Origin of the sequence: Pseudomonas frederiksbergensis (assembly GCF_017114915.1) — a bacterium.
Classification (GTDB): domain Bacteria; phylum Pseudomonadota; class Gammaproteobacteria; order Pseudomonadales; family Pseudomonadaceae; genus Aquipseudomonas; species Aquipseudomonas frederiksbergensis_I.
Window position 1 is genome coordinate 54,556 of sequence record NZ_JAAUOE010000007.1, and the last position, 57,671, is coordinate 112,226.

Annotated in this window: 47 protein-coding genes and 2 riboswitches (2 of these 49 only partly in view); of the genes, 27 read left to right on the forward strand and 20 right to left on the reverse strand. The window is 61.0% G+C overall.

From position 1 onward, the window contains the following. On the reverse strand, positions 1–1,560 hold the 5' portion of the coding sequence (locus HCU66_RS07695; RefSeq protein WP_205887912.1) for an NADP-dependent glyceraldehyde-3-phosphate dehydrogenase. Its footprint begins 66 nt before the window's first position; only the first 1,560 of its 1,626 coding nucleotides appear in the window; it begins with the start codon at positions 1,558–1,560; the stop codon falls past the left edge of the window. Between the two features lie 209 nt (positions 1,561–1,769). On the opposite strand from HCU66_RS07695, the gene HCU66_RS07700 reads away from it, so the two are divergent. Continuing rightward, on the forward strand, positions 1,770–2,657 hold the full coding sequence (locus HCU66_RS07700) for a Dyp-type peroxidase (RefSeq protein ID WP_205887913.1): 888 nt from the start codon (positions 1,770–1,772) through the stop codon (positions 2,655–2,657). A 100-nt stretch (positions 2,658–2,757) separates the two neighbouring features. Here the strand turns inward: HCU66_RS07700 and HCU66_RS07705 are convergent, their stop codons facing one another. Both HCU66_RS07705 and HCU66_RS07710 read right to left on the reverse strand, forming a co-directional pair. Beyond that, the gene (locus tag HCU66_RS07705; protein ID WP_205887914.1) at positions 2,758–3,495 is read right to left on the reverse strand and encodes a TorF family putative porin; all 738 of its coding nucleotides are present in this window, start codon (positions 3,493–3,495) and stop codon (positions 2,758–2,760) included. Between the two features lie 104 nt (positions 3,496–3,599). Next, entirely contained in the window at positions 3,600–5,342 is a 1,743-nt protein-coding gene (locus HCU66_RS07710; protein WP_205887915.1) for an amidohydrolase, read from the reverse strand. Positions 5,343–5,445: 103 nt separating this feature from the next. Here HCU66_RS07710 and HCU66_RS07715 point away from each other — a divergent pair, with 103 nt between their 5' ends. From HCU66_RS07715 to HCU66_RS07745, 7 genes are all read left to right on the forward strand, one after another. Continuing rightward, on the forward strand, positions 5,446–6,363 hold the full coding sequence (locus HCU66_RS07715; protein ID WP_205887916.1) for a LysR family transcriptional regulator: 918 nt from the start codon (positions 5,446–5,448) through the stop codon (positions 6,361–6,363). Between the two features lie 38 nt (positions 6,364–6,401). Beyond that, positions 6,402–7,019 (forward strand): transcriptional repressor LexA, encoded by a 618-nt coding sequence (lexA, locus tag HCU66_RS07720; protein WP_205887917.1) that lies wholly within the window; start codon positions 6,402–6,404, stop codon positions 7,017–7,019. Then, positions 7,019–7,636, forward strand: a complete 618-nt coding sequence (imuA, locus tag HCU66_RS07725; RefSeq protein WP_205887918.1) for a translesion DNA synthesis-associated protein ImuA — start codon at positions 7,019–7,021, stop codon at positions 7,634–7,636. Before lexA ends, imuA begins: the two co-directional genes overlap by 1 nt. A gap of 7 nt (positions 7,637–7,643) precedes the next feature. Continuing rightward, entirely contained in the window at positions 7,644–9,059 is a 1,416-nt protein-coding gene (locus HCU66_RS07730; RefSeq protein WP_205887919.1) for a Y-family DNA polymerase, read from the forward strand. Further along, a complete protein-coding gene (locus HCU66_RS07735) occupies positions 9,035–12,133 on the forward strand; it encodes an error-prone DNA polymerase (protein WP_205887920.1) in 3,099 nt (1,032 codons plus the stop codon). Before HCU66_RS07730 ends, HCU66_RS07735 begins: the two co-directional genes overlap by 25 nt. A gap of 9 nt (positions 12,134–12,142) precedes the next feature. Continuing rightward, on the forward strand, positions 12,143–12,727 hold the full coding sequence (locus HCU66_RS07740) for a response regulator (protein ID WP_277397052.1): 585 nt from the start codon (positions 12,143–12,145) through the stop codon (positions 12,725–12,727). Between the two features lie 175 nt (positions 12,728–12,902). Then, complete coding sequence (locus HCU66_RS07745) at positions 12,903–13,145, forward strand: DUF465 domain-containing protein (protein ID WP_205887921.1); 243 nt, start codon at positions 12,903–12,905, stop codon at positions 13,143–13,145. A 231-nt stretch (positions 13,146–13,376) separates the two neighbouring features. On the opposite strand, the gene HCU66_RS07750 is transcribed toward HCU66_RS07745, so the two are convergent. From HCU66_RS07750 to HCU66_RS07780, 7 genes are all read right to left on the reverse strand, one after another. Beyond that, positions 13,377–14,468: an SMP-30/gluconolactonase/LRE family protein gene (locus tag HCU66_RS07750; RefSeq protein WP_205887922.1), complete on the reverse strand. Its 1,092-nt coding sequence runs from the start codon at positions 14,466–14,468 to the stop codon at positions 13,377–13,379. Beyond that, the gene (locus HCU66_RS07755; RefSeq protein WP_205887923.1) at positions 14,465–15,610 is read right to left on the reverse strand and encodes an SRPBCC family protein; all 1,146 of its coding nucleotides are present in this window, start codon (positions 15,608–15,610) and stop codon (positions 14,465–14,467) included. Before HCU66_RS07755 ends, HCU66_RS07750 begins: the two co-directional genes overlap by 4 nt. Positions 15,611–15,724: 114 nt before the next feature. Beyond that, positions 15,725–16,588, reverse strand: a complete 864-nt coding sequence (locus tag HCU66_RS07760) for a LysR family transcriptional regulator (RefSeq protein ID WP_205887924.1) — start codon at positions 16,586–16,588, stop codon at positions 15,725–15,727. 54 nt (positions 16,589–16,642) lie between these two features. Continuing rightward, positions 16,643–18,361: a hydrogenase maturation protein gene (locus tag HCU66_RS07765; protein WP_205887925.1), complete on the reverse strand. Its 1,719-nt coding sequence runs from the start codon at positions 18,359–18,361 to the stop codon at positions 16,643–16,645. Between the two features lie 199 nt (positions 18,362–18,560). After that, positions 18,561–20,408, reverse strand: a complete 1,848-nt coding sequence (locus HCU66_RS07770; protein WP_205888016.1) for an amidohydrolase — start codon at positions 20,406–20,408, stop codon at positions 18,561–18,563. A gap of 305 nt (positions 20,409–20,713) precedes the next feature. After that, complete coding sequence (locus tag HCU66_RS07775) at positions 20,714–21,028, reverse strand: SCP2 sterol-binding domain-containing protein (RefSeq protein WP_123356684.1); 315 nt, start codon at positions 21,026–21,028, stop codon at positions 20,714–20,716. Positions 21,029–21,092: 64 nt separating this feature from the next. Next, positions 21,093–21,803: a histidine phosphatase family protein gene (locus HCU66_RS07780; RefSeq protein WP_205887926.1), complete on the reverse strand. Its 711-nt coding sequence runs from the start codon at positions 21,801–21,803 to the stop codon at positions 21,093–21,095. Between the two features lie 363 nt (positions 21,804–22,166). Here HCU66_RS07780 and sohB point away from each other — a divergent pair, with 363 nt between their 5' ends. Together sohB and HCU66_RS07790 are read left to right on the forward strand one after the other, a co-directional pair. Then, positions 22,167–23,189 (forward strand): protease SohB, encoded by a 1,023-nt coding sequence (sohB, locus tag HCU66_RS07785; protein ID WP_205887927.1) that lies wholly within the window; start codon positions 22,167–22,169, stop codon positions 23,187–23,189. A 183-nt stretch (positions 23,190–23,372) separates the two neighbouring features. Continuing rightward, positions 23,373–27,248 (forward strand): leucine-rich repeat domain-containing protein, encoded by a 3,876-nt coding sequence (locus HCU66_RS07790; protein WP_205887928.1) that lies wholly within the window; start codon positions 23,373–23,375, stop codon positions 27,246–27,248. Positions 27,249–27,311: 63 nt separating this feature from the next. Here the strand turns inward: HCU66_RS07790 and HCU66_RS07795 are convergent, their stop codons facing one another. Together HCU66_RS07795 and HCU66_RS07800 are read right to left on the reverse strand one after the other, a co-directional pair. Then, positions 27,312–27,806, reverse strand: a complete 495-nt coding sequence (locus HCU66_RS07795) for a DUF934 domain-containing protein (protein WP_205887929.1) — start codon at positions 27,804–27,806, stop codon at positions 27,312–27,314. Then, a complete protein-coding gene (locus HCU66_RS07800) occupies positions 27,790–29,448 on the reverse strand; it encodes a nitrite/sulfite reductase (RefSeq protein WP_205887930.1) in 1,659 nt (552 codons plus the stop codon). The genes HCU66_RS07795 and HCU66_RS07800 overlap by 17 nt, the downstream gene beginning before the upstream one ends. 520 nt (positions 29,449–29,968) lie before the next feature. Here HCU66_RS07800 and HCU66_RS07805 point away from each other — a divergent pair. Next, the gene (locus HCU66_RS07805) at positions 29,969–31,054 is read left to right on the forward strand and encodes an ABC transporter substrate-binding protein (protein WP_205887931.1); all 1,086 of its coding nucleotides are present in this window, start codon (positions 29,969–29,971) and stop codon (positions 31,052–31,054) included. Positions 31,055–31,060: 6 nt separating this feature from the next. On the opposite strand, the gene HCU66_RS07810 is transcribed toward HCU66_RS07805, so the two are convergent. After that, complete coding sequence (locus HCU66_RS07810) at positions 31,061–31,282, reverse strand: DUF2970 domain-containing protein (protein WP_138967253.1); 222 nt, start codon at positions 31,280–31,282, stop codon at positions 31,061–31,063. 141 nt (positions 31,283–31,423) lie between these two features. Beyond that, entirely contained in the window at positions 31,424–35,134 is a 3,711-nt protein-coding gene (gene metH, locus HCU66_RS07815) for a methionine synthase (protein WP_205887932.1), read from the reverse strand. 155 nt (positions 35,135–35,289) lie between these two features. Between metH and HCU66_RS07820 the strand changes: the two genes are divergently transcribed. Both HCU66_RS07820 and nfuA read left to right on the forward strand, forming a co-directional pair. Continuing rightward, entirely contained in the window at positions 35,290–37,575 is a 2,286-nt protein-coding gene (locus HCU66_RS07820) for a fatty acid cis/trans isomerase (protein ID WP_205887933.1), read from the forward strand. Between the two features lie 84 nt (positions 37,576–37,659). Next, on the forward strand, positions 37,660–38,244 hold the full coding sequence (nfuA, locus tag HCU66_RS07825) for a Fe-S biogenesis protein NfuA (RefSeq protein ID WP_007959519.1): 585 nt from the start codon (positions 37,660–37,662) through the stop codon (positions 38,242–38,244). 184 nt (positions 38,245–38,428) lie between these two features. Here the strand turns inward: nfuA and cobM are convergent, their stop codons facing one another. From cobM to HCU66_RS07845, 4 genes are all read right to left on the reverse strand, one after another. Then, a complete protein-coding gene (cobM, locus tag HCU66_RS07830; protein ID WP_205887934.1) occupies positions 38,429–39,175 on the reverse strand; it encodes a precorrin-4 C(11)-methyltransferase in 747 nt (248 codons plus the stop codon). Between the two features lie 80 nt (positions 39,176–39,255). Continuing rightward, positions 39,256–39,669, reverse strand: coding sequence for a cobalamin biosynthesis protein (locus tag HCU66_RS07835; RefSeq protein ID WP_205887935.1), 414 nt, complete (start codon positions 39,667–39,669; stop codon positions 39,256–39,258). Then, the gene (locus tag HCU66_RS07840) at positions 39,666–40,370 is read right to left on the reverse strand and encodes a CbtA family protein (RefSeq protein ID WP_205887936.1); all 705 of its coding nucleotides are present in this window, start codon (positions 40,368–40,370) and stop codon (positions 39,666–39,668) included. Before HCU66_RS07840 ends, HCU66_RS07835 begins: the two co-directional genes overlap by 4 nt. A gap of 11 nt (positions 40,371–40,381) precedes the next feature. Beyond that, positions 40,382–40,585, reverse strand: a complete 204-nt coding sequence (locus HCU66_RS07845; RefSeq protein ID WP_205887937.1) for a CbtB domain-containing protein — start codon at positions 40,583–40,585, stop codon at positions 40,382–40,384. 122 nt (positions 40,586–40,707) lie between these two features. Continuing rightward, a riboswitch (cobalamin riboswitch) is annotated at positions 40,708–40,935 on the reverse strand. A gap of 113 nt (positions 40,936–41,048) precedes the next feature. Continuing rightward, a riboswitch (cobalamin riboswitch) is annotated at positions 41,049–41,262 on the forward strand. A gap of 102 nt (positions 41,263–41,364) precedes the next feature. Between HCU66_RS07845 and cobW the strand changes: the two genes are divergently transcribed. From cobW to HCU66_RS07870, 5 genes are all read left to right on the forward strand, one after another. Further along, entirely contained in the window at positions 41,365–42,432 is a 1,068-nt protein-coding gene (cobW, locus tag HCU66_RS07850) for a cobalamin biosynthesis protein CobW (RefSeq protein ID WP_205887938.1), read from the forward strand. Between the two features lie 3 nt (positions 42,433–42,435). Continuing rightward, positions 42,436–46,350 carry a cobaltochelatase subunit CobN gene (gene cobN / locus HCU66_RS07855; RefSeq protein WP_205887939.1) on the forward strand — a complete coding sequence of 1,305 codons (3,915 nt, stop codon included), beginning with the start codon at positions 42,436–42,438 and terminating at the stop codon, positions 46,348–46,350. A 141-nt stretch (positions 46,351–46,491) separates the two neighbouring features. Then, positions 46,492–47,499 (forward strand): magnesium chelatase ATPase subunit I, encoded by a 1,008-nt coding sequence (locus HCU66_RS07860; protein ID WP_205887940.1) that lies wholly within the window; start codon positions 46,492–46,494, stop codon positions 47,497–47,499. Positions 47,500–47,618: 119 nt separating this feature from the next. After that, on the forward strand, positions 47,619–48,155 hold the full coding sequence (locus HCU66_RS07865) for a vWA domain-containing protein (RefSeq protein ID WP_205887941.1): 537 nt from the start codon (positions 47,619–47,621) through the stop codon (positions 48,153–48,155). A 28-nt stretch (positions 48,156–48,183) separates the two neighbouring features. Then, entirely contained in the window at positions 48,184–49,830 is a 1,647-nt protein-coding gene (locus HCU66_RS07870) for a phospholipase D-like domain-containing protein (RefSeq protein WP_205887942.1), read from the forward strand. Positions 49,831–50,082: 252 nt separating this feature from the next. On the opposite strand, the gene HCU66_RS07875 is transcribed toward HCU66_RS07870, so the two are convergent. Beyond that, positions 50,083–51,306 (reverse strand): NADH:flavin oxidoreductase/NADH oxidase family protein, encoded by a 1,224-nt coding sequence (locus tag HCU66_RS07875; protein ID WP_205887943.1) that lies wholly within the window; start codon positions 51,304–51,306, stop codon positions 50,083–50,085. Between the two features lie 77 nt (positions 51,307–51,383). Here HCU66_RS07875 and HCU66_RS07880 point away from each other — a divergent pair, with 77 nt between their 5' ends. Continuing rightward, a complete protein-coding gene (locus tag HCU66_RS07880) occupies positions 51,384–51,788 on the forward strand; it encodes a MerR family transcriptional regulator (protein WP_205887944.1) in 405 nt (134 codons plus the stop codon). Between the two features lie 87 nt (positions 51,789–51,875). Here the strand turns inward: HCU66_RS07880 and HCU66_RS07885 are convergent, their stop codons facing one another. Then, positions 51,876–52,358: a thioredoxin family protein gene (locus tag HCU66_RS07885; protein ID WP_205887945.1), complete on the reverse strand. Its 483-nt coding sequence runs from the start codon at positions 52,356–52,358 to the stop codon at positions 51,876–51,878. Positions 52,359–52,567: 209 nt separating this feature from the next. Here HCU66_RS07885 and HCU66_RS07890 point away from each other — a divergent pair, with 209 nt between their 5' ends. From HCU66_RS07890 to HCU66_RS07925, 8 genes are all read left to right on the forward strand, one after another. Further along, positions 52,568–52,816: a type II toxin-antitoxin system Phd/YefM family antitoxin gene (locus HCU66_RS07890; protein WP_205887946.1), complete on the forward strand. Its 249-nt coding sequence runs from the start codon at positions 52,568–52,570 to the stop codon at positions 52,814–52,816. Then, positions 52,806–53,087 (forward strand): type II toxin-antitoxin system RelE family toxin, encoded by a 282-nt coding sequence (locus HCU66_RS07895; protein WP_205887947.1) that lies wholly within the window; start codon positions 52,806–52,808, stop codon positions 53,085–53,087. Before HCU66_RS07890 ends, HCU66_RS07895 begins: the two co-directional genes overlap by 11 nt. A 310-nt stretch (positions 53,088–53,397) precedes the next feature. Next, positions 53,398–54,246, forward strand: a complete 849-nt coding sequence (locus HCU66_RS07900; protein ID WP_205887948.1) for a transporter substrate-binding domain-containing protein — start codon at positions 53,398–53,400, stop codon at positions 54,244–54,246. A gap of 52 nt (positions 54,247–54,298) precedes the next feature. Further along, the gene (locus tag HCU66_RS07905; RefSeq protein ID WP_018927655.1) at positions 54,299–54,961 is read left to right on the forward strand and encodes an amino acid ABC transporter permease; all 663 of its coding nucleotides are present in this window, start codon (positions 54,299–54,301) and stop codon (positions 54,959–54,961) included. A gap of 9 nt (positions 54,962–54,970) precedes the next feature. After that, positions 54,971–55,633: an amino acid ABC transporter permease gene (locus HCU66_RS07910; RefSeq protein WP_205887949.1), complete on the forward strand. Its 663-nt coding sequence runs from the start codon at positions 54,971–54,973 to the stop codon at positions 55,631–55,633. Continuing rightward, on the forward strand, positions 55,630–56,421 hold the full coding sequence (locus HCU66_RS07915; RefSeq protein ID WP_205887950.1) for an amino acid ABC transporter ATP-binding protein: 792 nt from the start codon (positions 55,630–55,632) through the stop codon (positions 56,419–56,421). The genes HCU66_RS07910 and HCU66_RS07915 overlap by 4 nt, the downstream gene beginning before the upstream one ends. Before the next feature lie 30 nt (positions 56,422–56,451). After that, complete coding sequence (locus HCU66_RS07920) at positions 56,452–56,841, forward strand: RidA family protein (protein WP_205887951.1); 390 nt, start codon at positions 56,452–56,454, stop codon at positions 56,839–56,841. A 223-nt stretch (positions 56,842–57,064) separates the two neighbouring features. Continuing rightward, positions 57,065–57,671 carry the 5' portion of an IclR family transcriptional regulator gene (locus HCU66_RS07925; RefSeq protein ID WP_205887952.1) on the forward strand. It continues 158 nt past the right edge of the window, so only the first 607 of its 765 coding nucleotides appear in the window; the start codon lies at positions 57,065–57,067; its stop codon lies off the right edge, out of view.

Here is a 57,671-nt window from a genome sequence, read left to right on the forward strand (position 1 = left end):
TTTGCTGCTTTCCTGGAACTTGGTCGCCACCAGGGTCCGGATCGAAAATACCCGCAGCGCATCGTGCACCGACAGCGTGCCTTCGGCGGAGTTCTTGCGGCCGTTGAACGGGTAGGTGTCCGGGCCGCGCTGGCACTGGGCGTTGAGGTTGATCCGGCCGACCTGGTTGGCGAAGGTGTCCACCAGCCTGCCGACCGCCACCGGGTTGGTACCGAAAATGCTCAGTTGCTGGCCGAAGTCGGATTCCAGGACGTAATCGATCACGGTGTCCAGATGGCGGTAAGGCACGATCGGTACAACCGGGCCGAACTGTTCTTCCTGATAGACGCGCATTTGCGGTGTCACCGGGTACAACACGGCCGGGTAGAAGAACGATGCGCGGGATTCACCGCCATTGGGGTTGACCACGGCGGCGCCTTTGCTGACGGCATCTGCCACCAGGGTGTGCAAATAATCGACCTTGCCTGACTCCGGCAGTGGCGTCAGGGCCACGCCGCTGTCCCACGGCATGCCGGGTTTGAGGCCGGCGAGTTTGGCGTTGAATTTCTCGATGAACGCCTCGACCACGTCTTCATGGACGAAGAGAATTTTCAGCGCGGTGCAGCGTTGTCCGTTGAACGACAAGGAGCCGGTGACGGCTTCGCTGACGGCGTTGTCCAGATCGACCTCCGGCAGGACGATGCCGGGGTTTTTCGCATCCAGGCCCAGCGCCGCGCGCAGGCGGTGAGGCCTTGGGTGGAGTTTTTTCAGGTCGCTGGCGGCCTTGTTGGTGCCGATAAACGCAAAGATATCGATCTTGCCGCTGGCCATCAGCGCGCTGACGGTTTCGCGGCCACTGCCGTAAATGACGTTGATCACTCCGGCCGGGAAGCTGTCGCGAAAGGCCTCCAGCAACGGGCGAATCAACAGCACCCCGAGCTTGGCCGGCTTGAACACCACGGTGTTGCCCATGATCAGCGCCGGAATCAGCGTGGTGAAGGTTTCGTTCAGCGGATAGTTGTAAGGCCCCATGCACAACGCCACACCCAGCGGAACGCGGCGGATCTGGCCGAGGGTGTCTTGCTCCAATTCGAAGCGGCTGGAGCGGCGGTCGAGTTCCTTGAGAGCGTTGATGGTGTCGACGATGTAGTCGCAGGTGCGATCGAATTCTTTTTCCGAATCCTTGAGGTTCTTGCCGATCTCCCACATCAGCAACTTGACCACTGCCTCACGTTGTTCGCGCATACGACCGAGGAAAGTTTCGACGTGCTGGATACGCTCGGCCACGCGCATGGTAGGCCACAAGCCCTGGCCCCGATCATAGGCGCGCACGGCGGCATCGAGGGCGGTCAGTGCGGTGTCGGCATCGAGCAGCGGTGTGCTGCCGAGGATCACTTGTTCATCACCATTCGCACCGCTCAGGTACACCGGGCTGCGGACTTGGGCGAGGGGGCCGGACCAGGTTTTCAGTTCTCCGTCGACCAGATATTCGCGCTGTTCGGTCTGGCCGTTGAGGCGGTATTTTTCCGGGATGCTGTCGGCGGAGGGAAACAGGTTGCCAAGAATCGGTGCTGTGGTCATGTCGCTACCCCGTCTGGATTGGGTGATGCGGATAAGGTGTTATCGCTACGTACCGCTAATAGGTCAAGGCCTGATCAGCATAGCTGAATCGTTTTACCAGATCGCAACACGAATTGTCATGACCCGCTCCCCGGGTTCTGATCTTTTGTCCTGATAGCACACAACTGACGATCCCCCGGTTAAACTCCAACTCTTTTTAAGGAGTTCATATGAGTTACTACCAGCCGGGCATTCTCGCCACCCCTGTTCCGCCTCAAGCTCGTCATATGTTCTTCGCACTTGAATCCGCCGAGGCACTGCCGGCGGCGCTGGATAACCTGACACGCCTGGTGGACGGAAAATCGGCGGTGGTCGGTGTCGGCGAATCCCTGGTCAAGGCGCTGCACACGCAGATCGACGGCTTGCGCGCCTTTCCTGCGCTGGTCGGTGTCGGCGTCGACAACCCGTCGACCCAACACGCGCTCTGGTGCTGGCTGCACGGTGTTGACCGTGGCGAATTGCTCAATCGCAGCCACGCCATCGAAGCTGCGCTGGCACCGGCCCTGCGTTTGGTGCAGATGAACGAAACCTTCCGCCACATGACCGGCAATGACCTGACTGGTTACGAAGACGGCACCGAAAACCCTCACGATGAAGCCGCTGTAGCCGCCGCGCTGCTGGGCGAGGGCGCCGAGGGGCTGGTCGGTGGCAGCTTCGCCGCGATCCAGCAATGGCAGCATGACCTGAAAGGCTTCCACGCGATGCCATCCCATGAGCAGGACAACATCATGGGCCGGCGCCTGAGCGATAACGAGGAACTCGACGACGCGCCGATCTCCGCCCACGTCAAACGCACCGCCCAGGAAAGCTTCACACCCGAAGCCTTCGTGGTCCGTCGCTCGATGCCGTGGATCGAAGGCGATCGCGCCGGCCTGATGTTCCTGGCGTTCGGTTTTTCCCTCGACGCGTTCGAAGCCCAGCTGCGGCGCATGAGCGGTCTGGAAGACGGCATCACCGACGGTTTGTATCGCATCAGCCGGCCGATCACTGGCGGCTACTACTGGTGCCCACCGCTCAAGGACGGTCGCCTCGACCTGCGCGCATTGCGCATCGGCTAAATAGCGGATCGCGTACACCTGTAGGAGCGAGGCTTGCCCGCGAAGGCGGTGTGTCAGGTAAAACGCTTTCGCGGGCAAGCCTCGCTCCTACAAAAAACCATCAAAAGGATTTGCTGACACTCGCCACCAGGGTTGCGCTGCACACATCGTCGAACCCCCAGTTGCTGATGCATTGGCTTTTCGACAAATCGGTGTCGATGTAACTCAGCCCCAGCAACACCCCGGCCACTTCGCGGGTCAGCTTCGCCTCCCATTCATGGTAAGCCTCTTCGCCATGCCCCGAGGCCGAATACAATCGCGGATCCTTGAAATCCATTTCGCCGTAACGCAGTTTCAAACCCAACCCATAGGGCAATTCAGTTTCGTAGCCTACGTAGCGGTACAACGTGTTCTGTTTGCTGTCGATGCCGGGCGCATCGGCTGAGTAATAGGCCGCGAGTTTCACGCCATAGACGTTGAGAATCCCGTAGACCTCGCTCTGATTGAATTGACTCTCTTTTGGATACGCGTATTTGAGGTAGCCGACATCCAGGCTGATGACGTCGCTGGCCTGCCAAAACCAACCACCGTAGTAATCGATTTCCTGACGGGTTTTCAGGCCACCGCCGAAATCGACGTTCGAACTCCACGCGCCCAGGTACAGACCGCTGCTGTGGGCCAGGGTCACACCGGCCTGCACGGCGGGGTCGTTCTGGGTTTGTGAGATACCGCGAGTGCGGTAGTCGCTGGCCAGGGTCAGGTCGACCAGTAAAGCGAAGTCGTCATTCAAGGGCAGGGCCTGGCTGCCCAAGGGCAACAGGCTGAAGGCTGCGAGGGCGAACAGGGTGAACGCTTTCATGGGGCAGTGCCTTTGTTGTGATTGTTATGGGCAGATGTGAGACAAAGCTGCTCCAGACCCCAGCGATGAACGCGGAGTTGGGCAGCGTATACAGGCGATTTTTCTTAGCGTGTCGGTGCGTAGACTTCACGACCGGCGAACCAGGTTTGCAGCACTTGGGTGTCGTGCAGGGCTTTGTCATCGACACTGAACACATCGCGGTCCAGCACAATGAAATCGGCTTGCTTGCCGGGGCTCAGCGAACCGATTTGCTTCTCTAAACCGATCGTGCGGGCAGCGTTGAGGGTGTAGGCGTAGAACATCGTTTCCCGGTCGATGCGTTCGTCGGCGTTCAATACGCCCAGCGGGCCTTTTCGGGTGATCGCCTGGGCCATGGCGTTCCACGGATTGGGCGAAGACACCGGCCAGTCGCTGGCCCCGGCGATCATCGCGCCCTGTTTGAGCAGCGAGTGCGCCGGGTACTGATAGCGGAAGGCGAGGGCGCTGACGTATGGCTTGATCATGTCCTGGGTGTAATCGTCGGCGCTGGCCCAGAGCAACTGCATGGAGGCGATGACGTTGAGCGGTTTGAACCGCGCAAACTCTTTCGGGTTGACCATTTGCAGGTGGGTGATCGAATGGGTCACGCCGCTCTGGCGATCCTTGCGCGCCTGGGCGATGCCGTTCAGGGATTCGCGCACCGCGCGGTCGCCGATGGCGTGAATGTGCACCCGCCAGCCGCGTTGATCGATGGCACTGACCAGTTCGCCGAAGTGCTTGGGATCGATCAGCAGCTCGCCTTGTTTTTGCGAGTTGGTGTAAGGATCGATCATCGCCGCGCTCTGGGCCGGGTATTCGATCACGCCGTCGGCAAAAATCTTGATACCGGGCAGGGTCAGGTTGGGGATGCCCTGGAACTGCTGGCGAACCTTGTCCAGCGTATCCAGATCGGCCGGGAGACTTTTCGGGTTGGCCACCAGCAGGGCGGCGACGTGGGCGCTCATGCCACCGCTTTGCGACAGTGCTTTGTACACCGGCAGTACGCCGACGGTTTTCTCTGTGGGGGTGAGGGCGAACACCGGCTCGCCGGGAGCGGCGTTGGCGGCGGGGTCCATCCAGGCGGTGATGCCCAGGCTGTTGTTGTAGCGCACGGCGGTTTGCGCGGCGCGCAGCATGTCGGCGGCACTGGGCGCGGGCATTTTCAACGCGACTCGATCCCAACCGGCGTCCACCAGAAAACCGTTGGGGCTGCCGTCGGCGAGCTTGCCGATGGTGTCGCGTTCGGCGGCCGGCAGGTTTTCCAGCAGGGTGGCGTCGATGCCCGCGCGTTCGAGCATAACGTTGTTGGCCCAGGCGGTGTGGTGGTCGCTGCCGGTGAACACCACGGGTACCTTGGCCCATTCGCCGGTGTTGAACTTCTTGCCAAGGGCCTCGGCTTGGGCCCAGTACGCCGAACTCATGCCGGCCACGCTGAGCACATCGCCGTGTTTCGCCTTACCGTCGTCGCGCCATCCGCGCAGGCGTTTTTCCAGTTCATCGAGGCCGACCACCTCATCTTCCATGTTGGCCGAGGCCATTTCCAGTCCGCCGAAAATCGCGTGGGAATGGCTGTCGATCAGGCCGGGCATCAAGGTCTTGCCGCCGAGGTCGATCACTTTCGTTCCCGACTCGATCAAGGTTTTGATCTGCGCATCGCTGCCGACGTGCAGCACTTTGCCGTCCTGCACTGCCAGGGCTTGCACCTTGGGCTGGCTACGGTCGGCGGTGAATATCTTGCCGTTGAGCAGCACCAGATCGGTCGCCGCCATGGCTTCCATCGAGGCAAAAGCCACGGCGGTCATCAATAGATTCGGGATGAATCTTTTCATTGAATGTTTCCTTGTTATTGCGTCTGATGGCCAGATTAGTGGCTGCTCATGCTCAGCAGAACGCCTCACTCACGAAAAACGTTTTTGCCGGAATGGAAAAAGAATGGACAAACTGGGCGCGTTGAAAATGTTCGTGGTCACGGCGCAGTTGGGCAGTTTCAGCCGCGCCGCCGAGCAACTGGGCAAGACTCCATCGGCCCTGACTAAAGCGGTCAATCACCTGGAGGCCGAGCTCGGCGCCCGGCTATTCGAACGCAGTACCCGGCGGATTCTGCTGACGGAAGTGGGGCGGCTTTACCTGGAAACCGCGCGTCAGGTGTTGCAACGGCTGGACGAGGCCGGCGAGGAAATCGAGCAGTTGCAGCACGGCCTGCGTGGCAATCTGAAAATCACCGCGCCACTGGCCTATGGGCAAGCCTTTCTCGATCAGGTGTGTGGCGGTTTTCTGGAGCAGTACCCACAGATCAATCTGCAAGTGGACCTGTGCGATGAGTTCGTCAATCTGCTGGAAAGCGGCTACGACCTGGCCCTGCGCGAAGGCCATGACGACTTGCCGGGGCTGATCGCCCGCGTCGTTGGCAGCAATCGCCTGGCGTTGTGTGGCAGCCCGGCCTATCTGGCGCGCAAGGGGTTGCCGGTCACCCCGCAAACCCTCGATGAACACGAGTGGTTGCTGTATCGCCACCCTCTGCTCAGCCGCGAATTCTGGTGGGCCGAGCGCGACGGGCAGCGCCTGAGCCTGCCGCAACCCCAGGCGCCACGGCTGCGCAGCGACAATTACGACTTGCTGCTGGCCAATGCGCTGGCCGGGCGTGGGTTGCTGCACACGCCGCTGTGGAGTGCTGCGCCGTATCTGGCCGACGGTCGACTGGTGCGGGTGATGGCGGACTACGACATCGATCCCGACAGCTTTGGCCCGCACATTCTGGCGGTATACCCGAGCCATCGGCGAGCGACCGCCAAAGTCGTGGCTTTTATCGATTACATCGCCGGGTTTCTAACCTCTCGCGGGTTGAGCTGACTGGCGGTCCTTGCCAGGAAAAAGCCGAAAGAGTACAAATGTACTCCATGACGACTTTAACTCCCCGCCGTACCGCCATCCTGACCTTCATCCGCGATCGCATCGCCGAACATGGTCAGCCCCCGAGCCTCGCTGAAATCAGCGAGGCCTTTGGTTTCGCCTCCCGTAGCGTGGCGCGCAAGCATGTGTTGGCGCTGACCGAGGCGGGTTTCATTGAGGTCAATGCGCATCAGGCGCGCGGCATCCGCTTGTTGAACCAGCCGCCGCGGCCCGAATTGCTGGACGTTCCGGTACTCGGTCGCGTGGCGGCCGGTGCGCCGATCGGGGCCGATGCCGAGGTCCACAGCCGTTTGCTGCTTGATCCGTCGATCTTCTCGCGGGTGCCGGATTACCTGCTGCGGGTCCAGGGCGATTCGATGATCGAGGACGGCATTCTCGACGGCGATCTGGTGGGCGTGCGGCGCAATCCTGAAGCGCTCAACGGCCAGATCGTGGTGGCACGGCTCGACGGCGAAGTCACCATCAAACGTTTCGAGCGGGTCGGCGAGGCTGTTCGTCTGTTACCGCGCAATCCGGCTTACCAGCCGATCATTGTTCGAGCCGATCAGGACCTGGCCATCGAAGGCGTGTTCTGCGGCCTGGTGAGGCAAGGGTGATGGGCGCCGTCGTTGCGTTGGATACGCTGTTCAATGGCGGCCAGGTCTGGAAGGGCCGGCCTGCACCCCCGACCGTCAGCCCGCAACCCACGGGGCATGCGGCGCTGGATGCGGCATTGCCGAGTGGTGGCTGGCCGGAAGCGGCGCTGAGTGAAATCCTCCTGGCCGGGCAAGGCGTGGGTGAGTTGCAACTGGTGTGGCCGACGCTGGCACGGTTGTCGGCGGCGGGCGAGCGCATCGTGCTGGTGGCGCCGCCTTACGTGCCGTATCCCCAGGCCTGGCAGAACGCCGGGGTCGATCTGCGGCAACTGTCGATCATCCAGGCCAGCGAGCGCGATGCGCTGTGGGCGGCGGAACAATGCCTGCGTTCGGGCAGTTGCGGGGCGGTGTTGTGCTGGCCGCACAAGGCCGATGACCGGGCGTTGCGACGTTTGCAGGTGGCGGCCGAAACCGGACAGACCCTGGCATTCGCCTATCGCTCGCTCAGTGAAGCCATCAACCCGTCGCCAGCGGCCCTGCGCATCGCCATCGATGCCAAACCGGCTCAGTTGCGGGTGCTCAAGTGCCGAGGTGGGCTGGCCCGTTCGGCGCCGATTGCCTTTGCCGTGGGGCATTGAGGTTGCCATGCGCTGGGTGTGCATTGTCTTCCCGCAATTGGCGCTGGATGCGGTATTGCGTCAGCGCCCCGACCCCGACGAGCCGCTGGCGTTGCTGACCGGTCCGGCCCAGCGGCGGGTGCTGCAGGCGGTCAACGGTTCGGCGCGGGCGCTGGGCTTGCGGCCCGGTCAGTCGATGACCGCCGCCCAGGCCCTGAGCAAAGGGTTCGTCACCGCTGAATACGATGCGGCCGAGATCGAACATTGGCAGCAGTTCCTGGCCGCCTGGGCCTATCGGTTCAGTTCCCAGGTCAGCGTGCATTACCCCCGGGCCGTGGTGTTTGAAATCGAATCCAGCCTGGGCTTGTTCGGGCCCTGGCCGCAGTTCGAAGCACGGTTGCGCGCCGAACTCGGCGAGCTGGGGTTTCGTCACCGGATTGTCGCCGCGCCCAACCCGGTGGCGGCGCGGGTGCTGGCCAACGTTTATGACGGTCTGGTGGTGCCGGACAATAACGCCTTGCAGCATCACCTGGGGCAACTGCCCATCGACCGGATCGCCCTGGAGCCCAGCGTTGCCACGGCGTTATCGCGCATGGGGCTGCGCACCTTGAGTCAGGTGCAGGCGTTGCCCCGGCATAGCCTGGCCCGGCGTTTCGAGGCCCAGGTGCTCAAACATCTGGACAGCCTGTTCGGCGAGCGGCGGCTGGCGCTGGCGTTTTACCTGCCGCCGGATCGTTTCGATGTGCGCATCGAGCTCAACTTCGATGTGCAATCCCATCAGGCGTTGTTGTTTCCTTTAAGACGATTGACCGGTGATCTGTCGGCGTTCCTCTGCGGACGAGACAGCGGTGTGCAGCGTTTCGACTTGCACCTGGAACATGCCGGCTTGCCGGACACCGTGATCAAGGTCGGTCTGCTCAGCGCCGAGCGCGACCCGGCGATGCTGTTCGAGCTGGCCCGGGGGCGGCTGGAGCAGGTTCAGGTCGAAGCCCCTGTGCGCGGTTTTCGTCTGCGCGCTGAAGATCTGCCGGCCTTCGTGCCCCAGCGTCAGGAGTTGTTCGATGATCGTCCACAACAGTCCTTGCCCTGGGAGCAACTGCGTGAACGCTTGCGCGCACGGTTGGGGGATGACGCGGTGCAGGGCCTGCGCTTCCAGGCCGATCACCGGCCGGAATGCGCGTGGCAGACCACTGTCGACAGTCAGGCCTGCGGGGGGCTGCCTGCCGTGCAACGTCCGGGCTGGTTGCTGACTGAACCGCAGGCGGTACACGAAGGCTCGACGCGCATCCTCATGGGGCCGGAGCGCATCGAGTCCGGCTGGTGGGACGGCGACGACGTGCGCCGCGATTACTACCTGATCGAAACCCGTTCCGGTCAGCAGGGCTGGGCCTATCGGGCGGTGGGCGAAGACGGCCCGTTGTGGCTGCAGGGCTGGTTCGCATGAGCGTCGACTATGCCGAACTGCACTGCCTGTCGAACTTCAGTTTTCAGCGCGGTGCTTCCAGTGCGCTTGAGCTTTTTCAAAGGGCGAAAAAGCAGGGCTATCAGGCGCTGGCGATCACTGACGAATGCACCCTGGCGGGTATCGTCCGTGCCTGGCAGGCGGCCAAGTCCGTGGAGCTGCCGCTGATCATCGGCAGCGAAATACGCATTGAAGGCGGCCCGAAACTGGTGCTGCTGGTGGAAAATATCGAGGGTTACCAGACCCTGTGCCGACTGATTACCCGCGCCAGACGCCGCACGCAGAAAGGTCAGTATCAGGTGTTGCGGGAGGATTTCAGCGAGCCATTGCCGGGGCTGTTGGCATTGTGGGCGCCAGACACAGTCGATGATTTTGCGCAGGGCCACTGGCTGAAGCAGACCTTCGCCGAGCGCCTGTGGCTGAGCGTTCAGTTACATCGCGGGCAGGACGACACCCGGCAACTGGCGGCGCTGCTGACCCTGGCGCGGGAGCTGCGGATCCCGGCGGTGGCCAGCGGCGATGTGCACATGCACGCCCGGGGCCGGCGCGCCTTGCAGGACACCATGACCGCGATCCGCCATCACCTGCCGGTGGCCGAGGCCGGGTTGCGTCTGCACCCCAATGGCGAGCGGCATTTGCGCAGCCTCGACGACTTGCGCGATCTCTACCCGCAGGCGCTGCTCGACGAGACGCTGAGCATTGCCCGACGCTGCAGCTTCGACCTCGGTCAGTTGCGTTATCAATATCCACGGGAACTGGTGCCCGACGGTCACACGCCCACGTCCTGGTTGCGGGTGCTGGCAGAAAAGGGGATTCGCTGGCGCTGGGAAAAAAGCCCCAAGGCCGAGGTGTTGGCGCAGATCGACAAGGAACTGGAGCTGATTGCCGAGCTGGGGTACGAGAGTTATTTCCTGACGGTTCACGACATTGTGAATTACGCCCGCCAGCAACACATTCTCTGTCAGGGGCGCGGTTCTGCCGCCAACTCGGCGGTGTGCTTCGTGCTGGGAATCACGGAGATCGACCCGGATCGCAGCACGCTGCTGTTCGAGCGTTTTCTCTCCAAAGAGCGCAACGAACCGCCGGACATCGACGTGGATTTCGAGCACGAGCGGCGCGAAGAAGTCCTGCAATATGTGTTTCAGCGTTATGGCCGGGCCCGTGCGGCGCTGACGGCGGTGGTCAGCACTTACCACGGTGCCGGCGCAGTACGGGACGTGGCCAAGGCGTTGGGGTTGCCGCCGGATCAGGTCAACGCCCTGGCCGACTGTTGCGGCCACTGGAGTAATCAGGCGCCGCCCGTCGAGCGTCTGCGTGAGGGTGGTTTCGACCCCGATAGCCCGGTGTTGCGCCGAGTGCTGAGCCTGACCCAACAGCTGATCGGTTTTCCCCGGCACCTGTCCCAGCACCCTGGCGGTTTCGTGATTTCCGAGCAGCCCCTGAACAGCCTGGTGCCGGTGGAAAACGCCGCCATGGCCGAGCGCACCATTATTCAGTGGGACAAGGACGATCTGGATGCGGTCGGGCTGCTCAAGGTCGATATTCTGGCGCTGGGCATGCTCAGCGCGATTCGTCGTTGTTTCGATCTGCTGCGTCGGCACCGGGGCCGTGATCTGAGCCTGGCGACGGTGCCGGCCGAAGACCCGCAAACCTACGAGATGATTGGCCATGCGGACACCATCGGGGTATTCCAGATCGAGTCCCGGGCACAGATGTCGATGCTGCCCAGGCTCAAGCCCAAGAACTTCTACGATCTGGTGATCGAGGTGGCGATCGTTCGTCCGGGGCCGATTCAGGGCGGGATGGTGCATCCCTACCTGCGGCGGCGTAAGGGCGAAGAGGAGGTGAAATACCCGTCGAAAGAACTTGAAGCGGTGCTCAAACGTACGCTGGGCGTGCCGCTATTCCAGGAACAGGTGATGCAGATCGCGATTGTCGCCGCCGACTACAGCCCCGGCGAGGCCGATCAATTGCGCCGCTCCATGGCGGCCTGGAAGCGCCATGGCGGGCTGGAACCGCACAAGGAACGTCTGGCGGACGGGATGAAGAAAAACGGCTACACGGCGGAGTTCGCCGCGCAGATCTTCGAGCAGATCAAAGGCTTCGGCGACTACGGTTTTCCCGAATCCCACGCCGCCAGTTTCGCCTTGCTGACCTACGCCAGTTGCTGGTTGAAATGCCACGAGCCGGCGGCTTTCGCCTGTGCGCTGATCAACAGCTGGCCCATGGGTTTCTACAGCCCGGACCAGATTCTCCAGGATGCCCGCCGCCATCATTTGCAAATTCGCCCCGTGGATGTGCGGGCCAGTGACTGGGATTGCAGCCTGGAACCGGTCACCGGCGCGCAGCCGGCCATCCGCATGGGGTTGCGGATGATCAAGGGCTTTCGCGAAGACGATGCCCGGCGCATCGAGATGGCAAGGTCGAAAGGGGCGTTTGCCGACATCGCCGACCTTGGCGAACGGGCACGACTCGATGCTCGCGCCCAAGAGCAACTGGCCGATGCCGGTGCGCTGCGCGGGCTGGCCGGCGACCGGCATCGGGCGCGCTGGGAGGTGGCGGGGGTGCAGAAACAACTCGGCTTGTTTGCCGGTCTGCCGAGTCAGGAAGAGCCGGCGGTGTCTCTGCCCAAACCCACCGTGGGCGAAGACCTGCAAGCCGATTACGCCAGTGTCGGCACCACCCTCGGCCCGCATCCGCTGGCGTTGCTGCGGGGGGAGCTCAAGGCCCGGCGTTGTCGCAGCTCCAGGGAATTGCTGGCGGTCGAGCATGGGCGTCCGATTAGCGTCGCCGGGCTGGTCACCGGTCGGCAGCGTCCGGGCACCGCCAGCGGCGTGACCTTCGTGACCCTTGAAGACGAGTTCGGCAACGTCAACGTGGTGGTCTGGCGCGACCTGGCCGACCGGCAACGGCAGGTACTGGTCGGCTCGCAATTGCTCAAGGTTGATGGGCGCTGGGAAAAGGAAGGTGAGGTGCGGCACCTGATTGCCGGACGCTTGAGCGACCTGAGTTCATTGCTCGACGGCATTCATGTGCGCAGCCGGGATTTCCGCTGAGCCTGCGACATGCGTCACCCGCGCAGGAAGCAATCACGTTCGCCGAAATACGGCCAGGGCACCGGCCTGGGGTTGAGCATGGTGTTCGGTTTCGTCAAACAGAGCGGTGGGCATATCGAGATCGCAAGCGTCGTCGGGCAAGGCACCCGGGTGCAGCTGTATTTCCCTCGCAGTTTGCGCCCGTTGCCCAGTGAAACAACGCGCCATGCTCCGCAGCACCGGGGCGGGCATGAAACCATTCTGGTGGTCGAGGACAACGAAGCGGTACGTTGCTCGGCGGTGGACTTGTTGTGTGAAGAGGGCTATCAGGTCCTGACCGCGGCCAACGGTGACCTGGCGATGCAGATGTTGCTGGACGGCGCGACAGTGGACCTGATCTTCACCGACGTGGTCATGCCCGGCCTGATCAAAAGCTCGGACCTGGCCGCCTGGGCCAAGGTGCAGAATCCTCCGGTGGCGGTGCTGTTTACCTCCGGCCACACCCGCGACATTATTTCGCGCGATCACCAACTCAGCCCCGACACTTATCTGCTGAGCAAACCTTATGGCCCGCAAGCGCTGACACGGATGGTGCGCACGGTGCTTGGTGGCTGAATCAAGGGTGGTTTCATGGGCGCTCGGCAAAGGTTTGATCGCGTTTGCGACAGGACGACGAACGGGCACCGCTGGTCTGATAGACGGTCGACAGAACCGGGTAAGCGAGGCCATTCTGATAATTGGCGAACGCCATCGATCACGTTTGCCACCGATTAACAAACGGAGGTGTTCCATGCCGGTGACCCATGACCTTTATCAGGACTTGCGCTGCACGAAGGAAGAGATCCAGCAAAAACGCACCAAGGATCCGTTACTGGATTCACTGCTCAACAAGTACTCCCAGGCGGACGCGGAGGTGGTGAAGGCCGAGTCCGCACAATCGGATGCGCCCAGCGATGAGGCACTGAAGAAGCTCAAGGAGAAGCGCGTACAGGTCAAGAACAAGATCGTTGAGCGACTTCAGACGCCGTCCTGAACGCTATGCAGAATCACCGACGACCGGTGACTGAAAAATTGGAACGGGGATCAATACCGGCACCTCGAACGATCAGAGTCCGACTTTACGGCTCCATGCGAGGTGCCCCATGCCCCGATCCAGCCTTTCCCCGTAAAGAAAAGTACCGCAGGCTTCGCCAGCCGCTACAAGAACTGATATTCAACATTGATGTTGACTGGCATGGCGTCATTCACGAACAGTTGGTCACCGTTACTTCTGCAATGCCGTGCTCAACGGTAACCGCGCCATGTGCCGCGCTTTCAGCGACCCCAGATACAGCCAGTCCCCATACTCGCGCACGGTGGTAATGGGGGAGTAGTTGCCGCTGCTGGCGTCTTGCAGGTTGGCAATCACTTTACCGTCGAGGTCCAGGCCGAGGGCGAAGGCGCGCTTCTCCACCGGCTTGGGCAGCACTGTCATCGCCCGCACAATCATTTTGCGTACCAGGGGATAGGGCGCCGTGGCGTCGAGCAAGGCATTGCGCGGTGTATACAGCGCCACCCAGAAACGGTCGCGGCCATTGAACGCCAGGTTGTCCGGCAGCCCTGGCAAATTGTCGATGAACAGGTCGTGGGTGCCGGTTTTCGGCCCGGTCAGCCAATAGCGGCTGATGCGATAAGCACCGGTTTCATTGACCAGCACAAACGCATCGTCAGGCCCCAGGGTCACGCCGTTGGCGAACTCCAGCTTGTCCATCAGAACCGCCGTTTTGCCGGTCTGGAAGTCATAACGCAGCAAGCGGCCGTCGCCACCGTGTTCGATGATCGCCTCGCCATCCATGCCATACCCCCAACGGCTGGAAGCATCGCTGAAATAGGCATAATGCCCGGACTTGTCGATGGTCACGTCATTGGTAAAACCCAAGGGTACGTTGTTGGCCGTGGTGCTCAATGCAATCAACCGGCCCTGGGCGTCGAGCGACAGTAAACCCTTGATCCCGTCGGCGATCACCAGCAAACCATTAGGATGCCGCGCCAGGCCCAACGGTCTGCCGCCGGTATCGGCCAGCACCTTGGTGGTTTTGCCGTCGAGGCTGCTGCGAACCAACCGACCGTCATGCAGACCGGTGATCAGGACGTTTTCTTCCAGCAGCAACGCCTCCGGGCCGTCGATGTCAGCGGCGCCGACACGCTCCACGCCTTTGAGTCGCTGATTGGCGGCGTAGATGCCATCGACGAGGGAGGGCGCCGTCGGCGGTGTCCAGGCTACCGGTTGAACCTTGGTCGGTAATAACAACAGCAAGGCGCCAATCACAATGATCAGCAGCAACAACGCATGCCGGAACTTGAGGGCTCTTTTCACGCGCTGACTCCTGCCGGGGCCAGATGTTTTTGCGCCATCTCGCGTAACGCCAGCATCGATTGCGCAGATTCACGCTCGATGCGCCGCTTGAGCAGCAGTCGATTGGCGATGCGCATTCCCAGGCCGCTGAAGTGATATTCCAGGGTGCGGACAAACCGCGTGCCGTCGCCCGCAGCCTCACACTCGTAAGTCACCACCAACGACAATCCATGATCGCCCCGGGCCCGAGCGCGCCAGCGGCGACCGGGCAGGTATTCGTCGACTTCCCAGCGCAAATGCCCCTCACGCCCACCGGCCCGAATGTCTTCCTCGAACCGCGCTCCGGCGTACAGCGGTCCGCTCTGACCGTCGACCTTGAGAGAGGACGGATGCCACTGCGGCCAATGGGTCACCGTGCTGGCGTAGGCGAGTACGGCCACCGGATTTCCAGGGATGTCAATCACGTGCTGCATACGGGTCATGGGTATTCTCGTCAGGTGCAGGAGCGCTTGCTCCGGTTCCCAGTACAGGGTGCCGAACAGGTAATCCATCAGTGGCAACACGATATTGAAGTTGCGCTCTTGCATCAGCTCACGGCGGTGATGCAGTTCATGCAGACGGCGCATCTGGCGGATCCACGGCAAGCGCGTTACCGGGTTGCCGGGCGGTAGATGTTCGCAGGCATGGAACACCTCATAGCTCAGGTAACCGAGGACCATGCAGCCGCCAAACAGCCCCGCGATGTTGCCGTTGAGTTGAGCCAGCAACCACCAGACGGGCGCGGTGATGACGAGGGTGTGCAACACGATCAGCCAGGCCGGAAACAGAATCACCCGCCAGTCGCGCGCGCTGTCGTAAGTCATGTGGCCTAGGGTGAAAAAGCTGTGATGATCACCGGCGTGACGGGCGTAGAACATCCGCGCCAGGCTCTTTTTATGGTGCCCCAGATGCCGATGCACGACGTACACGCCAAAGTTGAAAAACAGCAGGGTCAACGGCACCGCCAGCCATTCCAGGGGTTGCACCTGATGCACGGTGCTCCAGAACATGCCGATGGCCAGCCATCCGAACAGCAACACAAAGGTGCCGTGCAACCAAGGGTTGTAGAGCGGATGAATGTCGGCACGATAGCGCGCGCGGAATGCTTCGGTGGTCTGCCTCACTGGGTTCACCTGTGGTTATTGTTATAACCAGCAGATTAGCCGATCCCACCACAAAGGCTGGCCGAACCTTGAGGACACAAGCGCCATGCTCCGGTGCAAGACGCCTGTTGGGTGTCAGGCCAACGGGTTCCAGCGCTGGGACCAGTCGTCGTCCGTCTTGATCACTTCGCGCAGCAGATCGAAGGCCCGTTGCAGGGTCGCCGAGTCGCGGTCCCGGGAATAAACCAGATAGGTCGGGTAGCTGAACTCCGGGGCTTTGGGCACGGGTTCCAGCACGCCGCTTTCCAGATAGCTCTGGACCACGCGGGTGCGGAAATAGCCGCTGCCGCCGTTTTCCAGAATGTATTGCAAGGCCAGCGGTCCGAGGTTGAAGCTCAGGGCCGCCTTGGCCTTATCCGGCAGTGCGGCATCGTGCTGTCGACGGAAGTCCGGGCCCCAGTCGATATACACGTAAGGGTCGGGTTGTCTGGCCAGGCGTATCAGGATGAGTTTCTCTTCCAGCACCTGCTCCACTTGCAGGCCCGGCCAGTACTCGGGCTGATAGACCAGCGCCGCATCCAGAACCCCCAGCTCCAATTGGCGCAGCAGGTTTTCGCCGTCACGGATTTCCATGCGCAGGGCATGGCTGGGAATTTTTTCGCGCAGCTCGCCCGCCCAACTGAGCATCAACGGGTTGCACAGACTGACCTCGCCACCGATGTGCAGCACGTCGCGGTAGCCCTCGGGCAGCGGCAAGTCCCGACGCGCCGCTTCCCAGGTTTGCACCAGTTGATTGGCGTAAACCACGAAGGCCTCGCCGTTTGGCGTCAGGCGCGCACCGGCGCGGTTGCGCACAAACAGCGTGCTGCCCAGCTGACTTTCGAGCTTCTGCACCCGGGCGGTGATCGCGGTCTGGGTGACGTGCAACTTTTCGGCCGCCGCGGCCAGGCTGCCGTGGCGGACGATTTCCAGAAAGGTGCGGGCGAGGTCGATGTCCATGGGAATGCCGATGCGGGAGGTGCGGGCATTGTAAGAGAAAGCAGGATCAAAAGATCACCCGACTAATTCAACATCCCGAACAATCGCCCACTCAGCCACTAACCGCTGCGGCGTGCCACACGCCTTGCGCTTGAACACAAAATTGCGACACTTCTCGGCGAACTGCTTACGGTTCTGCACCATATCCTGGTGCATTTCTTCCAGCTCGGCATTACGGCAGTGCTGCATCAATTGAGTATCGAACCGGTTTTTACGCTCACGCACGGCCTGGTACGCCGGATCACTCAACGCTCCATTGGCGCGCTGCAACAGCCACAGGCCAAACTCGTCCGGGCAGCGCGGACCGATTTCCTGGACCATGCCTGACTGCAAGGCCTGGACGGCGCTGATCGGCAGACAGTCTTCGGTGAGTTTTTCCGCCATCGCCGGGCCGACGGCGCGGGGCAGGCTGTAGGTCCAGTATTCGGAGCCGTACAGGCCCATGGTTTTGTAATGGGGGTTGAGCACGATGTCGGAGCGGGCGAAGACGATGTCGGCAGCCAGCGCAAGCATCACGCCACCAGCCCCGGCATTGCCGGTCAGGCCGCTGACCACCAGTTGCCGGGCGCTGAGCAGTTCTTGGCAGACGTCGTCAATCGCCTGAATATTGGCCCAGGCTTCCAGCCCCGGAACCGCTGCGGCCTGGATCACGTTGAGGTGCACGCCGTTGGAGAAACTGCCGCGTCCACCCTTGATCAGCAGCACTTGGGTGTCCCGAGACTTGGCCCAGCGCAGGGCCTCCACCAGTCGTTGGCACTGTTCGGTGCTCATGGCGCCGTTGTAAAACTCGAAGGTCAGCTCGCCGACATGCCCCGACTCGCGATAGCGGATCGGTTGATAGCTTTCGTTGTTAAATGGCTGAGAGGCGATCGACCAATCAAGGGTCGGGACTTGCGCAAGCTGCTCGGCGAGCACATGCCGGGCTGGACGCTTGAAGGTTTCTTCGCCGGGTCGGGGTTTGCGTCGCAGCGAGCCGATCCACAGGCTGTGATCGCCGGTCGCCACCAGCACCGCATCGTCATGCACCGCCAGAATCTCCCCCGGCGTGCCGCTGCGCGAATCCGGATGGGCGTCATACAGGTAGTATTGACCGCCGGCCAGGCTGGCCAATACGCCGGGCTGGCCGTCGGCGGCGTCGATGCAGCGTTTGATGAAGTGTGAGCTGTCGTGCCAGCTGAAGGATCGGTCGACTTGCTTCATGTTCGGCTGCAACCGGCCAATCACATGGCGTTGGCTGTAGTCCAAAGGCACTGGCTCGAAACCGTCGATAAACTTTTCCACGACTTCGCGGATGCAGGTGATTGCCGCGTCGCTGACGCGCCCGTTGTACAGCTCGGATTTGCGCAGACCTTGAGGCAGGTTGAATGCACACGTGGCCCAGACTGGCCCGGCGTCCATTTCCTCCACCGCTTGCAACGCGGTCACACCCCAGCGACCGAGTTCACGGGTGATCGCCCAGTCCAGCGCGCTGGCGCCACGGTCACCGACGATGCCCGGATGAATGATCACCACGGGACGCTGGAGGTTGCTCCACAGCTGTTGCGGTACCCGGTCCTTGAGGAACGGGCAGATCACCAGGTCGGCGCCGGAGTGTTCGATCTGTTCGCACACCGCATCTTCATCGGTGAACAACACCACGCTGGGTGAGTGGCCGGCCTGACGCAGATCCAGCCAGGCCCGCTGGGTCAGACCGTTGAACGCTGATGCCAGCAAAATGATTTTCAATGACCGCATGATCAACTCTTCCTTGAGAAAAATGGGCCGCAGGCTCCCGATGAGCCGTCCTTGGCTTTCGATGGAAGCGTGATGGTAGAGGTTGTGCGGTGGTGAACAAGTGATCGAGGTCAAGCTTGTGTCAGCGAGTGTTGCAGAGGCTTGGAATCAAAAAGATCGTCCGAACGCGGCCCGAGCCTTCGGACGATCTTTTCTCTTTTCAGAATGCGAAACAGGAACAGCCAAACGCGCCCCAGAACCCTTGATAGTCACTGACCGGCGCGGACGACAATCGCGCCCGTTCATGGCTGTGGGCATGCACCGCGCAAGCGCCCACACACTGGTGCACTTGCGCGGTCAGTGGCGCCAGGGGTTTCCAGTGCCCCGGTACATTGACCACCGGCGACCACTCAGGCACTACCGGGATTGGCGGTGGCCCCAGTTTTTCGAACTCGACACTACCGTGGACGATCTTGCCGTCGACAATGGTCAGCACCGACTCGATCCATTTGATGGCTTCGTCTTCGATGTGGAAGTAGTCCGCCGACAGCGCAATCAGGTCCGCCAGTTGCCCGACCTTGATCTGGCCTTTCTTGCCTTGCTCGGAAGAAAACCAGGCGCTGCCGTGGGTGAAGAGTTCCAGTGCGGTGTCGCGGCTCAAGCCTTGCGGGTACAACGCCAATCCGCCGACGGTGCGGCCGCTGACCAGCCAGTACAGCGAGGTCCACGGGTTGTAGCTGGAAACGCGGGTGGCATCGGTACCGGCGCCCACCGGCACGCCCTCGGCGAGCATGCGCGCGATCGGCGGTGTCGCTTCGGCCGCTTTGGCGCCGTAACGGTCGACGAAGTATTCGCCCTGGAACGCCATGCGGTCCTGAATGGCGATGCCGCCACCCAGGGCCTTGACCCGTTCGATGTTCCGGGGGCTGATGGTTTCGGCGTGGTCGAAGAACCACGGCAAGCCGTTGAACGGAATATCCCGGTTGACCTTCTCGAACACGTCGAGCATGCGGCTGATGGATTCGTTGTAGGTGGCGTGCAGGCGGAAGGGCCAGCGCTGTTCCACCAGATGCCGCACCACCGGTTCCAGCTCCTGTTCCATGGTTTGCGGCAGGTCGGGGCGTGGTTCGAGGAAATCTTCAAAATCCGCTGCCGAAAATACCAGCATCTCGCCGGCGCCGTTGTGCCGCAGGAAGTCATCGCCCTGGCCGTAATGGGAGGTGCTGGTCCAGTTCTTGAAGTCGGTCAGTTCTTCCTTGGGTTTCTGGGTGAACAGGTTGTAGGCAATGCGCACCGTGAGCTGTTGGTCTTTGGCCAGTTGCTGGATGACTTGATAGTCGTCCGGGTAATTCTGATAACCGCCGCCGGCATCGATGGCGCTGGTGACACCCAACCGGTTGAGTTCGCGCATGAACTGGCGGGTCGAGTTGACCTGATACTCCAGTGGCAGCTTCGGCCCCTTGGCCAGGGTTGAGTAGAGGATCATCGCGTTGGGGCGGGCGATCAACATACCGGTCGGATCGCCATTGGCGTCGCGCTGGATTTCGCCGCCCGGCGGGTTCGGCGTGTCACGGGTATAACCGACCACTTTCAGCGCGGCACGGTTGAGCAGGGCGCGGTCGTAGAGGTGCAGCACGAACACAGGAGTGTCTGGCGCGGCCTTGTTCAGTTCTTCAATCGTCGGCAGGCGCTTCTCGGCAAACTGGAACTCGTTCCAGCCACCGACCACCCGCACCCATTGCGGCGTGGGTGTGCGATCGGCCTGATCCTTGAGCATGCGCAGTGCATCGGTCAGGGAGGGCACCCCTTCCCAGCGCAGTTCGAGGTTGTAATTGAGGCCGCCACGGATCAAGTGCAGATGGGAGTCGTTGAGACCGGGAATCACCGTGCGCCCATGCAGATCAATGATTTGCGTGCCGGGGCCTTGCAGGGCCATGGCCTGGGCATCGCTGCCGACTACCACGAAGCGCCCGTCCTTGATCGCGACGGCACTGGCCTGGGGTTTTTTGCGGTCGACGGTGTGCAGGCGTCCGTTGTACAGAATCAGGTCGGCGGGGGTGTCGGGCATGGTTTTACTCCCTGCGGTGAGCGGACTGATCCAGGCACCGATGGCGCCTGCCGAAAGACCTTGCAGTACACGGCGGCGACTGAAGTCGTTGGGCTCGTCAGGTGGGCTCATGGCAGCGCTCTCCACACAGTTCTTCACAAAAGAAGCGAAGGCAAACAGCCGATGTCTGACGCATGCGGCCTGAAGGAATATAGTCGGCATATCCGCAGATAGCCGTTTTCCGAGGGCGAAAAACGACGAATCCCGCCACGAGGGGCGGGATTCGCATGCAGCCAGAGAGGCTCCCGGGAGCGGGAGCCGTCGTCTTACGCCGGGAACAGCTCGGACAGTTTCATGGCCAGCATCATGTCGCCTTCAGCACGCAGTTTGCCACCCATGAACGCTTGCATGCCGTCGGTCGAACCGTCGACGATGCCTTCCAGAGTTTCGCCGTCCATCACCAGAGTGACCTGGGCGTCCGGGTTTTCGCCTTCTTGCAGTTCGCAGGTGCCGTCTTTGACGATCAGCGAGAAGTTCTTGGTATCGTCGATGCGGAAACCGAATACCAGGTCCAGACCGGCAGCGGCGGCTGGGTTGAACTTGGCTTTCATTGCTTGTACGGCATCAGCTACGGAGGTCATGGTTCGATCCTTTCTTGGGTAATAAGAGCTGGGTGATTACAGCCAGGGTCACAATAGTCCGGACTCAACGAAACGTGATGAGTTCCGGGGCCTTCAGCAGTTGCAGGTGCGCATGACTGTTGAAGGAAGCCAGGGCCACCTCGCGACCCCGAAACTTGAGCAGGTTGAGCGAGGTGTTGACGATTTGCCAGTTCAGTTCAAAGGCCTGCTTTGCCGGCATTTGCGTAATGAGATGGAGCAGGGCAGTGATGGTGCCGCCGGAAGTGAACACAGCGATTTTCTGAGTGTTGTCAGCGTGTTCGAGCAGCCGCTGCAGACCGGCCTGCACGCGTTCGACGAAACCCAGCCAGCTTTCCAGACCCGGTGTGTCATAGGTACCGGCGAGCCAGCGCTCGATGATCAGGGCGAAGATGCGTTGGAACTCGGCACGGTTCTGTGCGGCGTTGCGCAGAATTTCCAGCGCTTCGGGCTCGTCGTCCAGCATCGCCGGCAGCAGGGCACGGATCACCGCGTCGGCGTCGAATTCGTTGAAGGCAGAGTCGATTTCCAGCGGCGGTACCGGCAAACCGACGGCCGCGAACTGTTCCAGCGCGCTGTTGGCGGTGTGTTGCTGACGGCGCAGGTCACCCGACAGGCAGCGATCGAAGCTGACACCGAGTTCGGCCAGGTGCCGGCCGAGGACTTCTGCCTGGCGAATACCGGTCGGCGACAGAACGTCATAGTCGTCTGCACCGAAGGAGGCCTGGCCATGTCGAATCAAATAGATGCTGCCCACGTCCGCGTCATCCCGGTACGTTGAAGGTTTGGCGAGGTTATGAGGATGGCGGTGAGCTGTCAATGAAAAAACATACGCTTGTTTGAAATGCCCGTTACAGGCCTGTTGCTAGTGTCCTGTCTTACAAATACGTTCCTCTTTTGACGAGTGGCTGTTGTCGTCAGGCAAGGCGCCGCGACGAGTCATAGCCCGCTATGGCGAGGAGCGGCAACGCAGCATGACGGCAACGGACGCCGTCAAAAAGGAACAGTATTTGTGAGATAGGACACTAGAGGTTTCACGGCTGGTCGTCGGGCTGGCGCATGGGTATGCTGGAGGTATCCCGCGCGTGTTTATACCGCGCATCGCATTGAAGGAGTCCCTGTGGAGCTTTTGTTCGAGTACGCCATTTTCCTGGCTAAGACTGTGACCCTGGTGATCGCCATTCTGGTGGTCCTGGCCAGTTTTGCGGCGTTGCGCAGCAAAGGTCGACGCAAGTCGCCCGGCCAGTTGCAAGTCAACAAACTCAATGACTTCTACAAAGGGCTGCGCGAGCGTCTGGAGCAAACCTTGCTCGACAAGGATCAGCTCAAGGCCTTGCGCAAGGCCCAGGCTAAAACCGAGAAAAAACAAAAGAAGAAACCCGAGGCCAAACCGCGGGTGTTCGTGCTGGATTTCGACGGTGACATCAAGGCATCGGCTACGGAAAGCCTGCGCCACGAAATCACCGCGCTGCTGAGCCTCGCCACGCCCAAGGATGAAGTGGTGCTGCGCCTGGAAAGCGGCGGCGGTATGGTTCACAGCTATGGCCTGGCGTCGTCGCAACTGGCGCGGATTCGTGATGCCGGCGTGCCGTTGACCGTGTGCATCGACAAGGTCGCGGCCAGTGGCGGCTACATGATGGCGTGCATCGGCGAGAAGATCATCAGCTCGCCGTTCGCCATTCTTGGCTCGATCGGCGTGGTGGCGCAGTTGCCCAACGTCAATCGCCTGCTGAAAAAGCACGACATCGACTTCGAAGTACTGACGGCCGGCGAGTACAAGCGCACCCTGACGGTGTTTGGCGAAAACACCGAGAAGGGCCGGGAGAAGTTCCAGGAGGAGCTGGACATCACCCACCAGCTGTTCAAAAACTTCGTTTCCCGTTATCGCCCGCAACTGGCCATCGACGAAGTGGCCACCGGTGAAATCTGGCTGGGCGTCTCGGCCCTGGATAAACGCCTGGTGGATGAACTCAAGACCAGCGATGAATACCTTGCCGAACGCGCCAAACAGTCCGAGCTCTATCATTTGCATTACGCCGAGCGCAAAAGCCTGCAGGAACGTATCGGCATGGCGGCCAGCGGCTCTATCGATCGCGTATTGCTGAACTGGTGGAGCCGGTTGACCCAGCAACGGTTCTGGTAAGCGTCTGGAGGGTGGGAAAATCAAACCGCGGATTTCCGCGGTTTTTTTCGCCCGGTATTTCAGACTGGCCACTTTCCTGCGAACGCGGTGAAACCTCCTAAATGAGTTGGCGATCATTCCGACTTACGCTTGAGTCGTGGCTGCTTATTCTGGCGGTTCTCAACAGTTTGCAATGGAATGCATATGAATGATCACGCCCACGGTGCGGCTCCGACGCCCGCCGTCCTGATGCGTAACGAACTAAAAAACGCGGTGGAGACCGCCCTGCCGCAAACCCCCGCTCAGTTTGGTGAGCGCTTGATCAAGGAGAAGTGGGGCGCCGATATTGATCCGCAGACAGCCTTGCTGGTAACGCTCGACTACAACTATCGGGGGCATCCCCCGCAGAACGGTGTTCATCAGGGCCAGGTGGGAAACTCCCGCACCCTGATCCAGGCATTGCTTGGCAATTATCAGACCGTGGGCGACGGGCGCTTCGGCGAAACCGCATTTGGGCTGTACACACCGCCGGACATCGGGCCGTCGGTGCGCATTGTCGAGAAGGTCGATGAGTTTGCCTATGTGGGCAGCGGCAACCACGACACCTATGAGGGCATTTATCGCGCTACGGTTGCGCAAACCTATGGGCCGCACACGCAAATCAATCTTCGGCCTGCCGATTTCAAAAAGTGGGTCTGGGAACTGGAGTTCAAGGACTTGTATCAGGCCTATGTCGATAAAGCCTGGCCGTCTGACGAGGTACTCGCCGGTGTCAGGCCTTACGCCCTGAGAACATCGACAAAAGCCGCTTTTGTCATGACAGCCTGGCTGCAGCACCATGAACGTTGCCTGTCACGAAAAGGTCTGGAACTGGCTATGCAAGCAGCTGGATTGCCACCCGATCAGGCATGGGAAACGCTGACGATGAACCAGTTGCAAGCGCCCACTCATATTGCCTCGGATGTCGAGGCAAGCCGTTTGAAACTCTATCGATACACCGCGACGGACATCTGGTGTTTCCGTGATCGATCCAGCGACAGGGTGATGGTGTATATCCCTGGCAACTCTTCGCCGATTCACGAGTTTTCCGATAGACGCCAACTGCGCCAATGGATGGTGGATCAGGGCAGGGCGCCCGAAACGAAGCATGCGCTGGCGTCGCACTTTGCCGATGACGATCGCAGCGATGGGACATTTCACGCCGGCGTACTGACGGCGCTGGACGGCATGGTTGAATACCCGGCACAGCATCACCTGAGCACAGAGGCCGGTTTCTTCAACAATGATGGTTATTGGAATCCTGCCGACTACATTGACTTCGACATTCCTCGTTCAGGCACCGATCCCTTTGCGCAGCTGGTCTTGACCATGAAACAGGCCGCTCAGGCCAGTGTAAAAACCATCCGCGATGATGCTCAGGTCAACCGCGACAATCTGAGTGCGCTCATCGAGCCGATCGTCCAGTGGGTGAATCAATTCGGGCCCTTGGCGTTGTTTGTACCGGGAGGCGAGGGGTTATTGGCCCTGGCCGGACTTATCGACGCCGGCTACGGCCTGGATCAGGCCATCAACGGTGAGACGGCCGACAAGCGCTCGCAGGGGGTGAGCCGCACGGTGTTCGGTTTGCTCAACGCGTTGCCGTTGGCCGCAGAGACCGCCGCGATCGGTCGCGATGGCGTAGAAGGGCGCGCGTTGACCAAGGCTGGGGATGGCGGTGAAACCGCAATGCATTCCGAATCAGCCGCGAGTGCAATGCCGGTCCGGCCCTTGCCAACGCGTGTTGACCTTCTGCGAGGCGTCGGTGCTCCGGCAGGTACGTTCAGTGACGAAGTGTTGGCACACATTGGCAAGGTCAGCGCAATCGATGATGACATGCTGCGCCTGATGCAGGCAGGGCGTGCGCCGACGCCCATGCTGGCCGACACCATCGACCGCTTCAGGATCGATCAGGACATCGCGGGGCTGGCCGATTCATTCGCCGCACGCGTCGAACTGTTCAACAGCCGTTACCAGGCGCTGCAAAAATCCGAATACGAATGGGTCCGGTTGTTTCAACGGCAATATCCCGGTCTGCCCAAAAAAGCCGTGGAACAGATGCTCGACCGTTACGGCGTTGACTTCAAGACACTGCCGGACGCTGACCAGGCAAAACAATTGTTCAGGCAGCTGGACAGCAAGGCGCGCCAATACCAGAAGCATGTGCGTCTCCAACGTGCTTATGAAGGGTTCTATCTTAACTCTGTGACCAGTGCAGAGTCGGACGTACTGGCGTTGCATTCACTGAAGAACCTGCCTGGCTGGCCGGAAAAATTACGAATTGAAGTGCTCGACGGTTCACCCGGCGGTCGGGTTCTGGATTGTAGCGGTCCGTTCGATACGTCCGATTGTCGACGCCTGATCAAGATGGGAGACCGTTATCAACCCTACGATTTGTCAGCTCACTCTTCTGCGGGCACGAATATCTATGAAGCTGTTGTCGGTGTCCTGTCCAGGGATGAGCGTTCGACCTTGCAACTGCTGTCCACGGATCCAGGCGCTGAGCTGAAACTCAAGATCGGCGATCACGCGTTGTCCCGTTCAGAGTTGGTCCTGGGGCTCGATAGAATGAATTCAGGGTTGCCCTTCGAAGCGCAGGGACTGAGAGGGGGATCGTATCCAGACCCACTTGAAGAGGGGGCCTTGGCGCACGCCATGACGAGGTTACAGCTCAAGGAAATTTATCCCGAGTTCTCCAACGACGAGGCCGACTCACTCTTGCAGCAACTGGGAGACGGGGCTCAGGCGTACATCGACAGCTCAAGACTGCAGTTGCAGCAATTGCACGTGGATCTGGAGGCGTGGATCGATCAAGTAGCGGACGACATCGACGATATGGATGTCGACTTCCTGCAGATGGGGGACCCCGGGACAGAGGGGCTGACCCACGTGGACATCGGGTTCCGCAACTTTGAGCGTTTGCAGCGCGCGATGGCATATGAGCGCCGGACCCGGGGTGAACTGGCCGATGAGCTGATTGCCATCTTGCAAAAGCGAGCGCCCCAGCAAAACAGCCACTACTCCGGCAATCATAGTGTCGGGTTCACGATGAATATGGGTCATGAAGACTTCCATCGATTACCGAAGCTGAATGCCCGGTTCGATGACGTGGTCGGGCTGAACCTGCAAGAATTCCAGGTGTTCGAACGGAAGTCTTTGACGAAGTTTCTGAAGCGCTTTCCAAATTTGCGCAGCCTGGACCTGGAAGGCACGGACCTGCGAATACCCAATCCAAATGGTGAGCTGGTACGCGCGTTGCCATCCTCGATCCTTACGCTACAGCATCTCACTTCGCTGAACCTGCGCTCCACCGAGCTGGCTTTCCAGGAAAACACGGCGGCGCAATTAAGTCAGTTGGTTAACCTGCAATCGCTGGATCTGAGCCATAACCCGTTGGGTGTGCCTCCCGTGGTGCTGGGAATGGACCAATTACGATCGCTGAAGCTGAATGACACGGGCATCACCACGTGCCCGGTCGGGATCATGGACCAGCCTTACATGACCACGCTGGATCTGAGCAATAACCAGATTCGTCGCGTTCCGCAGGCAGTACTGAACCAGGCCATCGCCAGGGACCGCGTGCTGCTGTGGAACAACCCACTGACCGATGAGGACACCTTGCAGCGACTGGTCTCGCATCGGGAGCAAACGGGTCTCAACTTGTGGCTGAGTGCGCCGGGCCCGGGCTATTCGGATCCGGTGGCCTGGTTGAACGGAATTGAAGCAGGGCCGCGCGATGCCCGGCTACAGGTCTGGAATCGCCTGGCTCTAAAACCTCGTGGCGCGAGGTTTTTAGGGACCATGAGCGCGTTGACCCTCACCGCGGATTTCCGGGTCAATTATCTGGATCTTCAGACACGGGTGTGGCGACTGTTGGGTGAAGCGGATGCTGCGGAAGAATTGTGGGGACGATTGACCCTGAATCCACCGATGCCGGAGGGGGCTTTCGATAACCCATTTGCGGTATTCACGGCGTTGGAAACCCGTGCGCAGCTGTACCGGAATTGGGTGGCTTTGGGGCAGCCGATTCCGATCTGGCGATAGCAGTTTTGGGTAGCACGGCTGAGCCTACAAAGCCCTGATCCCGATGGGATCAGGGCTTTATTGTCAACGACGACGGAACAGCGGCAGCGGTTCGTCGGTGGCGGCCTGATAGGTCACCGAGAAGTCCTTGAGACTTTCCAGGGCTTCGTACGGGTCTTTATCGGCGCGCAATGCAAAGGCATCGAAACCGCAGCGATGCATGTAGAACAGCTGGTCGCGCAGCACATCGCCGATCGCCCGCAGTTCGCCTTTGAAACCATAACGGTCACGCAGCAGACGGGCGTTGGAGTAGTTGCGGCCATCGGTGAAGGCCGGGAAATTCAGGGCGATGACCTGGAAGTTCGCCACGTCGTCACCGATTTCTTCAGCTTCTTCATCGGCATCCAGCCACACACCCAGGCCGCCATCGCGGGCCTTGAGCATACGGCTGTGTTCGCGCCACAGTTGCAGCGGGACGATCAGGTCGTCGCAGTTGCTGATCTCGTCGATGTTGAAATCTTTGGGCAGCAGGTGCCAGGTTTCGTCGACGACTTCGTTGTTCTTAATTATTCGCTGCATAGACGCGCTCCTTGAAGAGGTCGATGCCAATACGCTGATAGGTGTCGATGAAGCGCTCATCTTCGGTACGTTGTTCGATGTACACGTCGATCAGCTTCTCGATCACGTCAGGCATGGCTTCCTGGGCGAAGGACGGGCCGAGGATCTTGCCCAGGCTCGCGTCGCGACTGGCGCTGCCACCCAGGGACACCTGGTAGAACTCTTCGCCTTTCTTGTCCACCCCGAGAATGCCGATGTGGCCCACATGGTGGTGACCACAGGCGTTCATGCAGCCGGAGATGTTCAGGTCCAGCTCGCCGATGTCGAACAGGTAGTCCAGGTCGTCGAAACGGCGCTGGATCGATTCGGCGATCGGGATCGACTTGGCGTTGGCCAGGGAGCAGAAGTCGCCGCCCGGGCAGCAGATGATGTCGGTCAGCAAGCCGATGTTCGGCGTGGCGAAACCTTGCTCGCGCAACTCGCCCCACATGGCGAACAACTGGCTCTGCTCGACATCGGCCAGAATGATGTTCTGCTCGTGGGAGGTGCGCAGCTGGCCGAAGCTGTAGCGGTCGGCGAGGTCGGCCACGGCATCGAGCTGCTTGTCGGTGATGTCGCCCGGCGCAACGCCGGTCGGCTTCAGGGACAGCGTCACGGCCACATAACCCGGTTTCTTGTGGGCCAGGGTGTTGCGGGTGCGCCAGCGGGCGAAGCCTGGGTGCTGCTTGTCGAGCTCGGCCAGTTCAGCGGTCTGGTTTTCCAGCGCCTTGTAGTCCGGATCGACGAAGTGTTTGGCCACGCGATGCACTTCGGCTTCGGTCAATGTGGTCTGGCCACCGCGAAGGTGTTCCATTTCCGCGTCGACTTTTTGAGCGAACACTTCAGGCGTCAGGGCCTTGACCAGAATCTTGATCCGCGCCTTGTATTTGTTGTCACGACGGCCGTAGCGGTTGTAGACACGCAGGATGGCGTCGAGGTAGCTCAGCAGGTCTTGCCACGGCAGGAACTCGTTGATGAACGCGCCCACCACCGGAGTACGGCCCAGGCCGCCACCGACCAGCACGCGGAAACCCAATTCGCCCGCGGCGTTGTGCACGGGCTCGAGGCCAATGTCATGGACTTCGATGGCCGCACGGTCGGACGTCGAACCGTTGATGGCGATTTTGAATTTACGCGGCAGGTAGGCGAATTCCGGGTGGAAGGTGGTCCACTGACGGACGATTTCGCACCATGGCCGCGGGTCGATCAACTCGTCGGCCGCGACACCGGCGAATTGGTCGGTGGTGACGTTGCGCAGGCAGTTGCCGCTGGTCTGGATCGCATGCATCTGCACGGTCGCCAGCTCAGCCAGGATGTCCGGGATGTCTTCCACGGCCGGCCAGTTGAACTGCACGTTCTGCCGGGTACTGATGTGGGCGTAGCCCTTGTCGTAGTCGCGGGCAATTTTGGCCATCATTCGCGTCTGGCGCGAAGTGAGTTGGCCATAAGGCACCGCCACCCGCAGCATCGGGGCAAAGCGCTGGATATAAAGGCCATTTTGCAGGCGCAGGGGGCGGAATTCTTCTTCGCTCAGCTCGCCTGCCAGATAGCGTCGGGTCTGATCACGGAACTGCTTGACGCGGTCCTCGATGATCCGCTGATCGTACTCGTCGTATACGTACATATAAGTCCTGTTCTCAGGCTTGGGCCGGTCGGATGCAGCTGCGTGATCGCTTGCTGGAGTCCGATTCTGCCTCGGCAATTCTGCGCGCACGGCCGCGCACTCCCAACGGAGCCGACGCAAGATACCAGTTTGCAGTTATGCGCAAAAGTGATGTTTGAGTATATGCAAAGAACCAAAACGACTAATGAAATTCATAGTGGTAAAACCCACGTTTGTAGTGCGGGCAATCATCGTCTTAACTGTGCTCGAGTCTTTATGCAATCACCGATAAAACCGACAAGAGGCGATGCAATGAGCAACCCAACCAAAGCACGGAAAAGCGATAGCACGGTCGATGCTTGGGCGATTTTGTTCCTGATCATCCTGGTCGTGGGCACAGCGGTATTCTGGGTCAGCCACCAATAACGACCCCGTCCGGGCCCGGTGCCGACACTTGTCGGACAAAAGCTGGAATAAGCGCCGTTTCAAGGAATTCCGCTGGCTATAATGCGCGGCGGATTTTCGGGGGCTCGGACGATCAATGTTGAAATTTTTCTGTGGTGCGGTACTGGCGCTTGGCACGGTCCTGGGATCGTGTGCCCAGGCAGCGTCCGTATTGTTCCTCAATCCAGGGACCACCCAAGAGGTCTTCTGGGTCAGCTACTCGCAATTCATGCAGGCCGCGGCCAAGGACCTGGGCATGGATTTGCGTATTCAATATTCCGAACGCAACGCCGAGACCGCGCTCAAACAGGCCCGCGAAGCGCTGCAAGGGCCGGATCGGCCGGACTATCTGGTGTTCGTCAACGAGCTGTACGTCGCGCCCGAAATCCTGCGCCTGGCGCAAGGCAGCGGCGTGAAGCTGTTTATGGTCAACAACGGCCTGACCGCGGACCAGATGCGCCTGCTCGGCGCCCAGCCGGACAAATATCCCGACTGGCTGGGCAGCCTGGTGCCCAATAACGAGGAGGGCGGCTACCTGATGCTCAAGGAACTGATTCGCCTGCATCGCCCGGTAGCGTCCGGCGAAGTCATTGAGCTGGTGGCCTTTTCCGGCCTGAAGACCACGCCAGCCGCGCAACAGCGTGAGAAGGGCATGATGCGGGCATTGGCCGAACACCCGGAAGTTCGTTTGCGCCAGCTGGTCTATGGCGGCTGGAGCCGCGAGCGGGCCCACGAACAGGCCAGATTGTTGTTCAAGCGCTACCCGAAAACCTCGCTGGTCTGGTCGGCCAACGATGAAATGGCCTTCGGCGCCATGCAGGCGTACACCGAAACCGGAGGCCAGCCGGGCAAGGACGCGCTGTTCAGCGCCGTCAACAACTCACCGACCGCGTTGCAGGCGCTGCTGGACGGCCGATTGAGCGTGCTATTGGGCGGGCACTTCACTCTGGGTGGTTGGGCCCTGGTGCAGCTGCATGATTACGAACAGGGGGTGGATGTCAGCCAGTACGGCGGACGCGACCGGCAGATTTCGTTGTTGCAACTGATCGATCACGCGCAAGCCCGGCGACTGCTGGCCTTGAGTACAACTCAGGATTACGGGGTGAATTTTCGAAAGCTCTCGGCCAAGGGGCGGCCGACGTCCTATCGCTACCCGTTCAGCCTGCAAACCCTGATGCACTGAGCCGGCTCAGATCCCGGCCAGGTGCAGCACCAGTTTGACGATGCCGAACAGCGTCAGGGCGAACACCGCCGTGAACACAATCCCCAGAATCACGAAATGACTGGGCTTGCCGTGGGTGAAATCCCGCGCCCGGTTCTTCCCGCTCTGCACCCCGAACGCCGCCGCCATGACGCTGTGCAGCATCTGCCAGAAGGTCGGAGGTTTGTTGTTGTCGACTGGATCGTCCATAAATCCCTCGCCACGTATGCATGAGAACTAAGCATAGATTGTAGGAGCGAGGCTTGCCCGCGAAGCACGATGACACGGTCTCACAGGGAAATCGCGTCATCGTTCTTCGCGGGCAAGCCTCGCTCCCACAGGGGATGGGGGTTAGTTGTCGTAACCCAGGTTAGGCGCCAGCCAGCGTTCGGTCACGCTCAGCTCCTGACCTTTGCGCGACGTATAACTCTGCACCTGGTCCTTGTCGATCTTGCCCACGGCGAAGTATTGCGCCTGCGGATGAGCGAAGTACCAGCCGCTGACCGCCGCCGCCGGGAACATGGCGTAGTGCTCGGTGAGGAACACGCCGCTGCGGCCGGCCTTGAGTTCTTCCGCCTCCGGGTCCAGCAGCTTGAACAGCGTGGCTTTCTCGGTGTGATCCGGGCACGCCGGATAGCCCGGAGCAGGGCGGATGCCGGTGTACTGCTCTTTGATCAGCGCCTCATTGTCCAGCGCCTCGTCCTTGGCGTAGCCCCAGTAGTCTTTACGCACTTGCTGGTGCAGCCACTCGGCGCACGCCTCGGCCAGGCGGTCGGCCAATGCCTTGACCATGATCGAGTTGTAATCGTCGCCAGCCTCCTGATAAGCCTTGGCCACTTCTTCGGCGCCGATCCCGGCGGTGGTGATGAAACCACCCACGTAGTCGGTCACGCCGCTGTCTTTGGGCGCGACGAAGTCGGCGAGGGAGAAGTTCGGTTTGCCGTCGGTCTTGATGATCTGCTGACGCAAGTGATGCAGTTTGGCCAATGGCTTGCCGTCATCGCCGTAGACTTCGATGTCATCGTCGCGCACCTGGTTGGCCGGCCAGAAACCGAACACGGCACGGGCGCTGATCAGCTTCTCGTCGATCAGCTTGGCAAGCATTTCCTGGGCATCGGCGTACAGCGCGGTGGCGGCTTCACCGACCACTTCGTCCTTGAGGATGCGCGGGAATTTGCCGGCCAGGTCCCAGGAGATGAAGAACGGTGTCCAGTCGATGTATTCGGCCAGAACCTTCAGGTCAATGTTGTCCAGCACCTTGGCGCCGGTGAACGTCGGTTTGACCGGCTCATAGTTGGCCCAGTCGAACTGCGGCTTCTTGGCGATGGCCGCCGGGTAGCTCAGGCGCTCGGTGCGGGCGCTGCGGTTGGCGGTGCGCTCGCGAACGTCGATGTATTCCAGACGGGTCTTCTCGACGAAGCCGGCCTTAAGCTCCTTGGACAGCAACTGGGTGGCCACGCCCACGGCGCGGGAGGCGTCGGTGACGTAGATCACCGCGTCGTTGCTGTACTTGGGCTCGATCTTCACCGCCGTGTGCGCCTTGGAGGTGGTCGCGCCACCGATCATCAGCGGCAAGTGGAAGTCCTGACGCTGCATCTCGCGGGCCACGTGAACCATTTCGTCCAGCGAAGGTGTGATCAAGCCGGACAGGCCGATGATGTCGCATTTCTCGTCTTTGGCGACTTGCAGGATCTTCTCCGCCGGCACCATCACGCCGAGGTCGACGATGTCGTAGCCGTTACAGCCCAGCACCACGCCGACGATGTTCTTGCCGATGTCGTGCACGTCACCCTTGACCGTGGCCATGAGGATCTTGCCCTTAGCTTCCGGTTTGTCACCTTTTTCCAGCTCGATGAACGGGATCAAGTGGGCCACGGCCTGCTTCATCACGCGGGCGGATTTCACCACTTGCGGCAGGAACATTTTGCCGGCGCCGAACAGGTCGCCAACGATGTTCATCCCGGCCATCAACGGGCCTTCGATGACTTCGATCGGGCGCGCGAACGACAGGCGCGACTCTTCGGTGTCTTCCACGATGTGGGTGGTGATGCCCTTGACCAGCGCATGTTCCAGACGCTTGTTGACGTCCCAGTTACGCCACTCTTCGGTCTCGGCTTCCTTGACGCTGCCGTCGCCCTTGTACTTGTCGGCGATGGCGAGGAGGGCGTCGGTGCCTTCCGGAGTGCGGTTGAGGATCACGTCTTCAACGGCGTCGCGCAGTTCCACCGGAATCTGGTCGTAGATCTCCAGTTGGCCGGCGTTGACGATACCCATGGTCAGGCCGTTGCGGATCGCATACAGCAGAAACACCGAGTGAATCGCCTCGCGCACCGGGTTGTTGCCACGGAACGAGAACGACACGTTGGACACGCCGCCAGAGCTCAAGGCGTACGGCAGTTCGTCGCGGATGTAGGCGCAGGCGTTGATGAAGTCCACAGCGTAGTTGTTGTGTTCTTCGATGCCGGTGGCCACGGCGAAGATGTTCGGGTCGAAGATGATGTCTTCCGGCGGGAAGCCGACTTCGTTGACCAGAATGTCGTAGGAGCGTTTGCAGATTTCTTTCTTGCGCGCTTCGGTGTCGGCCTGGCCGGCTTCGTCGAAGGCCATCACGACGACTGCGGCGCCGTAGCGCTTGCACAGTTTGGCGTGATGAATGAACTGCTCCACGCCTTCCTTCATGCTGATGGAGTTGACGATGCCCTTGCCCTGGATGCACTTGAGGCCGGCTTCGATCACTTCCCACTTGGAGGAGTCGATCATGATCGGTACGCGGGAGATGTCCGGTTCGCCGGCAATCAGATTGAGGAAGGTCACCATGGCCTTCTTCGAATCGAGCATCCCTTCGTCCATGTTGATGTCGATCACCTGGGCGCCGGCTTCAACCTGCTGCAGGGCGACTTCCAGGGCTTCGGTGTAGTTGTCTTCACGGATCAGGCGGGCGAATTTGGCGGAACCGGTGATGTTGGTGCGCTCGCCGACGTTGACGAACAGCGAGCTGCGATCGATGGTGAACGGTTCCAGGCCCGACAGGCGGCAGGCCTTGGGAATGTCCGGAATTTCACGCGGGGCGTAACCGGCGACCGCTTTGGCGATGGCTTCGATGTGCCCCGGCGTGGTGCCGCAGCAGCCGCCGACGATATTCAGGAAGCCGCTTTGGGCGAACTCTTCGATGACCTTGGCGGTTTGGGCCGGCAGTTCGTCGTACTCGCCGAATTCGTTCGGCAGGCCGGCGTTCGGGTGCGCCGACACGTGGGTGTTGGCTTTGTTCGACAGCTCTTCCAGGTACGGGCGCAACTCACGGGCGCCGAGGGCGCAGTTCAGGCCGACGGAAATCGGTTTGGCGTGAGCCACGGAGTTCCAGAACGCTTCGGTGGTCTGGCCGGAGAGGGTGCGGCCAGAGGCGTCGGTGATGGTGCCGGAAATCATGATCGGCAACTCGACGCCCAGCTCTTCGTAAACCCCTTGCACGGCGAAGATCGCCGCTTTGGCGTTGAGGGTGTCGAAAATGGTTTCGATCAGGATCAGGTCGGCGCCGCCTTCGATCAGGCCTTTGGTGGCCTCGGTGTAGTTTTCCACCAGTTCATCGAAGGTCACGTTGCGGTAGCCGGGGTTGTTCACGTCCGGCGACAGCGAGCAGGTGCGGCTGGTCGGGCCGAGCACGCCGGCGACGAAGCGCGGCTTGTCCGGGTTCTCGAGGGTTTTCGCATCGGCAATCTTGCGGGCCAGGCGCGCGCCTTCTACGTTCAGTTCGTAGGCCAGTTCTTCCATGCCGTAATCGGCCATGGAAATCCGGGTGGCGTTGAAGGTGTTGGTTTCCAGAATGTCGGCGCCGGCATCCAGGTAGGCTTTCTCGATGCCACCAATCACGTCCGGGCGGGTCAGTACCAACAAGTCGTTGTTGCCTTTTACATCAGTCGGCCAGTCGGCGAAGCGTTTGCCACGGTAATCCTGTTCCTCGAGCTTGTAGCTCTGGATCATCGTCCCCATGCCGCCATCGAGAATCAGGATGCGCTCTTTGAGGGCGTGCTTGAGAGCTTGAAGGCGAACGCTGCGATCGGACATTTGGACTACTCGGTAAGGCCATGACGAAGGGCCGGGATAATAACAAACCTGTGCGCTTTTGGAGCATGTGCCGGTTTTGCATGAATATCGTTCATGTTGGTGCACAGGCCAGACCGGTAGAATCGCGGCGTTTTCTTTTGATCAGGACCAGGGATATGTCGTATCGCGTCGTCACCAGCCTATTGCTGCTGTTTTTAAGCGGGGGCGCCGCTGCGCAAGGTCCGGACATTTCCTACGCTCGCGATATTCAACCGATCTTCACCGAAAAGTGCGTGGCCTGCCATGCCTGCTACGACGCCGCCTGTCAGCTCAACCTGGGCAGTGGCGAAGGGGCGGCCCGAGGCGCGACGAAGGCGCTAGTCTATGACGGCGAACGCAGCCGTGCCGCCGCGCCGACCCGGTTGTTTTATGACGCCTTCGGCAAACGTGCCTGGCAGCAAAAGGGCTTCTATTCGGTGCTCGACGCCCAAGGCAGTCAGGCGGCGCTGATGGCGCGCATGCTTGAACTAGGCCATGGAACGCCGTTGCAACCCAACGCCAAATTGCCGGAAGAGATCGTCCTGGGCCTGAACCGGGAAACGCTGTGCGCCATGCCGGCGGAGTTCGACGGTTACGCCAGCTCCCATCCGAAAGAGGGCATGCCGCTGGCAGTCACCGGCCTGACCGATCAGCAATACCAGACGCTGCAACGCTGGCTGACCTCCGGTGCGCCGATTGATGAGCAGGGCCTGGTACCCAGCGCCAAGGAAGCCTTGCAGGTGGTGCAGTGGGAAAACCTGCTCAACGCACCGGGTGCGCGGGAAAGTCTGGTCGGGCGCTGGTTGTTCGAGCATTGGTTCCTGGCCCATCTCTATTTCAAGGACGGCGAGCCGGGGCATTTCTTTCAGTGGGTGCGTTCGCGCACGCCGACGGGGCAGCCCATCGACCTGATTAACACTCGCCGTCCGAATGACGACCCGGGCACTCAGGTCTATTACCGTCTGTGGCCGGTGCAAGGCGTGATCGTGCACAAAACCCACATCACCTACCCGCTGAGTGCGGCGAAGATGGCGCGGGTCAAAAGCCTGTTTTACAACGGGAACTGGCAGGTCAACGCCTTGCCGGGATACGGCCCGGAGCGGCGGGCCAATCCGTTTGCCACGTTCGAGGCGATCCCGGCCCAGGCGCGTTACCAGTTCATGCTCGATAACGCCGAATACTTCGTACGCACGTTCATTCGCGGCCCGGTCTGCCGCGGCCAGATCGCCACCGACGTGATTCGCGATAACTTCTGGGCATTGTTCCAGGCCCCGGAGCATGACCTTTACATCACCGACCCGAACTATCGCGGCCAGGCCACGCCGTTGCTGGCGATGCCGGGGCAGAACGATGACGTCGGCAGCGTCCTGAGCCTGTGGCACGACTACCGCAATAAGCGTAACGAATATGAGGCCCTGCGCCGGGACAGCTATGCCGACTTGCCGGCGCCGAGCTGGTCGACCTTGTGGGCCGGCAATGACAACGCACTACTGAGTATCTTTCGGCATTTCGACAGCGCCTCGGTGACCAAGGGCCTGATCGGCGATGTGCCGCAGACGATGTGGCTGTTCGATTACCCGCTGCTGGAACGCACGTATTATCAGTTGGCGGTCAACTTCGATGTGTTCGGCAACGTGTCCCATCAGGCCCAGACCCGGCTGTACTTCGACCTGATCCGCAATGGCGCCGAGCAGAATTTCCTGCGCTTGATGCCGGCCGATTCACGCAACGGCTACCTTGACGATTGGTATCAGAACAGCGGCAAGTTCAAGATGTGGCTGGATTACGAGGACATCGACAACGACAAGCCGACGGCGCTGAATCTGGACGAAACCGATCCGAAACGCGATTTCGTCCAGCAGTTGCTGACCCGTTACGGCGACCTCAACGCCAGGCCCGACCCGATCAACCGCTGCGACGGCGCTTATTGCTCGCGGCCGAACATTGATCTGGCGTTGCAGAACGCCGAGCAGGCCCTCAGTCGCCTGGCTTCACGCCCGGCTGCCGGTTTGAAAGTCATCGATCAGTTGCCGGAAGCCACGGTGTTGCGCATCGAGACTCAAAGCGGCAAACGTGAGGTATACAGCCTGTTGCGCAACCGGGCTCACAGTAACGTGGCGTTTCTGCTCGGTGAATCGCTGCGTTATCAGCCGGGGCTCGACACCTTGACGATTTATCCGGGTGTTCTGAGCAGCTACCCGAACTTCATGTTCAACATCCCGGCCGGGCAAGTGCCCGCGTTCGTCGACGAAATGGAAAACGCCAGGGACGCTGCCAGTTTCGAGAAAATCGTCGAACGCTGGGGCATTCGCCGCAGCCATCCGCAGTTCTGGCAGTATTTCCATGATCTGAGCCGGTACATCCACGACACCGATCCGGTGGAAGAGGGCGTGCTGGATATGAACCGTTATGAGAATCTCTGATGGCTGCTTTCCTGACAAAAATACTGGGACTTTGTGCGGCGCGTCGATTGGCGTAAACTGCGCCCAAGCCTGCGAGGAGTTTCCATGACCGCTATTACCATTACCGACGCCGCCCACGATTACCTGGCTGATCTGCTCTCCAAGCAGAACACCCCGGGCATTGGCATCCGCGTCTTTATCACCCAGCCTGGCACCCAGTACGCCGAAACCTGCATTGCCTACTGCAAGCCGGGCGAAGAAAAACCTGAAGACACGGCGCTGGGGCTCAAAAGCTTCACCGCCTACATCGACTCGTTCAGCGAAGCGTTTCTGGACGATGCGGTCGTCGACTACGCCACCGACCGCATGGGCGGCCAGCTGACCATCAAGGCGCCAAACGCCAAAGTCCCGATGGTCAACGCTGACAGCCCGATCAACGAGCGCATCAACTACTACCTGCAAACCGAGATCAACCCGGGGCTGGCCAGCCACGGCGGTCAGGTCAGCCTGATCGATGTGGTCGAAGACGGGATCGCCGTGCTGCAGTTCGGCGGTGGTTGCCAGGGCTGCGGCCAGGCAGACGTCACCCTGAAGGAAGGCATCGAGCGCACCTTGCTCGAGCGCATTCCCGAGCTCAAGGGTGTTCGTGACGTGACCGACCACACGCAGAAAGAAAACGCCTACTACTAAGGTGTTCGCTGCGACATAAAAAAACGGCGCCTCCGTGAGCGCCGTTTTTTATGGGTGAAGCTTTTAAGGATGATCGTTCCTACGCTCTGCGTGGGAATGCCTCAATGGACGCTCTGCGTCCGCTCTTGGGACGCGGAGCGTCCCGGGCTGCATTCCCACGCAGAGCGTGGGAACGATCAGTGCTTCAGGGTCTGTATAGGTGCGCATGCCCCGCGCGATACAGCGACGACTCACTGAAGTGATCGCTGCCCAACACCCGACCCACCAGAATCAGCGCCGTTCGGCGAAAGCCCTTGGCTTGAACCTTCTGCGCAATGTCCTCAAGCGTCCCCACCACCCAATCCTGATCCGGCCAGGTCGCCCGATGGATCACCGCGATCGGGCAATCGGCGCCGTAATGCGGCAGCAATTGGGCAAGGATCTTCTCCAGATGATTGACCCCCAGGTGGATCGCCATGGTCGCCCCGTGCTGCGCCAGGCTCCCGAGTTCTTCCCCGGCCGGCATGGCGGTCTTGTCGGCGTAACGGGTGAGAATCACGCTCTGTGACACGTCCGGCAGGGTCAGCTCGGCACCCAACAGGGCAGCGCAGGCGGCGGTGGCGGTGACGCCGGGAATGATTTCGAAAGGGATGTCGAGTTCGCGCAGGTAACGAATCTGCTCGCCAATCGCGCCATACAGGCTCGGATCGCCGGAATGCACCCGGGCCACGTCCTGGCCGTTGGCATGGGCGCTCTTGATCAGCTCGACGATCTGTTCCAGGTGCAGCTCGGCGCTGTTGACCACCTGTTCGGCCCGGTGGCCCTCCAGCACGGCGGCGGGGACCAGGGAGCCGGCATAGATGATGACCGGGCAGCTACGAATCAGCCGCTGGCCTTTGACGGTGATCAGTTCCGGGTCGCCGGGGCCTGCGCCAATGAAGTAGACGGTCATCGTCGTTTCCTGTCAGAAAAGGGCATGGGCACACTGCAGATGAAGAATGCTCATGATCGAAGGCGGGGATTATCGGGATTTTACGCGGCGCTGGCCAATGCCAGGGTGGCCTGGGCGTATTTTTGTCGTGGAATCAGTAGCTTTGCCGGTGCCCGGGCCAATTGTTCGGCCAGGGCCAGCGCGGCACTTTCCGCTACGCCGTAGCAGCCGGTGCGTTCAAATGCGATGTCCGAGTGATGGCTGAGTTGCCCTTGATAGGCCGCCAACTGTTCGCTGCTGAAGTACACCAACGGTAATGCCAGCTGTTCGGCCAGTTCGATCAGGCCAGGTTCTTCGCGCTTCAGGTCGATGCTGGCCAGGGCCTTGATCTCATGGAGCCCGATTTGATGAGCCTGTAATGCCTGATCGAGCAGCGCCCGCAGCGTGCTGACGGGGCAGCCGCGCTGGCAGCCCAGGCCGACCACCAGGGTCGGCGCTGCGCTGACGTCCGTCATGCGCAGTATTGGCCATCGCTTTTGCGGCGGAACAACCAGGCGCTGATCAGGCCCAGGGCCAGCCAGAACGCCATGTTGGTCAGCTGCGAAGCGATTTTGAATTGCGCTTCCAGGGCCTCCGGAGCCAGCATCGAATGGACTTCCGGTTGCGGCGCGCCGATCACATGCGGCACGGCCAGGATCGCCACACCGAGGACTTTCATCAGCCAGTGACGGCTGAACACGATCAGCGCGATGCCTACAGCGGTGGAAGCGGCAGTGCCAATCCACCAGATCTGCCGTTGCGCCAGATCCGCCGCGGCAGTGCCCGGCAGTTCAGGTGGCAGGCCAAGCGTTGGTGCCAGCACGAAGGTCGCGTAACCGGCCAGCCCCCAGAGCAAGCCCTGAGAGGTTTTGGTCGGTGCGCGCAGGGTGTAGAGACCGGCAAGCATCAGGGCGAAACCGACTGCCACCACCAGGTTGCCGCCGGTAGTGGACAGCACGCGCTGCCAGCCGTCTTCCGGTTCCCAGGCTTCGGCATCATGGGTGTGAGCGACAGCGCCCGCGGCGTGTTCGTGGACTTCAACAGCGGCCGGCTCGGATTTTTCGTAAGTCTCGGCCTGCAAAATCAGCGGGGCGACCCAGAAGCTTTGCAGCAGGGTCAGCAGCAGGGCGGCCAGCAGCCCGGTGAACCCTGCGGTTTGCGCAATACGCTTGATCATCTCAGCGGGTCTCAATGGCACGGAAAGGCAGAGCTGTGACGGGTATCGTGGGCGGCGTTGTGCACCGCTTCGATGTGCGAGAAACCGGCGAAATACACAAGGCTGGCGCCAAGGATCGACGCACAAAAAGCGGCGGTCAGGCGTTGGCTCAGGGTTGTGGTGGTGCTGGCGATGCTCTTATCGGTGTTGCTGCCGGTGCTGCTGATGATCGACATGGCGCTTCCCTCTGGTCTGTCAGCGGGTGAATAGAGCGCATGAAAACCTCCACACGCCAAGGGCTCGCAGAGGTTTCGAACAGCGCCCGCCCACCGCGGGTTTGTTATTCAGTGAACGTAAAAGTCACTTTGTGTTGCGGGCCGGTCTCCGGGCTCGCGAGGGGCAGGGCTAACGCCTGGACCTGCAAGCATCACCTTCCCATGCCGTATGACAGGCACAGTGGATCTGACGCTTCACTCGCTTACCGTTGCGGGGGCAGCACCGGACTGACATGGCTTTAGAGTAAAGCACATGATTCACCGGTTTCCCGTTTCACCCTGTGAAGGGCACCCGTAACAAGGCGTGTAGGAGAGCATGGGCGAGGGTTGGGCGTCAATTGGAACGGGTTCTCGTTTGGATGCTGATTGGCTTTTGGTAGGAGGAGGTGGCGTGCGCAGTGATTGACCCGCCCCCACACGATGCGTAGCCTTGCGCTCTCGAGGTTCTTCGGCGTCTGCCGAAGCTAAGAAGGGAACGCGGTCGATGCCGCGGCTGCCCCCGCAACTGTGAACGGTGATGTTCGCTGCCACGCCACTGCAAGCCCTGATCCATCAGGTTCGCGGGAAGGCGCAGCAAACGCCAGTCCAACGATTGGCACACCGTCAGCCAGGAGACCTGCCTCGACACAGATTCTCACTTTCAACCGGGCGGGGTGATCCGGTGGCGAACTCTTCAGGCACGCGCGCCCGCGTTGCCGGTCGTCGTCCCGTATGCCCGCCACCTTGCCAAAGGGCATCCGATGAAAACACTGGCCAAACTCCCCGTCACCATCGTTACCGGCTTCCTCGGCTCGGGCAAAACCACCTTGCTGCGCCACATGCTCGACAACGCCCAGGGCCGTCGCATCGCGGTGATCGTCAACGAGTTCGGCGAGCTGGGCATCGACGGTGAGATCCTCAAGCAATGCTCGATCGGCTGCACCGAAGAGGAAGCCAGCGGTCGCGTCTATGAACTGGCCAACGGCTGCCTGTGCTGCACCGTTCAGGAAGAGTTCTTCCCGGTGATGCGCGAGCTGGTTGCTCGTCGCGGCGACCTCGACCACATTCTCATCGAAACCTCGGGCCTGGCCCTGCCAAAACCTCTGGTTCAAGCCTTCCAGTGGCCAGAAATCCGCAGCGCCTGCACCGTTGACGCGGTGATTACCGTGGTCGACAGCCCGGCCGTCGCTGCGGGGACCTTCGCCGCGTTCCCGGATCAAGTGGATGCCCAGCGCAAACTCGACCCGAACCTGGACCACGAATCGCCGCTGCATGAACTGTTCGCCGACCAATTGGCCAGCGCCGACCTGGTGATCCTCAACAAGGCCGACCTGATCAGCGCCGCAGACCTGGCCCGTGTGCGCCTGGAAGTCGCTGAAGAACTGCCGCCGGCGGTGAAAGTCATCGAAGCCAGCAGCGGTCGTCTGCCACTGGACGTGCTGATCGGCCTCGGCGCCGGTTCCGAAGAACACATCGACAGCCGCCACAGCCATCACGATCATCATCATGAAGGTGAAGACGATCATGATCACGACCATGACGCGTTCGACTCCATCTCGATCGAGCTGCCACAAGCCGACGAAAGCCTGCTGATGGACGCGCTGACGCAACTGGTGGTCCAGCATGACATTCTGCGGGTCAAGGGTTTCGCGGCGGTGCCGAACAAACCGATGCGCCTGCTGATCCAGGGCGTAGGCACGCGTTTCGACAAACACTTCGACCGTCAGTGGGGCGTCGAAGAGGCACGCACTACGCGACTGGTGTTGATCGGTCAGGCGCTGGACGCCGTTCAACTCGAAGCGCAATTGCGCGCTGCGCTCAGCGTTTAACCCATGCACCTGCTCAGGACCCAGCCCGGCGGTTTCGTGTCGGATGACAACATTGCCGACCTTGGACAAACCCCCGCCGAGCTGGTGGTCCTGTGCAGCGGCGATTCCAGCCTGGCGTTGCTCGCCGAAGCGGCGCAGCAGCTGCCCGACGATTACCCGAGCTTGCGCCTGGCCAACCCGATGCAGGTGCAGAATCACGCCTCGGTCGATCTCTATGTCGACGAAGTGCTGCGCCACGCCAAGGTGATTCTGATCTCGCTGCATGGCGGCATCGCCTATTGGCGTTACGGCATCGAGCGTCTGGTGGAATTGTCCCGGCGCGGGGTGCAACTGATTCTGGTGCCGGGCGACGATCGCCCGGACCCGGAACTCAGCGACCTGAGCACCGTGATCCCCGAAGACCGCGACCGGCTCTGGCAGTTTTTGCGTCAGGGCGGCATGAGCAATGCCCTGGATTTTTTCCGCTGCCTGGCCAATCGCTGGCTGGATCGCGATTACACCTGGGGCGAGCCGCAAACCCTGCCACGCACCGCGATCTACCACCCGCAAAAAAGCCCCGCGCACCTTCAGGACTGGCAAGCCGACTGGCAGCCCGATCAACCGGTGGCGGCGGTGCTTTTTTACCGCTCGCACTTGCAGGCAGCCAACACTGGTTTCATCGATATTTTCTGCCAGCGTTTGCAGGCGGCGGGGCTCAACCCGTTGCCGATTGCGCTGGCCAGTCTGAAAGAGCCCGGCTGCCTGACGGTGGTCGAAGACCTGCTGGATGAGGTCGAGGCGGGGGTGATTCTGAACACCACCGGTTTCGCCCAGTCCAGCCCCGAAGCGCCGCACCTGCGGCCGTTTCGCCGCAACATCCCGGTGATCCAGGCGATCTGCGCCCAAGACAACGAGCCCGGTTGGCTGGCGAGCGAGCAAGGCCTCGGTCCCCGTGACCTGGCGATGCACATCGCGCTGCCGGAGCTGGACGGGCGAATCATCAGTCGGCCAATCAGCTTCAAGGATCTGGCTTGGCGCAGCGAGCGCAGTCAATCCGACGTGGTTTGCTACCGGCCACAACCGGAACGCATGGATTTTGTCGCCGAACTGGCGCGGCGCTGGATCGATCTGGCGCGAGTGCCCAATGGCGAAAAACGCATCGCCCTGATCCTCGCCAACTACCCGACTCGCGATGGACGAATCGGTAATGGCGTCGGTCTCGACACGCCCGCCGCGGCGCTGAACATCCTGCATGCACTGCATCAAGAAGGTTACCCGCTACCGGCCGAGTTGCCGGACAGTGGCACCGCGCTGATCCAGCAATTGCTCGGCGGTGTCAGCAATGACCTGGACACGCTTGATCAACGTCCGTGTCAGCAAAGCCTGGCGCTGGATGATTACTTTTTGATGTTCAACGCACTGCCCGACGCCAACCGCCAGGCGGTACTGGAGCGTTGGGGTGCGCCCGAAAGCGATCCGATGTTCCGTGGCGGGCGAATGATGATTGCCGGATTGCGCTTCGGCCTGACCTTCGTCGGCATTCAACCGGCGCGGGGTTATCAGGTTGACCCGAGCGCGGTCTATCACGACCCGGACCTGGTGCCGCCCCATGGCTACCTGGCGTTCTACTTCTGGTTGCGCAACACCTACGGCGCCCACGGCGTGATTCACGTCGGCAAGCACGGCAACCTCGAATGGCTGCCGGGCAAGGGCGTCGGGTTGTCGGAAAACTGCTGGCCCGACGCATTGCTCGGGCCGCTGCCGAACATCTATCCGTTCATCGTCAACGACCCGGGCGAGGGCGCCCAGGCCAAGCGCCGCACGCAAGCGGTGATCATCGATCACCTGATGCCGCCGCTGACCCGCGCCGAAACCTATGGTCCGCTGCGCAATCTCGAGTGGCTGGCCGACGAATATTACGAAGCGCAATTGCTCGATCCGCGCCGCGCCCGGGAACTGCAGCGCGACATTCTGCAACTGGTGCGCGATACGCACATTGACCGTGAACTGCAACTGGACGAGCCACTCGACAGCGATGCCGACGCGGCGATCTGGTTGCCGCGTCTGGACACCTACCTGTGCGACTTGAAGGAGTCGCAGATCCGCGATGGCCTGCACGTGTTTGGCGAATCGCCGGTCGGTCGGTTGCGCGTCGACACCTTGTTGGCCTTGCTGCGCATTCCTCGCGGCGACGGTCGTGGCGCGCAGTCAAGCGTGCTGCGGGCGCTGGCCAAGGCTTTTGGATTGGGCTTCGATCCGCTGGATTGCGCCCTGGCTGAACCGTGGACCGGACCGCGTCCCGAGCCACTGGAAACCCTAACAGACGAAGTCTGGCGCACGGCGGGTGATACCCGCGAACGTCTGGAATTGTTCGCCGCTCAACTGATCTCGCAGACTTTGAATGCCGAGGTCGAGGGACCTCAAGCCATATCCGGCCCCTGTGGGAGCGAGCCTTTGTGGCGAGGGGGCTTGCCCCCGTTGGGTCGCGAAGCGGCCCCAAAAAACGGGACTGCTGCGCAGTCCAACGGGGGCAAGCCCCCTCGCCACAAAGGCTCGCTCCCACAGACGGCGGGCTGGTCCGACGTGAGTGCGATCATCGACAGCTTGCGCGAGGTCGTTGCCCCGCGTCTGGACGCTTGTGGCCCGGCAGAAATGCGCGGCCTGCTGGACGCCCTCAGCGGTCGATTCGTCCCAGCCGGGCCGAGTGGCGCACCGAGTCGCGGGCGGCTGGACGTGCTGCCCACCGGGCGCAATTTCTATTCGGTGGACGTGCGCAACCTGCCGACCACCACGGCGTGGCGTATCGGCTTCCAATCCGCCAACCTGATTCTTGAGCGGCATTTGCAGGACCACGGCGATCACCTGCGTCAGCTCGGACTGTCGGTCTGGGGCACCGCGACCATGCGCACCGGCGGCGACGACATTGCCCAGGCCATGGCGTTGATGGGCGTGCGGCCGGTGTGGGCGACGGGCAGTCAGCGCGTCGACGACTTCGAGATTCTACCGTTGAGCCTGCTGGACCGGCCACGGGTAGACGTGACCTTGCGCGTCTCCGGATTTTTCCGGGATGCCTTTGCCAACCTGATCCGCCTGTTCGACGCCGCCGTGCAAGCGGTCGCCGCGCTGGATGAACCGGACGATCTCAACCCGTTGGCGGCCAAGGTCCGGGCCGAGCAGCAAGCGCTGCTGGAATCCGGTCTGGATGAAGAGGCGGCCAGGCGGCAGGCCGGCTGGCGCATCTTCGGGGCCAAACCGGGTGCTTACGGCGCGGGCGTGCAGGGCGCCATCGACGGTCGCTTGTGGCAAAGCCGTGAAGACCTGGCCGAGGTTTACCTGAACTGGGGCGGCTACGCCTACGGCGGCGCTGATGAAGGCACCGTCGCCCGCGAACAGTTCGCCCAGCGTCTGAGCCAGGTGCAGGCGGTGCTGCAAAACCAGGACAACCGCGAGCACGACTTGCTCGATTCCAACGACTATTACCAGTTCCAGGGTGGCATGCTGGCGGCCGTCGAAAGCCTGCGCGGTGAAGCGGCGGCGAGTTATCACGGCGACCACAGCCAGCCGGACTTGCCGAAGATCCGCACATTGAAGGAAGAGCTGAACCGGGTGATCCGTTCCCGGGCGGCCAATCCGAAATGGATCGACGGGGTCAAGCGACATGGCTATAAAGGCGCGTTCGAACTGGCGGCGACGGTCGATAACCTGTTTGCGTTCGACGCCACCACGCAGTTGATCGACGATCACCAGTATGCGTTGCTGGCGGACGCCTATTTGCTCGATCCGGCGACCCGGGAGTTTGTCCGCGAACACAATCCCCACGCCTTGCGCGACATGACCGAGCGCCTGCTCGAAGCGCAGCAACGGGGGATGTGGCAGGAGCCGGGTGAATACCGCGAGGCGCTGGAGAATTTGTTGCTGGATATAGAAGAAGACAGTTAGCGGGATCGTTCCCACGCTCTGCGTGGGAATGCCTCTACGGACGCTCCGCGTTCGGCTGTTGGGACGCAGAGCGTCCCGGGCTGCATTCCCACGCAGAGCGTGGGAACGATCATCATCACCGACCATGACTGAGATTTGAACATGACCGACACCCCCCATTTCCCGCTCTCCGCCGTGGTCGGCGCCGATGACTTGAAGCTCGCGCTGTACCTGACCGCCATTGACCCGAAAATCGGTGGCGTGCTGATCGAAGGCCCGCGCGGCATGGCCAAGTCGACCCTGGCCCGAGGCCTGGCAGACCTGCTGGCCAGCGGTCAATTCGTCACCTTGCCCCTGGGCGCCACCGAAGAACGGCTGGTGGGCACCCTCGACCTCGACGCGGCCCTGAGCGAAGGTCGCGCTCAGTTTTCTCCCGGCGTGCTGGCCAAGGCCGACGGCGGCGTGCTCTACGTTGATGAAGTCAACCTGCTGCCCGATCACCTCGTGGACCTGCTGCTCGACGTGGCCGCCAGCGGCACCAACCTGATCGAGCGCGACGGGATTTCCCATCGGCATTCGGCGAAGTTTGTGCTGATCGGCACCATGAACCCGGAAGAGGGCGAACTGCGCCCGCAACTGCTCGACCGCTTCGGTCTGAATGTCGCCCTCAGCGGCCATACCGCACCCGCCGAGCGCGGCCAGATCATCCGTCGTCGACTGGATTTCGACAGCGACCCGCCAGGGTTCTGCGCCGAGTGGGAACGTCAGCAACTCGCCTTGCGCGAGCGTTGCCAAAAGGCGCGCTCAGCTCTGGCGAGCATTCCTCTCGACGATGCCGCATTGGCGCAAATCACCGAGCGTTGTTTTGCCGCCGGCGTCGATGGCCTGCGCGCCGATCTGGTCTGGCTGCGCGCGGCCCGGGCTCATGCAGCCTGGCGCGGCGCGAACGCGATCAGCGAGGACGATATCGACGCGGTCGCCGAGTTTGCCTTGCGTCATCGTCGTCGCGAGCATTCGACTTCTGCGTCGCAACATCCCCAAGCGCCGCAGCAGAACGCTTCGCAAACCTCCAACCCGAGAGAAGGCCAGGGCCAGTGGGGCGAAATGCCCGCCCAGGCGCTGCCGGTCGGCGCACGACGTGAAGTGCCGAGCTGGCCAAAAAAGCCCTAGGCATTCGCCCTCGATCGGACGCGGGGGCGAATGCCAGACCCCGCGCAGGACGACTGGATAGCGGCAAGCAGGGCAAGCGTCATACTGCGCGCAGCGGATCGATCAACTGGCCCGGCACCTTGATCAATGGCCGACCGCGTCAACGCGACGATGTGCTGTTTCACCTGCGCACCCGCACCCCTCATGAACTGTGGCTGGTAATCGTCGATGCCTCGGCCTCGACCCGGCGCCATCAGGCGTTGAGCGATGCCAAGGGCCTGCTGGCGCAACTGTTCGACGACGCCTATCGTCAGCGTGCGCGCCTGGCGTTGCTGACGGCCAGCGGTCATGGGCCGAAGTGGCAGGTGCAAGGGTTGAAAGCCTCCACGGGCTTGCGCGACTGGCTCGAGGGGCTCGGCGCCGGTGGCGGTACGCCGATGCTGGCGGCATTGGGTGAGGCGGGGCGCTGGCTGGCGGCACGGCAAAAGCGCTTTCCGGCAGAGCAGCAGCGGCTGTTGCTGGTGACGGATGGACGGTTGAAGGAATGGTCGGCGTTGCCGGCGCTGGATTGCCCGGGGTTGGTGATCGACATCGAGCGCGGACCGATTCGCCTTGGACGGGCTAAAGTGTTGGCGGCCCAGCTGCAAACGCATTACCAACATATCGATGATCTGTAGGGCGAAAAGATCTTCACAGGAGTGACTCATGCGCGTTCTAGCCCGCAACGATCAGGACGATTTCCGCGTCAAAGCCTACGCCGGCACCAACGGTGTGTTGCTGGCCATCGACCTCGCCGAACCCCGCCGCAAAGGCCTGCTGGGGTTCGCCATCGAAAAACAGCAAGGCAGCAAACCCTGGCTGTTTCTGTTCAACAGCCTGACCTTTCCCGGCAAGACCCATACGTTCCCCCAGTTTCACGCCACCCCCAGTGATACCGCGCCGCTGCAGAAATTTCGCTGGGCCGATTACGCGGTCAATCCGGGGGTGACGATTCATTATCGGGTGCACCTGGCCTACGGCACCGCCGATGCGATACAGCTGGGTGAAAGTCTGGAGGTGACGATCACCACGGACAATGGCCTGCCCAATGGGCAGAGCGTGATTTTCAACCGGGCGGTGGCTGCCAGTCAGGCGTTCCAGCGCAAGTTCGCCGACCTCGATGCGCTGCTCAGCGCCAACAAGAAACTACCCATCGAAGAGTGGCCTGACGCGCCACGGCAATGGCTGGAAAATGGTTTGCTCGCCCGCTTGCTGGGGTTCATCGAACGTGCCGAGGATGGCCGGTGGGCGCTGGACATCGCGATCTATGAATACCAATTGAAGGTGATCGTCGATGCGGTGAACGCTGCCTTCGAGCGTGGCGTGAAGGTTCGGGTGCTGTACCACGCTCAACCGGACGAAGACACCACGGTGCTGAACGAAGCCAGCCTGGAAAAAATCCCGGCGGCGAACAAGCGCGGGCGGGTCACTCACAACATCTTTCACAACAAGTTCATGGTCCTGAGCCGGCTCGACGCCACCGGGCAGCATCAACCCGAAGCGGTACTGTGCGGCAGCACCAATTTCACCGCAAACGGCGTTTACCGTCAGGCCAACGTCGTGCATGTGCTGGACGATGCCCGGATCGGCGCCCGTTATCTGCAAACCTTTGAGCAAGTCTGGGCCACGCCGGCGGACGTCGGCGCTACGCGGGACTGGCTCACGCAGCACAATCCGATGCAGCCGGACCGGCCGTTGTTCGCCGGATTTTCACCGCGTTCGGGCAAGGGCGACTTGCGTCAGTTCGTCGAGATTATCGACTCCGCGAAAAAAGACCTGCTGTTTGTCACCGCGTTCTCCTTGCCGGACGAAATACTCAACGCGTTGCTCGGCCAGCCCCACGACGACATCTTGCGTTACGGCCTGCAAAACACGGCCAGCAGCATCACCGGTTTCCACGCCGACCGCACCGCCGAATTCGCCGCCACCGCGCTGCTCAACACCGGCCTGGAAGGCTGGCTCAAGGAAAACATGAAAGGCCAGAAGGGCAATCTGCTGGTGCACACCAAAGCCATCGTCGTCGACTTCACCAGTGATGCACCGACGATCATCAGCGGCAGCCACAACCTCAGTGACGCGGCCAGCAACGGCAACGACGAGAACTACCTGATCATCCGTGGCGACACCGACCTGGCCGACCGTTACGGGCTGGAGCTGCTGCGCTTCTACGAGCATTACCGGTTCCGCTACTTCGCCAAGAAACTGCAACTCAAGCAGGTCAGGCCGTTGGCTCCGGATAACAGCTGGACCGATGACTATTACCGCGAGGGCGATTTGCGGATGCTGTCACGGCTGCGTTTTTCCGGTCGATAAAAACCCCGACGGGCGCCCTTTGTAGCAGCTGCCGAGCCTGCGAGGCTGCGTTCGGCTGCGCAGCAGTCGTAAAACCTGAAACTGCGGTGCATCAGGCAGACCGCGTCAGCCGGACTCACGACTGCTACGCAGCCGAACGCAGCCTCGCGCTGCTCGGCAGCTGCTACAGGTCGGTTATTTGCCCATTGCCTGGCGGTACTGGCNACGCAGCCGAACGCAGCCTCGCGCTGCTCGGCAGCTGCTACAGGTCGGTTATTTGCCCATTGCCTGGCGGTACTGGCGGGTACGCCGGGCGATGTACAACCGGTCGAGGATCAATGCCCATACCGCCGAAACCTGCGGTCTGGGCGTGCGCCCGCGGCCCAATCGATGGAGCTGAAACTTCACCACGGCCATGTTCGCCAGCGACGCCAGGGCTTTGCGTTTCCAGCGAATCGGTGGCAACTGCGGGTGGCTGTTCTGGCCTTCGCGCCAGCGTTTGACCAGCTGCGGTTCAATGGCCAGTGCCGTGCCGATGCCAGCCATGGCGATGCCGCTGTCGAGCACCTGTTCGACGATTGCCAGCCGGCGTATTCCCCCGGTCACCATCACCGGCATGCGCGCCACACCGGCCAGTTCGCTGGCCATCTCCAGAAAGTACGCTTCTCGCGCCAAAGTCCGACCGTCGCGCGCCTCGCCTTGCATGGCCGGGGCTTCGTAGCTGCCACCGGAGAGCTCGAGCAAATCGATCTGTTGCTCGTTGAGCCACTGGATCACTTGCCGGGCGTCATCGGCGTCGAAACCGCCGTGCTGGAAGTCCGCGGAGTTGAGCTTCACGGCCACGCAAAACTGCGGCGACACCGACTTGCGGACAGCACTGAGCACTTCCAACAGCAAACGCGCGCGGTTTTCCAGAGAACCCCCCCAGCGGTCGGTGCGGCGATTGGTCAACGGCGACAGAAACTGGCTGAGCAGATATCCGTGCGCGGCATGAATCTGCACCCCGGTGAAACCGGCCTTTTCCGCCAGGGCGGCGCTGGTGGCGAAGCGTTGAATGACTTCTGCAATATCGTCCTCGCCCATGGGCTTGGGTTCGGCAAACATCTTCGAAAACCCGCCCAGGTCCAGCGCCACGGCAGAGGGCGCCCAGGCTTGCTGGCCGAGGTTGGCCATGGTCTGGCGCCCAGGATGATTGAGTTGCATCCAGAACTGCGCGCCACCGGCCCGGCCGATGGTTGCCCACTGGCGAAAGCGTTCCAGGTGTCGCTCGTCTTCCAGCACCACGCCACCGGGGCCGGTCATGGCGCGGCGGTCGATCATCACATTGCCGGTCAGCAACAATCCGGCCTCGCCGTCGGCCCAGGCTTGATACAGCCGAAACAACTCGGCGGAAGGTGCCTGCCCGGTATCGGCGAGGTTCTCCTCCATCGCGGCTTTGGCGATGCGATTGCCGATGGTCTGGCCGTTGGGCAAATTCAACGTTTGGAAGGGCGACATGCTTGACTCCTCATCAGTGATGAGTAGAGGCTAAGCTTAAAGTTAACTTTAATGTCAAGCGTGTAGATGAGGCCGTGATGAAGATTGGTGAATTGGCGCAACTGAGCGGGTTCAACGCTTCGCGCATACGGTTTTACGAGGCTCAGGGGCTAATCCGTCAGGTCGAGCGTCAGACCAACGGCTATCGGCGTTATCCGCCGCAAGTACTGCAAACCCTGAAAATCATCCAGTGCGCCCAACAGGCCGGTTTCAGCCTCGAAGAGCTGAAACTGCTGCTGCCGGATGCCGCGACGGGTGAGTTCAATCACGAGGAGCTGGTGGCGAGCCTTGGGCGCAAGGTCGAACAGATCGAAGCGATGCAACTGCACCTGGCCCAGAGCAAGGCGCAGTTATTGGAGGTGATCGAGAGCATCCAGACGCGGCCCGAGGGCATGGGGTGCGGGGCGAATGCCGAGCGGGTGCTGGGGTCGCTCAAGCAATAGCACCAATGCCGGCAAGTCAAGACGCATGACCTGTAGGCGCGAGGCTTGCCCGCGAAGAATGCACCGCGGTTTTTCAGGTATTGCGCGTCATCGTTCTTCGCGGGCAAGCCTCGCTCCCACAGGTTTTGCGTGAATCAACCGTACATTCAACAGCTCCCGTGCCCGAGGCGCGGTGCATAAAGTGCTGAAGGTTTTCTGCAACCACTGCAAGTCGTGGCGGGGTTTGCGGGCAATCTGTTTGGGCCTGAGCTTGCCGATGTGATTTTTGAAATTTTCTTCCAGGGTTTCCCGGGTTCCAATCCCCTTGAGCTTCTTCAGCAGTCTCCCGTCCTTATAGATCAGAACAGTGGGTGTGCCAGTGACTTCCGGATGCCGAGGGGATTGGCTCGTACTCAGCACATAGATGTGCGCGTGATCCTTGTACTTCTCGGCAATTGCACGGAAAACCGGCTCGGCCATTTCGCAGGCGGGACAGTGTTGGTTGCCGAAATACAGAATCACCGGCCGCCAGGTTTTGAGCGCCTTGCGGTAGACCGCAGCCATGGTCGGGTGGGTGGATATCGAACTCATTGAAATCTCCTTTTCAAAGACAATCGAAGGCCTGTTGACGTTAAAGGAGGCGAGCAGGTGGGTCTACTGTCAGAAATTACAGGTGAGGGGGCAGGTGCCGGTGAGTCCCTTTACGTATAAGGGGACATCCTATGAACAAAGGGTAGATGCCAGACTCGATTTGGAGTGCTATTTTTAGCGCTATTAAAAGCACTTCAAGGAGTAGCGAAATGACACATATCGTGCTTTCACAGGTTGTAGCGAGCATCTCCGAACTAAAGAAAAATCCGATGGGTACAGTCGCTGCGGGTGGTGGGTTGTCTGTCGCAATCCTCAACCGTAATGAACCCGCTTTCTACTGCGTCCCCGCCAAAGAATACGAAGCGATGATGGACCGGCTTGAAGACATGGAACTGATTGCCCTTTGCCGCGAGCGAGAAAACGATCCTGTAATCAAGGTTTCTCTCGATGACCTATGAGCTGGAGTTTTCTGAGAAAGCCTGGAAGGAATGGCAGAAGCTCGGGTCAACGTTGAGGGAGCAGTTCAAGAAAAAGCTTCAGGAGCGGTTGGCTAATCCGCACGTTCCAGCAGATCGGCTGAGTGGGCTGGGCAATGCTTACAAGATTAAGCTGCGCAGTGCCGGGTATCGACTGGTTTATCGGGTTGTAGATGAGGTTCTGGTTGTGACGGTGATAGCAGTTCGGAAAAGAGAGCGGGGAGATGTTTACAAGGACGCAGGCGAGCGGTAGAGCTGCAAAAGTCCCTGAGCTTCGGCATTTATCCGGGTAGATCAAAGGCCAGGTTGTCTTGCCTTGTTTTGAATCGTTATGCCTTCAACTGTGGCGCAAGTACCCGTGTGCTGGGGTCATCGGTAGCGCTCATTCAATTGTCCATTTCGTAACACCTTCCTCGCGCTAACGCGCATCCATCTGATTCAAAACACTTTTCAATTCCCTCGAGATTCCACTCACAACCTGTGGCACACTTTCTGCTGCCTATTCCGTTGTTACATACCAAGTTCCGGTATAGCGGAATAAACATGACCCTGGAGTGCTTGCCATGCATCGCCGACCTTCGTTGTTTAAAGCGTGTGTTTTTCTGTTCGCGGCTTCGGCCGCTGTCATGGGTGTCGCCCAAGCGGCAGACAGCAAGCTCGACAGCGTGCTGGCCCGTGGGAAGTTGATCGTGGGCACGGGCAGTACCAATGCGCCGTGGCACTTCCAGGGCGCGGATGGCAAGTTGCAGGGTTTTGATATTGATATCGCGCGAATGGTGGCCAAAGGGTTGTTCAACGATCCGAGCAAGGTCGAGTTCGTGGTGCAATCGTCGGATGCGCGGATTCCGAATCTGCTGACCGATAAGGTCGACATGAGTTGCCAGTTCATCACCGTGACCGCCAGCCGCGCCCAACAGGTCGCGTTCACCTTGCCGTACTACCGCGAAGGCGTTGGCCTGTTGTTGCCGGCCAACAGCAAGTACAAGGAAATCGACGACCTGAAAGCCGCCGGTGACGGTGTGATCGTGGCGGTGCTGCAGAACGTGTACGCCGAAGAACTGGTGCATCAGGCGCTGCCCAAGGCCAAGGTCGATCAGTACGACAGCGTGGACTTGATGTATCAGGCGGTGAACTCCGGCCGTGCCGACGCGGCGGCCACCGATCAGTCGTCGGTGAAATACCTGATGGTGCAGAACCCCGGCCGCTATCGCAGCCCGGCCTATGCCTGGAGTCCGCAGACCTATGCGTGCGCGGTCAAACGCGGCGACCAGGATTGGCTGAACTTCGTTAACACCGTGCTGCATGAAGCCATGACTGGCGTTGAGTTCCCGACTTACGCGACGTCGTTCAAGCAGTGGTTCGGTGTGGACCTTCCAACACCTACGATCGGTTTCCCCGTCGAATTCAAATGATCCCGTGAGAGCGGGGCGCCTGAAAATCGCCCCGCTCAAGGTACTGCTGACCATGAACTATCAGTTGAATTTTGCCGCCGTCTGGCGCGACTTCGACACCTTGCTGGCGGGGCTCGGTCTGGGCCTTGAGCTGGCGTTGGTGTCGATCGCCATCGGCTGCGTGATCGGCCTGCTGATGGCATTTGCCTTGCTGTCGAAGCACCGGGCGTTGCGGGGGCTGGCGTCGGTGTATGTGACGGTGATCCGTAATACGCCGATTCTGGTGTTGATCCTGTTGATCTACTTCGCGTTGCCGAGCCTGGGCATTCGTCTGGACAAGATCCCGTCGTTCATCATCACCCTGTCGCTGTATGCCGGGGCGTACCTGACCGAAGTGTTTCGCGGCGGGCTGTTGAGCATTCCCAAGGGGTTACGTGAAGCCGGCCTGGCCATCGGGCTCGGTGAGTGGCAGGTCAAGGCGTACATCACCGTGCCGGTGATGCTGCGCAATGTGCTGCCGGCGCTGTCGAACAACTTCATTTCGCTGTTCAAGGACACCTCGCTGGCGGCGGCGATTGCCGTGCCGGAGCTGACCTATTACGCGCGCAAGATCAATGTCGAGAGCTACCGGGTGATCGAAACCTGGCTGGTGACCACAGCGCTCTATGTTGCGGCCTGTTACCTCATTGCCATGATGCTGCGTTACCTCGAACAGCGTCTGGCGATTCGCCGATAGGAGGCCCCCATGTACGAATCCCCCAGTTGGTTGCATGAGTTGTGGGTGGCCCGGGAAGTGCTGTGGCAGGGCTTTCTGACCAGTGTGCAGTGCTCGGCGCTGGCGATTTTGCTGGGCACGCTGGTCGGCATCGTTGCCGGTCTGGTGCTCACTTACGGCACGTTCTGGATGCGCGCGCCGTTCCGGTTTTACGTCGACATCATTCGCGGCACGCCGGTGTTTGTATTGGTGCTGGCCTGCTTCTACATGGCGCCGGCGCTGGGCTGGCAGATCAGCGCGTTCGGGGCCGGCACCTTGGGGCTGACGCTGTTTTGCGGCTCCCACGTCGCCGAGATTGTGCGCGGTGCGTTGCAAGCGCTGCCCAGCGGCCAGATGGAGGCGAGCAAGGCCATCGGCCTGACGTTTTACCAGGCGCTGGGCTACGTGTTGTTGCCCCAGGCGCTGCGGCAGATTCTGCCGACCTGGGTCAACTCGTCCACCGAGATCGTCAAGGCCTCGACATTGTTGTCGGTGATCGGCGTCTCCGAGTTGCTGCTCAGCACCCAGCAGATCATCGCCCGGACGTTCATGACCCTGGAGTTTTACCTGTTCGCCGGTTTGCTGTTTTTCGTCATCAACTACGCCATCGAATTACTCGGCCGGCACATTGAAAAGCGGGTGGCCTTGCCATGACACAAGCTCAAGTTTCGACCCAGAACCAGGCGCTGCTGGACATCCGCGGCCTGCACAAACAATACGGTCAGCTCGAAGTGCTCAAGGGCGTCGACCTGACGATGCAGCGCGGCAACGTGGTCACGCTGATCGGCTCCAGCGGCTCGGGCAAGACCACGCTGTTGCGCTGCGTGAACATGCTTGAAGAATTCCAGGGCGGGCAGATTCTGCTCGACGGCGAATCCATCGGCTATCACGAGGTCAACGGCAAACGCGTGCGCCACCCGGAAAAAGTCATCGCCCGCCATCGCGCCATGACTGGCATGGCGTTCCAGCAATTCAACCTGTTCCCGCACCTCACCGCGTTGCAGAACGTCACCCTCGGGTTGCTCAAAGTCAAAAAGCTGCACAAGGACGAGGCGGTGGCGCTGGCGGAAAAATGGCTGGAGCGGGTCGGCCTGCTGGACCGTCGCGATCATTACCCCGGTCAGTTGTCCGGCGGCCAGCAGCAGCGCGTGGCGATTGCCCGGGCGATTGCGATGAACCCGAGCCTGATGCTGTTCGATGAAGTCACCTCGGCCCTCGATCCGGAACTGGTGGGCGAAGTGCTGAACGTGATCAAGGGGTTGGCCGAGGACGGCATGACCATGCTGCTGGTGACTCATGAAATGCGTTTTGCCTTCGAGGTCTCGGACAAGATCGTGTTCATGAATCAGGGGCGGATCGAAGAGCAGGGGCCACCCAAGGAACTGTTCGAGCGCCCGCAGTCGCCGCGGCTGGCGGAATTTCTCAAGAACACCCGTTTTTAAGTCTTCACTTTTTTAACAGGAGAAACACCCATGAGCATTACTCGTTACGGCGCCGGCAGCACCGCCGGTGGCGGTCAGCCCCGTCCTTTCGCCCGTGCTGTCGAAGCGGATGGCTGGCTGCACGTGTCCGGCCAGGTGCCGGCGGTGGATGGCGAAATCATCGTGGGCGGGATTGTCGAGCAGACTCACCAGACCATGAAAAACCTGATCGCGGTCCTGGAAGAAGCCGGTTACGGTCTGGAAGACGTGGTTCGTACCGGCGTGTGGCTGGAAGACCCGCGGGATTTCTGGAGTTTCAACAAGGTGTTTTCCGAGTACTTCAAAAGCGAACACGCCCCGGCGAGGGCCTGCGTGCAGGCGAGCATGATGGTCGATTGCAAGGTCGAGATTGATTGCATCGCGTACAAGAAAAAGGCCTGAGGCTAATGATCGTTCCCACGCTCGGCGCGGGAATGCATCGCGTGACGCTCCGCGTCACATCCAGAGCCGAACGCGGAGCGTCCGTTGAGGCATTCCCACGCCGAGCGTGGGAACGATCATTAGCGGTAAACTCCCGGCACTTTGAATGGGAACCTGAAACATGACCGAAGACACCATNATCATTAGCGGTAAACTCCCGGCACTTTGAATGGGAACCTGAAACATGACCGAAGACACCATCAAGCGCCGGGCTCGCGGTCTGGACCGGGCGTTCGACATCCTCGATTTCCTCAAGGAAATCGGCCAGCCCCTGCGCCCGAACGAAATCGCCAGTGGCATCGGCAGCCCGAAATCCACGGTCTACGAATTGGTTGCGTCCTTATTGGAGCGACGCATTCTCGAACCCGTGGGCAAGGACGGTCACGTTTACCTCGGCCGTCAGTTGTACTTCCTCGGGCAGGCGCATTTGCGCCATTTCGACCTGTCCCGCGAGGCCGATCACGCCTTGCAGGAGATCGTCAGCCAGACCCACGAAACCGCGCAGATGTGCCTGCTCAACGGGCGCAAATACACCGTGGCATTGATGAAAGAGGGCGAGCGGCATTTTCGCATTTCTTCGGACATCGGCGAGAACGCTCCGATCCCCTGGACCGCTTCCGGACGCCTGTTGCTGGCGCACCTGAGCGATCAGGAGATCGTCGATTTGATCGACCCCGACGACTTCATCCTGCCCGACGGCGAACGCCTGCCGCTGGAGCGGTTTCTTGAAGAAATCCGCCAGGCCGGTATCGATGGGTTCTTTTCCTTCGACAGCGTCGCCGACACTTTCA

Bases quoted from the DNA above. Each gene is read 5' to 3' on its own strand.
- cobW (WP_205887938.1), top strand. From the start codon at position 41,365: ATGAAAACACTGGCCAAACTCCCCGTCACCATCGTTACCGGCTTCCTC.
- HCU66_RS07765 (WP_205887925.1), bottom strand. From the start codon at position 18,361: ATGCGGTCATTGAAAATCATTTTGCTGGCATCAGCGTTCAACGGTCTG.
- HCU66_RS07880 (WP_205887944.1), top strand. From the start codon at position 51,384: ATGAAGATTGGTGAATTGGCGCAACTGAGCGGGTTCAACGCTTCGCGC.
- HCU66_RS07845 (WP_205887937.1), bottom strand. From the start codon at position 40,585: ATGTCGATCATCAGCAGCACCGGCAGCAACACCGATAAGAGCATCGCC.
- HCU66_RS07910 (WP_205887949.1), top strand. From the start codon at position 54,971: ATGTACGAATCCCCCAGTTGGTTGCATGAGTTGTGGGTGGCCCGGGAA.
- HCU66_RS07730 (WP_205887919.1), top strand. From the start codon at position 7,644: ATGCGCTGGGTGTGCATTGTCTTCCCGCAATTGGCGCTGGATGCGGTA.
- HCU66_RS07795 (WP_205887929.1), bottom strand. From the start codon at position 27,806: ATGCAGCGAATAATTAAGAACAACGAAGTCGTCGACGAAACCTGGCAC.
- HCU66_RS07710 (WP_205887915.1), bottom strand. From the start codon at position 5,342: ATGAAAAGATTCATCCCGAATCTATTGATGACCGCCGTGGCTTTTGCC.
- HCU66_RS07705 (WP_205887914.1), bottom strand. From the start codon at position 3,495: ATGAAAGCGTTCACCCTGTTCGCCCTCGCAGCCTTCAGCCTGTTGCCC.
- nfuA (WP_007959519.1), top strand. From the start codon at position 37,660: ATGACCGCTATTACCATTACCGACGCCGCCCACGATTACCTGGCTGAT.
- HCU66_RS07700 (WP_205887913.1), top strand. From the start codon at position 1,770: ATGAGTTACTACCAGCCGGGCATTCTCGCCACCCCTGTTCCGCCTCAA.
- HCU66_RS07885 (WP_205887945.1), bottom strand. From the start codon at position 52,358: ATGAGTTCGATATCCACCCACCCGACCATGGCTGCGGTCTACCGCAAG.
- HCU66_RS07790 (WP_205887928.1), top strand. From the start codon at position 23,373: ATGAATGATCACGCCCACGGTGCGGCTCCGACGCCCGCCGTCCTGATG.
- HCU66_RS07805 (WP_205887931.1), top strand. From the start codon at position 29,969: ATGTTGAAATTTTTCTGTGGTGCGGTACTGGCGCTTGGCACGGTCCTG.
- HCU66_RS07745 (WP_205887921.1), top strand. From the start codon at position 12,903: ATGCCGGTGACCCATGACCTTTATCAGGACTTGCGCTGCACGAAGGAA.
- cobN (WP_205887939.1), top strand. From the start codon at position 42,436: ATGCACCTGCTCAGGACCCAGCCCGGCGGTTTCGTGTCGGATGACAAC.
- HCU66_RS07860 (WP_205887940.1), top strand. From the start codon at position 46,492: ATGACCGACACCCCCCATTTCCCGCTCTCCGCCGTGGTCGGCGCCGAT.
- HCU66_RS07770 (WP_205888016.1), bottom strand. From the start codon at position 20,408: ATGCCCGACACCCCCGCCGACCTGATTCTGTACAACGGACGCCTGCAC.
- HCU66_RS07900 (WP_205887948.1), top strand. From the start codon at position 53,398: ATGCATCGCCGACCTTCGTTGTTTAAAGCGTGTGTTTTTCTGTTCGCG.
- HCU66_RS07870 (WP_205887942.1), top strand. From the start codon at position 48,184: ATGCGCGTTCTAGCCCGCAACGATCAGGACGATTTCCGCGTCAAAGCC.
- HCU66_RS07740 (WP_277397052.1), top strand. From the start codon at position 12,143: ATGCGTCACCCGCGCAGGAAGCAATCACGTTCGCCGAAATACGGCCAG.
- HCU66_RS07715 (WP_205887916.1), top strand. From the start codon at position 5,446: ATGGACAAACTGGGCGCGTTGAAAATGTTCGTGGTCACGGCGCAGTTG.
- HCU66_RS07800 (WP_205887930.1), bottom strand. From the start codon at position 29,448: ATGTACGTATACGACGAGTACGATCAGCGGATCATCGAGGACCGCGTC.
- HCU66_RS07775 (WP_123356684.1), bottom strand. From the start codon at position 21,028: ATGACCTCCGTAGCTGATGCCGTACAAGCAATGAAAGCCAAGTTCAAC.
- HCU66_RS07820 (WP_205887933.1), top strand. From the start codon at position 35,290: ATGTCGTATCGCGTCGTCACCAGCCTATTGCTGCTGTTTTTAAGCGGG.
- HCU66_RS07895 (WP_205887947.1), top strand. From the start codon at position 52,806: ATGACCTATGAGCTGGAGTTTTCTGAGAAAGCCTGGAAGGAATGGCAG.
- HCU66_RS07810 (WP_138967253.1), bottom strand. From the start codon at position 31,282: ATGGACGATCCAGTCGACAACAACAAACCTCCGACCTTCTGGCAGATG.
- metH (WP_205887932.1), bottom strand. From the start codon at position 35,134: ATGTCCGATCGCAGCGTTCGCCTTCAAGCTCTCAAGCACGCCCTCAAA.
- HCU66_RS07835 (WP_205887935.1), bottom strand. From the start codon at position 39,669: ATGACGGACGTCAGCGCAGCGCCGACCCTGGTGGTCGGCCTGGGCTGC.
- HCU66_RS07920 (WP_205887951.1), top strand. From the start codon at position 56,452: ATGAGCATTACTCGTTACGGCGCCGGCAGCACCGCCGGTGGCGGTCAG.
- cobM (WP_205887934.1), bottom strand. From the start codon at position 39,175: ATGACCGTCTACTTCATTGGCGCAGGCCCCGGCGACCCGGAACTGATC.
- lexA (WP_205887917.1), top strand. From the start codon at position 6,402: ATGTACTCCATGACGACTTTAACTCCCCGCCGTACCGCCATCCTGACC.
- HCU66_RS07760 (WP_205887924.1), bottom strand. From the start codon at position 16,588: ATGGACATCGACCTCGCCCGCACCTTTCTGGAAATCGTCCGCCACGGC.
- HCU66_RS07875 (WP_205887943.1), bottom strand. From the start codon at position 51,306: ATGTCGCCCTTCCAAACGTTGAATTTGCCCAACGGCCAGACCATCGGC.
- HCU66_RS07840 (WP_205887936.1), bottom strand. From the start codon at position 40,370: ATGATCAAGCGTATTGCGCAAACCGCAGGGTTCACCGGGCTGCTGGCC.
- HCU66_RS07905 (WP_018927655.1), top strand. From the start codon at position 54,299: ATGAACTATCAGTTGAATTTTGCCGCCGTCTGGCGCGACTTCGACACC.
- HCU66_RS07890 (WP_205887946.1), top strand. From the start codon at position 52,568: ATGACACATATCGTGCTTTCACAGGTTGTAGCGAGCATCTCCGAACTA.
- HCU66_RS07915 (WP_205887950.1), top strand. From the start codon at position 55,630: ATGACACAAGCTCAAGTTTCGACCCAGAACCAGGCGCTGCTGGACATC.
- imuA (WP_205887918.1), top strand. From the start codon at position 7,019: ATGGGCGCCGTCGTTGCGTTGGATACGCTGTTCAATGGCGGCCAGGTC.